Source organism: Aquabacter sp. DMC10 (assembly GCF_056314145.1).
In genome coordinates this window covers 1-55603 of sequence record NZ_JBQUYX010000004.1, presented here as the reverse complement: position 1 = coordinate 55603, position 55603 = coordinate 1, and the positions used below count along the sequence as shown (strand labels likewise).

Here is a 55603-nt window from a genome sequence, read left to right as displayed (position 1 = left end):
TGGGACTGACGCTGGTGCCGCTGGACCTGGCAGCGGCGGCCCGGGGCTTTGGCGCACTGATGGCCCCCTTGGAGGCCCCGCCCCCGGACCTCGCAGCCCTTCGCCTGCCGGCCCTTGCCCTCCTCGCGCAGGCACTTGGCCTGGTGCCGCTGCTGCCTGCGCCGCGTGGCGGCACGATCGAAGCGGACGCACCCGCCCTCCTGCCGGCCCACGCCTTCAATCCGGTGAAGGACCTCACCTGCACGGAGATCGCCCGGCTCCTGGCCTGGCGGGCCGGCACCCGCCCCACGGGCGGAAAGGGGCCGGAGCGGATCAGCCTGGACGGCTGGCCTCCGCCGGTTGAAGCCGCCCCTCTCGCCGGCGTGCCCGGGCCGCGTCTTGCCGCCGCCGCTGCCGGCGGCCATCCTTCCGTCCTGCGCCCCCACGGGCCGGGCTGATCCCACCCCATAAAAGAGCGCTCCCCCATGCACCAGGTGACGGCCCGCCAGATCGATCCCGCCAGCGATGCCGCCATCGCGGCCAGCGTGACGCCCCTGCCCATCGAGGAGATCGGCGCCAAGCTGGGCATCCCCGCCGCCGACCTCTATCGCTACGGGCCGCACAAGGCGAAGCTCTCCCTGGACTATATCGCCGGCCTTGAAGGCCGGCCGCAGGGCAAGCTCATCCTCGTGACCGCCATCAGCCCCACGCCGGCGGGTGAAGGCAAGACCACCACCACCATCGGTCTGGGCGATGCGCTCGCCCGCATCGGCCGCAAGGCGGCCATCTGCCTGCGCGAGCCCTCGCTTGGCCCGGTGTTCGGTGCCAAGGGCGGGGCGACCGGCGGCGGGCACGCCCAGATCATCCCCATGCAGGACATCAACCTGCATTTCACCGGCGACCTGCACGCTATCTCCGCCGCGCACAATCTGCTGGCGGCGCTCATCGACAACCACATCTATTGGGGCAATGGCCTCGACCTCGACACCCGCCGCATCTCCTGGCGGCGCGTCGTTGACCTGAACGACCGCGCGCTGCGGCAGGTGGTGGTGGGCCTCGGCGGCGCCGCCAATGGCTTTCCGCGCGAGGACGGCTTCGACATCACGGTCGCCAGCGAGGTGATGGCCATCTTCTGCCTGTCGCGCACCCTTGGTGAATTGGAAGAACGCCTGTCCCGCATGGTGGTGGGCCAGACGCGCGCCAAGGCCCTGGTGGAGGCGGGCGCGCTGAAGGGGATCGGCGCCATGGTGGCGCTGCTGCGCGACGCCTTCCAGCCCAATCTGGTGCAGACCATGGGCCATACGCCCGCCTTCGTGCATGGCGGCCCCTTCGCCAATATCGCGCACGGCTGCAATTCGGTCATCGCCACCCGCTCGGCCCTGGCGCTGGCGGACTATGTGGTGACGGAGGCCGGCTTTGGCGCCGATCTCGGGGCCGAGAAGTTCCTGGACATCAAGTGCCGCCAGGCAGGCCTTGCGCCCTCTGCCGCCGTGGTTGTGGCCACAGTCCGCGCGCTGAAGATGCATGGCGGCGTGCCGCTGAAGGGCCTGTCGGCGGAAAATGCCGAAGCGGTGACCAAGGGCGCGGCCAATCTGGTCCGCCATGTGGAAAACCTGCGCAAGTTCGGCCTGCCCGTCGTCGTGGCGCTGAACCGCTTCACCGCCGACACCCCAGCCGAGATCGCGGCGGTGCGCGCCGCCCTCGCGCCGCTGGGCGTCGCCGTGCACGTTTGCAGCCATTGGGCGGACGGGGGCGCAGGCGCCGAGGATCTCGCCCGCGACGTGGTGGCTCTCGCCGACGCGCCCCATGCGTTCCAGCCGCTTTATGCCGATGACGTGCCGCTGAAGGGCAAGATCGAGACCATCGCCCGCGAGATCTACCGGGCCGGCGAGGTGGTGTTCAGCGCCGAGGCCTCAAAGAAGCTGGACGAATTGCAGACCACGGGCTTCGGCACCTTGCCCGTCTGCATGGCCAAGACCCAATACAGCTTCTCGGCCGATCCCACCCTGCGCGGCGCGCCCACGGGTCATGTGCTCCCCGTGCGCGAAGTGCGCCTGTCGGCGGGCGCGGGCTTCGTGGTGGCCTTGACCGGCGATGTCCTGACCATGCCGGGCCTGCCCTCCGTGCCGGCGGCCGAGGGCATGTTCGTGACCGCCGACGGCATTATCGGCGGCTTGTCCTGAGACCGTCAGGCCCCCGGAAAGAAGAACGGCCCGGCGTGTGCCGGGCCGCGGGTTCAAGCCCTGCTCAGGCTTTCTTGGCGCGCTCGATGCCCTCGAGGATGAGCTTGTGGGCCTCCTCGACATCGCCCCAGCGGATGATCTTCACCCACTTGTTGGGCTCCAGATCCTTGTAGTGCGAGAAGAAGTGCTCGATCTGGGCGCGGGTGATTTCCGGCAGATCGGTGTGGTTCTTCACATTCTCATAGCGCTTGGTCAGCTTGGGGCCGGGCACGCCGATGATCTTCTCGTCGACGCCGCTCTCGTCTTCCATCAGCAGCACGCCCACGGGGCGCACGCTCATCACCGCGCCGGGAATGATGGGGCGGGTGTTGGCGATCAGCACGTCGCACGGGTCGCCGTCGCCGGAGAGCGTGTGGGGGATGAAGCCGTAATTGCCCGGGTAACGCATGGGGGTATAGAGGAAGCGATCGACGAACAGCGCGCCGGACTCCTTGTCCAGCTCGTACTTGATCGGCTCGCCACCGATCGGCACCTCGATCACCACATTCACCTCATGGGGGGGATTCTTGCCGATCTTGATCGCGTCGATGAGCATGACACCACTCGCTTGAAGCCACGGAAGACGCTGCGACGCAGCGTAGCGCGGCTACCGCTGCCAAGCGTAGGCGATCTTGTCCAGGGTTTTTGTGCCGAACCGCTCCGACGACGCTGCGACCGGTTGCCCCCCGAGGGCCTGATAAAAGCCGGTGGCCCCGGTATTTTCCTTCAGCGCCCACACCACCAGGCCATTGAGACCTGCCCGCGACAAATCCCGCCGGGCCGCCGCAAACAGGCGCTGGCCGAAGCCGAGGCCCTGGTGCACCGGGTCGAGATAGATCTCGTAGATCTCCCCACCATAGGGCAGGCTCTTGGCCCGGTTGCCGCCAAAATTGGTGTAGCCCACCAGCGTTTCGCCGGCCAGAAGCACCGACACGCGGCTGCCGCGGCGGATGGCCTGCTCCCACCAGCCGGGACCGCGGCGCTCCACCATCCGCTCCAGTTCGAGGCCGGGAATGAGGCCGCGATAGGCCGTGCGCCAGGCAGCGTCGTGGACGCCCGCGATGGCCCTTGCATCCGTAACCGTCGCTCGACGGATTTCGATCAGACCCGTGCCCATGCCCGGATGGAAGCAAACACCGTGCGTCGCATCAAGAGGCTTGAGCGGGAAACCTCTCAGCTTTGACCTCCTCCAGAGCATGCCCGCCCTCTCCCGGCGGCTTCCCTCGGGCGCCGGGGCGCTCTATTCAGAGGGAAAGTGGCGCGGCGGGCCGGCCTCGGCGCGATGACGCAAAAGTGTGGATGGCATGATCAGGTTCCTGCTGCGCTTTATCGGCTTCTGGCTGCTGGCGGGCGGTGTTGTCGCCCTGGTGGTGGACGGCACGCGCTCCATCGCGGCCTCGCAAGTCCAGTTCATCTCCGCGCTTTCGGCCTGGTCTTCGCTGTCCGCGTCCAGCCTTGAAAAGACAAAGGCCGCCCTTTCGGGCCTGTCGCCGGCCGCCTGGAGGGATGTGGCGGTGCCAGTGCTCGACCTGCCCCTGTTCGCGCTCCTGTGCGTGCTGGGCCTCGGGCTCATGGCGATCGGCCGCAAGCGGCAGCGCTCGCGCTTCGATGCGCGCTGACCCCTCGCGCAAAGGCAGGGGCGCTCCCATATTAGGGTCCGAGCGCTCGGAGCAGCTCCCGCCCCATCCTCTGGATGGCGGAAATCCCGCTCCCCCTCTGATCTGCGTGCCCTGATTTTCGCACGGCCGATGGCCCGCGCGGCGGGCGCGCGAGGAGTTCGCCATGTTCTGGTCCCGCAAGCCGCTTACCCTGCCGAGCGCCGCCGAGGCCCTTCCCGGCCGCGCGACCGCCCTGCCCACCGCCGAACGCCACTTCGTCAACGGCGCCGCCCTCAAGGGTCCCTATGGGGACGGGCTTGAGACTGCAGTGTTTGCGCTCGGCTGCTTCTGGGGCGCCGAGCGCAAGTTCTGGCAGGTGCCGGGCGTGAAGGTCACCGCCGTCGGCTATGTGGCCGGCCACACGCCCAACCCCACCTATGAGGAGGTCTGCTCGGGCCGCACCGGGCACACCGAAGGCGTGCTGGTGGTCTATGACCCTAAGGAAGTCACCTTCGGCCAGTTGCTGAAGGTGTTCTGGGAAAGCCACGATCCGACCCAAGGCATGCGCCAGGGCAATGACATCGGCACGCAATACCGCTCCGGCATCTATGTGCCCGACGCCGCCCGCCAGGAGGAGGCGCGCGCCTCGAAGGCCGCCTATGAGGCGGCGCTGACAGCCCGTGGCTTTGGCGAGATCACCACCGAGATTTCGCAGGGCGGCCCCTTCTACTTCGCCGAGGATTATCACCAGCAATATCTGGCCAAGAATCCCGCCGGATATTGCGGCCTCGGGGGCACGGGCATAGCTTGCCCCATCGGTATCGCGGCCGTCGCTTCCTGAACGGAGCGCCTCGGTTCCACTGATCTGGACCGCCGCATGGACCCGCCGGATCCGGCCTGCGAACCGGCGGGGGCCCGTCCCCCTCACAGGGGGACATGGCATGACTGATGGAAAGGGGGAGCAGCCCCCTTCGTCCTGGCTCAAGGATCTTCTCACCAGCCTCGCGGTGACCGCCGTGCTCGTTCTGGCCGTGGCGGGCGCAGGGGAAGCCTATTTCCGCCTCACCCGCCCCTTCCTGAACGGCGACTGGCCGCTGACCTTCGTGGATGACGTGGGCCTGCTCTTCACCCCCGGCGGGGTGGCGCGGGCGACCAATGGCCTGGACTTCTGGACCCAGCAGACCGCCAATTCCCAAGGCTTCCTCGCCGAGGAGCCGCCCGTTTCCGATCCCAAGGCCTGCCGCGTCGCGGTGATCGGCGACAGTTTCGTCTCGGCCCTGGAAGTCAAAATCGAGCAGAAGCTGCCGCGCCAACTGATGAATCTGGCCGCCGCGCAGACCCCGCCGCTGGACCTGGCGGTCGCCGCCTATGGCTATGGCGGCACCGGCCAGCTCAACCAATTGCCCTTCTACGATAAATTCGCCCGCGCCTTCCGCCCGCGCATCGTGCTCCTGGTGTTCGTAGGCAACGACTTCGCCAACAATTCAGTGGTGCTGGAAGGCATCCGCGGCGGCATCGATCCCGACCACCCCCACCGCATGTATGCCCGCCGCACCGCCGCCGGTGGCTTCGCGCCTTTGCCCGTCGACAATCAGGGCTGGCGCAGCCACCTCCTGGAGGTGCCCACCCGCACGCGCGACTTCGTCCCGCGCGTCAACACCTTCCTGGTCACCCATTCCTATTTCTATTCCTGGATTTTCACCAAGCTGGCCATGGTGGCCCCCCAGGCCGCCGCCTGGCTGTCGGGACAGGACATGGGGCAGCTCTTCAAGGAACGGGCGCAGCTGCTGGCGCAGCGCCCGGGCAATGAAAAGCTGCTGGAGGGCTGGGACCCCGCGCGCAACACCTCCACCAACGCCACCATGCTCAGCATGGACGCCCCCTTCTCCTGGCCGCAGCTGCCGCCGGCCTTCCAGGAGGCCATGGCCTTTTCCGGCTATGCGCTGGACGAGTTCAAGGCCCGCGCCACGCGCGACGGCGCGACCCTTCTCATCCTGTCCATCGAATCCATGCGCATGGACGAGCCCACCGGCCTGCGCTTCAAGCGCCTGAAGGAGCTGGCGGACCCGCGCGGCATCCCGGTCATCGACATGTACGACTACATGGTCCGCAACAAGCTTCCCCTGGCGGGGGCATCCTTTGCCCATGACGGGCACTGGACACCGGCGGGGCATGCCGCGGCGGCGCAGGCGGTGCTGGACTATCTCGATGGCCATCGGGACTTGTGCGTGCCGCCGGTGGGCGGCGGCTGATCCCCCGCCCTGCCGCTACGTCCGGCCATCTGCCCCCTTGGAGGCCGGCATCTTCCATGCAAGATGTGGCATCCCGCCGCGGCGGCCGTCTCCATCCGCCGGCTCGAAAGGAGCCTGAGGTTTCCATGGCCAGTGCCTATGTGATCGCCCCTCCCGCCATTCCCGCCTTGCCCGTCAAAGGCTCGGAAGGCCTGTTCCCGGTGCACCGCATCTATTGCGTGGGCCGCAACTTCGCCGACCACGCCATCGAGATGGGCCACGATCCCAATCGCGAGCCGCCCTTCTTCTTCCAGAAGAATGCCGACAATCTGGTGGTGGGCACGTCCGTCCCATACCCCCCGCGCACCAGCGACATGCATTATGAGATCGAGCTGGTGGTGGCGCTGAAGAGCGGCGGCGAGAACATCAAGGTGGAAGACGCCCTCAGCCATGTCTATGGCTATGGGGTCGGCATCGACCTGACCCGCCGCGACCTCCAGGGCGAGGCCAAGAAGCTCGGCCGCCCGTGGGAAGTGGGCAAGGCCTTTGAACAGTCCGCCCCCTGCACGGCCCTGGTGCCGGCGGAGACCATCGGCCACCCGTCCGAAGGGCGCATCTGGCTGTCGGTGAACGGCACCGTGAAGCAGGACGGCAACCTCAACCAGATGATCTGGAAGGTGCCGGAGATGATCGCCGAGCTGTCCACCCTGTTCCGCCTCGCCCCCGGCGACGTGATCTTCGCCGGTACTCCGGCGGGCGTCGGCCCAGTGAAGGCAGGCGACCGGCTGGAAGGCGGCGTCGATGGCGTCGCCACGCTGGACGTGACCATCGTGTGAGAAAACGGGGCCCGGCCGGCGCCGGGCCCCGATCCCCGCTCAATCCAGCTCGAAGGCCGTCTCATAGTTCAGCTTGAGGGCCGGGTCCTGGTCTTCCTTGCGCAGGAAGCAATTGCCCACCGCCAGCACCTCAATCTCGGTGCCCATGAAGCAGCGGAAGGCATCCTCGGGGGTGCCCACAATGGGCTCACCGCGCACATTGAAGGACGTGTTGACCACCAGCGGGCAGCCGGTCAGCGCCTTGAAGCGCGAGATCAGCGCGTGATAGCGCGGCGCCGTGTCCGCCGTGACCGTCTGCAGCCGGGCCGAATAATCCACATGGGTCACGGCCGGGATGTCGGAGCGCGGCACGTTCAGCTTGTCGATGCCGAACAAGGCCTGCTCCTCTTCGGTCATGGCCCGCCGACGGCGCTCCACCACCGGGGCGACCATGAGCATATAGGGGCTGTCGTCGTTAAACTCGAACCAATCCGCCACATCCTCGCGCAGGACAGAAGGCGCGAACGGGCGGAAGCTCTCGCGGTATTTCACCTTGAGGTTCAAGGTCTTTTGCATGGTCGGCGAGCGCGGATCGCCAAGGATCGACCGCCCGCCCAAAGCACGCGGCCCGAACTCCATGCGCCCCTGGAACCAGCCCACCGCCTTTTCGTCCGCCAGCGCCTGGGCGGTGGCATCGATGAGGGCGGTATCGTCCAGCACGGTGAAGACCGCGCCCGCCCCCGCCAGCCGCCGCTCGATGTCCGACTGCTCATAGGCCGGCCCCAGATAGGCGCCGCGCATGCGGTCGGCGCCCGAAACGCGCGGCTTGCCGGCATGGATGTGATAGGCGGCCAGCGCCGCCCCCACCGCCCCGCCCGCGTCCCCTGCCGCCGGCTGCACATAGATGTCCTCGAAAAGGCCAAGGCGATGCAGCACGCCATTGGCGACGCAGTTCAGCGCCACGCCGCCGGCCATGCACAGCTTCTTCTGCCCGGTCTCGCGGGCGAGCGACCGTGCGAGGCGCTCCACCACCAGTTCCGTCACCTTCTGCACGGAGGCGGCAAGGTCCATATGGAACTGGGTGAGCTGCTCCTCCGGCTTGCGGGGCGGGGCGCCGAACAGATCGTGGAAGCGCCGGTTGGTCATGGTCAGGCCGACGCAATAGTCGAAATAGCTCTGGTCCAGCCGATAGCTACCGTCGGGCTTCACATCGATGAGATGGTCCAGGATGGTCTGGACAAAGCGCGGCTCGCCATAGGGGGCGAGTCCCATCACCTTGTATTCGCCGGAATTGACCTTGAACCCGGTATAATAAGTGAAGGCGGAATAGAGCAGCCCCAGCGAATGGGGGAAGTGGATCTCCTTGAAGATCTCCAGGCTGTTGCCCCGGCCGATGGCGGCTGAGGTGGTCGCCCACTCGCCGACACCGTCGAGCGTCAGGACCAGGGCCTCCTCGAAGGGCGAGGGGAAGAAGGCGCTGGCGGCATGGGACAGATGATGCTCGGTGAAGAGCAGCTTGCCCAGCGCGTCGAAGCTCTTGTCGAAGCCCTTCAACTCCTTGGCGAGAAGATCCTTCTGGAACAGCTTCTCGCGCAGCCACAGGGGCAGCGCGATGCGGAAGGAGGAAAAGCCCTTGGGCGCGTAGGAGACATAGGTCTCCAGCAGGCGCTCGAACTTCAGAAACGGCTTGTCATAGAAGACCACATGGTCGAGGTCGGACAAGCCGATGCCGCCCGCCTCCAGGCAATAGCGGATGGCATGCTCGGGAAACCGGGGGTCATGCTTGCGGCGCGTGAAGCGCTCCTCCTGGGCGGCGGCGATGATCTCGCCGTCCACCACCAGGGCAGCCGCGCTGTCGTGATAAAGGGCCGACAGGCCGAGGATGCGCACGGCGCCCTCAGAACATGGTGTAGATGAAGGGGGCCACCGCCGATCCCTTGGCCAGGATCAGAAGCCCGCCGAGGATGGCCATCAGCACCAGCATGGGCAGCAGCCAGAACTTCTTGCGCGCCCGCAGGAACTGCCACAATTCGGAAATGAAACCCATGGAACTTCCTCATCCATCAGCCGGAGGGATCGCGGGATCCGGCCGGGCGGTTCTTGTGCATGCGGTTGGGGACGGACGGGGCGCCTTCCGATCAGGCTGCCTCAACCGGATCGGGCTCTAGAACTGGCGCTTCATGCTCTCGCCGGACGGGCCGGGCGGCTGCCGGGCGATCCAGTAGGTCGACGCGGCGCGGTCCGGGGACAGCACCAGCGGGCGCTTGCCCAAGAGGCGCATCACCAGCGCCGTGGGCACCACCGCCCCCATGAAGATGACAGCCATGACCAGCGGATTGACCACCTTGTGCAGCAGCAGGCCCAAGCGGAACCACATCAGGTTCAGCCGGTGCAAAGTCTGCGGTCGGACTTGGGCGACAAGCGCGAAGACGAGCCCGCAGACGGCCAGCACGAGGGCCAGGGAAACACGCGCGTGATGGTATTGGAAAGCGGCCACGATCAGCAAGAAGACGGCCATGATGCGACCAAAGGACCGGTCTGAACTTTTCAGCTGGTCAGGATCGCGGGAATAGCTCTCGAAGGCGCCGGAGGGCGCGGCCTTGGGCATGGACGTCTACCCTATTCTTCTCAAGCGGCCGGCAGGAACCGGCCGAACCCTGGTGCCCCCGCACGGCTTTCCTTGCGGTAGCATGCACCGGGCGGCGTGGCAACAAGCGTGGCCTTGGCCCACGCCGCGCTTTCCTCCCCCGCCCGCTCACATTAGTGTGCATCATCATAAGGATGTTCGGGACAGATGGGGCAACGCAAGAAAGCCAGGACCGAGCCACGCGACCTGCGCGCGTTCCAGCGTGCCTGCCTCGGCCTTGAGATGGCGCTCACCGGCCGAATGCTGGATGACGCCGCGCGCGCGCGGCGGGTGGAGGGGCTGGCCCTCGGCACGGAGGCAGAGGAGGCCTCCGTCCTTGCGCGCGGCGTGCGCTTGATTGGCCTGGGCCGGGAAGGCGCGGCGGCGGCGGATCTGGTGGGCAAGGGCGATGCCCAGCGCGAGCTGCGCCATTGGCGCAAGGCGGCGTCCTTCTATGTGGACGCGCTGCGCCTCAAGCCGGACATGACCCATATCTGGGTCCAGCTGGGCCACGCCCACAAGGAATCCGGCCAGATGATCGGCGCGGAAGCCGCCTATCTTCGAGCGCTCAGCGCGGAGCCCATGAACTGGGACACCCATCTCCAGCTCGGCCATCTGCTCAAGATCACCGGCCGGCGGGCCGAGGCCGCGCTGGCCTATCTGCGGGCGCTCGACCTGGAAGAGACCGCGGAAGATCCGCTCAATGAGCTCCGCCACATGCTGGGGCAAGATGAGCTGGGCGTGACCGCGGCGCTTGTGGGCGCGCTGGACGATTTCCCACGCGCGGGCGACCTCATCCAGCAGCACGTGCAGGACAGCCTTCACCGCATTTCCGAACGCCCCCTGCGCGGTCGGGGCGAAGCGGGCGGCACGCTGGGGCAGCGCCGGCAATTCGTAAGGGATGCCTTTCTCGGCGTGCTCGGCCGCGATGCGGACGACGAGGCGCTCGCCTTCTACAGCGAGGCCTTGGGCAATGGGCTGGGGCGCGCCGGATTGCTGCGCGAACTGGTTCATGCCCCGGAACTGGGATCCACGGCCAATGCCCAGTTGAAGGAGGCGCTCCACGACCTCGCGCTTGAACTGGAAGCGCGACTGGCCCTGAAGACCGGACTTCCGCTGATGCGGACGGACACCGACATTGCGGACGCTCCCCCGCAGGCGCTGGCGCGGACCCTTCACGCCGCCATCGTCACCTTGCTCGACGCCTGATCCCGCGCGTCTGCCGCTGGTGCGGCGCCGCGCCGCCAACTTGCGCTCCCCCCTCACGCCTGTAAGCTGCATTGCAGCATGAGCGGGGTGCGGCCATCGGAGCAGCGCGGGAGCACCGTCTCCCGCACGCGCCCCCACGCCAAGGAGGCGGCCTTGATCCAGCGGCACGGCATCCGCGCCCTCCCCTGCCCGCATCCGGGCGCCCGCCACAGCGCATCCCTCCCGCGCAGAAGGGTACGGGCATGAGCCTTGTGGGCATACGCGGCTGTTTTTTCGACTTCATCGGCGATCCCTGGGCGCAGGGGGGCGCGGAAGAAGACGCCGCCCGCTTCTTCGCCGATGGCCTTCTGGTGGTGGAAGACGGCATCATCCGCGCCTTCGGGGCCTTCGAGGACGTGGCCCCGGCCTATGCCGACCTCGCCGTCACCCACTTTCCCGACCGCCTCATCCTGCCCGGCTTCATCGACGGCCATATCCATTTCCCGCAGACCCGCATGCTCGGCTCCTATGGCGAGCAGCTGCTGCCATGGCTGAAGAAATGGGTGATCCCGGAGGAATTGCGCTACAAGGACCCCGATTACGCCCGGGAGGGGGCGAGGCGCTTTTTCGACGCGCTTCTGGCGTCGGGGACCACCACGTGCCAGGCCTTCACCACGGCCTCCCCGGTGTCGACGGAGGCGTTTTTCGAGGAAGCCAGCCGGCGCAATGTGCGGGTGATCGCGGGACTGACCGGCATCGACAAGAATGTGCCGGAGGACTTCACCGACACGCCCGAGCACTTCTACGCCGACAGCGCCCGCCTGATCGCCCGCTATCATCGCAAGGGACGCAACCTCTACGCCATCACCCCCCGCTTTGCCCTTGGCGCGAGCGAGGCGATGCTGTCGGCCTGCGAGCGCCTGAAGGCGGAGCATCCCGATTGCTGGATCAACACCCATATTTCCGAAACGCCGGCCGAATGCCGGGGGGTGATGGACCTTTTCCCCGACTGCCCGGACTATCTCGCCGTTTATGAAAAGTACGGGCTGGTGGGGCCGAAATTCTCAGGCGGCCACGGCGTTTGGCTGTCCGATGGCGAATTCAAGCGCCTCTCGCGCGCCGGCGCCGCCGTCACCTTCTGCCCCTGCTCCAACCTGTTCCTGGGCTCTGGCCTGTTCCGCCTGGGGCGCGCCACGGACCCTGAGCACCGGGTGCGGCTGACCTTTGGATCGGACATTGGCGGCGGCAACCGCTTCTCCATGCTGCAGGTGCTGGACGATGCCTACAAGGTGGGCATGTGCAACGCCACTCTTCTGGACGGCAGCCTGGACCCCTCCCGCCATGACCCCGCCGAGGCCGAGCGCAACAAGCTCTCGCCCTACCGTGCCTTCTGGTCGATCACCCTGGGTGGCGCGCAGGGGCTTTATCTCGATGAGATGCTCGGCAATTTCCAGCCTGGGAAGGAAGCCGACTTCGTGGTGCTGGACTGGAACGGGGGACCGGCCGCCCTGGCTTGGCGACAGTCCATGGTGCTGTCCGGGGATCGTCCCCGCACCCGGGAAGAAGCGGCCGGCCTTCTGTTCGGGCTGATGAGCGTGGCGGATGACCGGGCCGTGGATGAAACCTGGGTCATGGGCCGCCGGCTGCATAAGCGCAGCGCGCCCCCGTCCTGATGGGCCGGAACCCCGGGCAACAGCTCAGATATAGAGGGGAACCTGGGAGCCGGTGACGCGGCTATCCGGCCCCACCCCTTCCAAGAGGACGCAGCAATTGCGCCCGCGCCCCTTGGCCATATAGAGCGCCTCGTCCGCCCGCCGGACCAGGGTTTCCACGCGGGTGGCGACCCCGATGCGGGCGGTCACGGCGCCCACGCTCACCGTGCCGGACAGGCGCCCGCCATCGGGCAGAGGAACGGACGTGGCCTCCACCACCTTGCGGATCCGCTCAGCGATCACCCGGGCGCCCACGCCGTCGGTGCCGGGGAGCACGATTGCGAACTCCTCGCCGCCATAACGGGAGGCGAGGTCGGCCGGGCGCAGCAGAGAACGGCGCAGGCTGCCGGCGATCTCGCGCAGGAGTTCGTCCCCCACCGGATGGCCGTGCCGGTCATTCACCAGCTTGAAGCGATCGGCGTCCACCATGAGCAGGGACAGGAAGGAGCCATCGCGCGCCGCCCGCTGCATCTCGACCGCCAGGTACCGGTCGAAATCGCGGCGGTTGGTCAGCCCCGTCAGGAAGTCGGTGGAGGCGGCAAGCTTGAGGCGGTCCTCCATGGAGAAGCTCTGGATCAACGCCCGCTGCACCACCGCCACCAGGAAAAGGATCAGGCTGCACACGCACACGGTGAGCAGGCCCACCACGATGGCCTGGGAGCGCCAGGGCTTGAAGACGACATCCATGGGTATGGAGATCATCAAAACCAGAGGAAAGCCGGCGATGTGCCGGTAAAGGAAGTACTTCTCCGTGCCCTCATACATCGAGATGGCCTTGAAGCCACTGGGCCGCCCGTTCGCGATGGCCTGGAAAACGGCCTGCCCGGCCACGCTCACCCCGGCGCCATTGTCAGGCTCCGCCGAAGGCCGGCGGTCCACCACCACGCCGTCCGTTCGCATGAGCGTGATGATGCTGCCAGGCCCCAGGTCGAGGGCGGAGAACAATTCGTCAAAATAGCTGGAGCGCAGGCTCGCCGCGGCCACACCGGCAAAGGAGCCATCGGCGTGGGACAGGCGGCGACTGAGCGCAATCTGCCGGGCGCCGTTCCCAAATAGGCTTTCGCTTGGGCGCGACAGATAGGTGCCCGCGTCCTTGTCCTTCTGCGCCAGGAAGAAATCCCGGTCTGCGAAATTGCCCGTGCCGGTCATGGGAGAACGGGAGTCGAACAGAATGTCGCCGGTGGGAGACAGCACCAGGACCACATCCACATGCTCGGCCGCCGTCGCCCGGTCAAACAGCACGTGATTGCGCAACTCGGGCGACACCGCGCGCACCTCGGGCCGCTCCACGGCCTCCTGGACCCCGGTCAGGGACACTTCGATGAGGCTCAGGTTGCGCTCGATGGCAGCAGCCAGGGTCGACAGGAGATTGTCGGCGCCGCGTACCGCATTGTCCCAGCTGTCCTGGCGCGCCTGCAGCAGGGTGTAGCCCTGGATGGCCACGATCGCCGCCACCATGACGAGCGCCGCTGCCATAATCAGCCCGCGCCGCGCGACATGCCTCAGCACTTTGGCGGTGTTCATCCCCCACACCGTCACGCGCGCCCCTCCCGGGCTGAAGCCTGGCGATCTTGAAGCCCCAGGTTCCCCGCCTGCGCCCGCGCGGACGGTCCCCCCTTCTTTAGGTTGAAGATAGCGGTTGCCGCCCGCAATGAAAAGCCAAAGCCTTGCCATTCCTGGAGCGGGCGCCACACCTGCCCGACACGCGCCGCCCAACGCCGCCCGCACTTTGTCGGACAAACGTACATTTGTATTGCGCCCGCGAGGAATACATCTCGCAACTGCTTACAAAATAAAGAAACAGACAGAGCTAAGAGCGATGTTGACAATGTCCGATCAGGACATGCTAGGGTTCTGTCGGTTGCAAATGGCTGGTCCCATGGTCGCTCCGTCTCCCACTCGCTTTGAACGCATCCAGGTTGCACCGGCCTATCAGCTGGTCGCCGAGGCGATCGAGCGCGAGGTGGTATCCGGGCGTCTCCTGCCGGGGGAACCAGTGGGCACGGAGGCCGAGCTGGTGCGCCAGTTCGGGGTCAATCGCTCCACCGTGCGCGAGGGCATCCGGGCGCTGGAGGAAAGCGGCTTCATCGAACGGGGCCCCGACCGGCGCCTTTATGCCTGCCTGCCCCGCTACAACCGCCTGTCCTCGCGCATGAGCCGCGCTTTGGCGCTGCACGAGGTCACGTTTCGCGAATTGTTCTCGGTCTCCCTCGTCCTCGAGGTGACCGCGGCGGAGGAGGCGGTGGCCGCCGCCCCGGCCGAAGCCATCGAAGAGCTGGAGGAGAACCAGAAGGAACTGGAAGCCGCCAGCGCCGCCAACGACCCGACGCGCATCTCCCAGGTGGATTTCGACTTCCATGTCCTGCTGGCGAAATCCACCGGGAACCGGGTGCTCACCCTGTCGCGCGAGCCGTGCAGCCTGCTCTTCTTTCCCACCTCCGAACTGATCTGCCGCCGCGTGCCCGAGGGCCCCGGGCGCATGATCTTTGCTCACCGCCAGATCATCGATGCCATCAAGGCGCGGGACCTGGAGACGGCGCGGCTATGGATGCGCCGGCACATTTATGACTGGCGGCGCGGCTTCGAGCGGGCCGGGCGTGATCTCGACGAGCCCGTGGAGCGCGTCTACGCCCGCAGCCTGCCGCAGCACATGTCGCTTTAAGCCGACCACCTCCCGGCGGGCGCGCCAACGCCCCCGGGAGGCCAGACACCAAAATCCCAAAGAGCGCGCCAAGCGCCGTCGGGAAGGGAGGAAACCATGACGGCACCAGCCGCCTACGGCGACGTGTGCATCTGCCAGAGCAAGGCCCGGCCGACCGCCGGGCGCGGACGAGGCCGCGCGGCCGGAACGGCCGGCCGGCCGGGAGGCGCGGCATGAGCGCGCCCATCCTCTCGGTCGATGCCATGAGCCTGTCCTTCGGCGGCCTGAAGGCGCTGAACGGCGTCACCTTCGACGTGGCGCCGGGTTCCATCACCGCCGTCATCGGGCCGAACGGGGCCGGCAAGACCTCGCTCTTCAACTGCATCTCCGGCTTCTACCACCCGAGCGAAGGCGCCATCCGCTTCGAGGGGCAGGACATTTCCCGCACCCATCCGCCCGAGCGTGCCCGCCTCGGCCTCGCCCGCACCTTCCAGAACATCGCCCTCTTCCGGGGCATGACCGTGCTCGACAACATCAAGCTCGGTCGCCACGCCCACATGAAGACCTCGCTGCTGGAGGCGCTCCTCTATTGGGGCCGGGCGCAGAGGGAGGAGATGGAGCTGCGCGCCGAGGTGGAGGAAAAGATCATCGACCTCCTGGAGATCAACCACATCCGCAACCAGCCGGTGGCAACGCTCCCTTATGGCCTGCGCAAGCGGGTGGAACTGGCCCGCGCGCTCGCCATGCGCCCGAAGGTGCTGATGCTGGACGAGCCGGTGGCCGGCATGAACCGGGAAGAGACCGAGGACATGGCCCGCTTCATCCTCGACGTGAAGGAAGAATGGGGCGTGACCATCCTCATGGTGGAGCATGACATGGGCATGGTGATGGACATTTCCGACCATGTGGTGGTGCTCAATTTCGGCCAGGTGATCGCCCGCGGGCGGCCCGCCGAAGTCACCGCCAATCCGGACGTGATCCGCGCCTATCTCGGCGGCACGGACGTGGAGGCGCTTCAGCGCCGCATCCAGGGGCGGGAGGCGGCCTGATGGACTTCGACTGGCTGTTCTTCTTCGAGGTGACGCTCGCGGGCCTCGGCAATGCGGCACTGCTTGCGCTCACCGGCCTTGCCTTCGTGCTGATCTACAAGGCCACCCGCGTGGTGAACCTCGCCATCGGCGAAATCCTGATGGTAGGGGCCTATCTGTTCTTCTCCTTCACCGCCGGTCTCGGCCTGCCCACCTATGTGGCCATCCCCGCCGCGCTGGTGGGTGGCGGGCTTCTCGGCGCGGTGCTGGAGCGCACGGTGATCCGCCCCATGCTGGGCGAGAACGCCATCTCGGTCTTCATGGTCACCATCGGCATCGGCTCGGTGCTCATGGGCCTGGCCGAGATCATCTGGGGCGCGGCGCCCACCGCCCTGCCGGACTTCATGGGCGGCGGCGCGGTGTTCATCTTCGACGCCTATGTCTCCCGCAAGGTGGTGATCGGCTTCTCCGTCTCCTGCGCCGTCATTGCCGCCTTCCTGCTGGTGTTCCGCTTCTGGCGCGGCGGCGTCGCGCTGCGCGCCACCGCCACCGATCAGGCGGCGGCCTATTCCTGCGGCATCAATGTGCCCGCCGTCTTCTCCCTGGCCTGGGTCTTCGCCGGCATGGCGGCGGCGGGCGCGGGCGTGCTGGTGGGCGCGGTGGGCGGCATTTCGCCCGCCATGGGCGTGTTCGGGCTGTCCGCCCTTGTGGTGGTGATCGTGGGGGGCCTGGATTCCATCTCCGGCGCGCTCATCGGCGCGGTCATGGTGGGGCTGATCGAGGCCTGGGCGGGCACCTTCCTGGGCGGCGAATACAAGATGCTGGCCACCTTCGGCCTGCTGATGCTGGTGCTGCTGGTGCGGCCCTACGGGCTGTTCGGCACGGTCGAGATCGAGAGGCTGTGACATGCGCATCGGCACGCTGAAGGAAACCTACGCCGCCGACGAGGCGCTCTTCGACACCTCCACCCAGCGGGCCTGGCTGGTGGTGCTGGCGGTGGCGCTCGTCGCCTTGCCGTTCGTCGCCAACGAATATTTCCTCTATCTGGCCTGCCTAGTGGGAATCCACATCATCTCCACCACCGGCCTCAACATCCTCACCGGCTTCACCGGCCTCGTCTCGCTGGGGCAGGCGGCCTTCATGGGTGTGGGGGCCTATACGGTGGCGGTGCTGGAGGGGCGGCTTGGCACGCCGGCCTTGCTCAACCTCCTGCTCGCCGGCCTCATGACCGCCTTGGTCGGGGCGGTGGTGGGCCTGCCCAGCCTGCGGGTGAAAGGCCTTTATCTGGCCATGGCAACCATCGCGGCCTCCTTCATCCTGCACTTCGTCTTCTCCAACTGGTCTTCGGTGACCAATGGCGTGTCCGGCATCAATGTGGCTCCGGCCTCCGTCTTCGGGCTCACCTTGTCGCGCCCCTTCGCGCTCTACTGGCTGATCCTTCCCCTGATGGCGATCATGGTGCTGGCGGCGGCGAACCTGTTCCGCACCCGCATCGGCCGGGCCTTCATCGCCATCCGCGACCGGGACATTTCCGCCGAGGTGCTGGGCATTCCGCTCCTGCGCTACAAGCTCATGAGCTTTGCCCTCTCCTCCTTCTATGCGGGGGTGGCCGGCGGACTGTGGGCCTACTTCTTCCGCGTGGTGACGCCGGAAAGCTTTCCCTTCGTCTATTCCATCTTCTTCCTGGCCGCCGTCATCGTGGGCGGCATGGGCACCATCTTGGGCGGCATTCTCGGCGCCATCTTCATGACCATGGTGCCGGAAGTGCTGAAGCTCATGGTGGGCGTGCTCTCCCCCATCCTGCCCGATGCGGTGGCCATTCTCTCGCCGGTGCGCACCATCGTGTTCGGCGCGCTCATCATCGGCTTCCTCGTCTTCGAGCCGCACGGACTTGCCGAAATCTGGCGGCGCACGCGGCGCTTCTTCCATCTGTGGCCGTTCAAGACCTGACGACGTGACAGACCCGCAAAGGCGGGCGAACCGGGAGGAAACATCATGAAAATGAACAGACGCGAGGCTCTCACCCTGGCCCTCGGCGCGGGCGCTGCCATCGGCCTTGGCATCCGCCCCTCGGCGGCGGCGGACGACATCGTCATCGGCGGCTCGATCCCGCTGTCCGGCGTGTTCGCCTTTGCCGGCATCGGCATCCATGCGGGCATCCAGGACTATGTGAAGATCATCAATGATGGCGGCGGCATTGCCGGCCGCAAGGTGACGTACCTGGCCGAGGATACCGGCTACAAGGTCGACCAGTCGGTGGCTGTGTTCAACAAGCTCACCAGCCAGGCCAATATCAACCTCTATTATGGCGACTCCACCGGCTTCTCGAAGACCATCAATGCGGAGCTGGACCGCAAGAAGACCATTATGATGGCGGGCGCGTCCTTCGCCAGCGAGCTGAACGACCCCAAGAAGTATCCCTTCCAGTTCATCGCCGGCCCCGACTACACGCAGATGTTCGACATCCTGCTGCAATATGTGGCCAAGACGAAGCCCGGCGCGAAGATTGCCTTTGTGCATTCCGACACCGAGTTCGGCCGCGATCCCATTGCAGCGGGCCAGGAGAAGGTGAAGAAGCTCGGCCTGAAGATGACCGAGACCATCGTCACGCCGCCCACCGCCGTGGACGTGTCCACCGAAATCCTCAAGCTGCGCCGCGCCAACCCCGACTACACCATCTTCCACGGCTACGTGCTCGCGCCCATTCCTGAATTCATGAGCCAGGCCAAGCAGATGGGCCTTGCCACCAAGTTCATGGGCACGTTCTGGTCCATGGACAATTCGCTCTGGACCAAGGTGGGCGAGCCGGCGGACGGCTTCATGGGCGTGATGCCCTATCGCTATTATTACGACACCGACGGCAAGAGCCCCATGCTGGACAAGATCCGGCAGATGCGACCCGAATATCAGTCCACCGCCTATATGCAGGGCTTCTTCACCGCCATGCTGTTCCTGGAAAGCGCCAAGCGCACGCTGGCGGCCGGACAGGAGTTGAACGGCACCAACCTGAAGGCGGCCCTCAACAGCCTGAAGGACTTCGACACCGGCGGCATCATCGGCGTTCCCGTCTCCATTCCCGGCAATTCGGTGCCGGTCGGCCGGGTCTATCGCTACGACGCCGCCAAGAAGCTGATGGTGGCCGATTCCGACTGGATCAACGTCGCCTCCTGAGGGCAGAGGGCCTGATATGACTGACGCCATTCTCGAGGTGACCAATATCGAGGTCGTCTACAACAAGGCGGTGCAGGTTCTGCGCGGCCTCTCGCTCCGGGTGGAGCGGGGATCCGTGGTGGCGCTGCTCGGCTCCAACGGGGCGGGCAAGTCCACCACGCTGAAGGCGATCTCCAACTTGCTGGACCTCGAGGATGGCGCCGTCACCGCCGGCACCATCACCTTCGACGGGCGCAATGTGGCGGGCCTCTCCCCCCACGGCCTCGTCCGCAAGGGCCTGTTCCATGTGATGGAGGGGCGGCGGGTGTTCGAGGACCTGACCGTCGAAGAAAACCTCACCGCCGCCACCTTCGCCCTGTCGGGCCGGGGCCTGCCGCCCACGCCCTTCGACGAGGTCTATGACTATTTCCCGCGCCTGAAAGAACGGCGCACCAGCCGCGCCGGCTATCTCTCCGGCGGCGAGCAGCAGATGCTGGCCATCGGCCGGGCGCTCATCGCCAAGCCCAGCCTCATCCTGCTGGACGAACCATCCCTCGGCCTCTCCCCCAAGCTGGTGGAGGAGATCTTCACCATCATCGCCCGCATCAACCGGGAGCGCGGCGTCTCCATGCTCTTGGTGGAGCAGAATGCGGCGGTGGCCATGGCGGTCGCCCATTACGGCTACATCATGGAGACCGGAAAGGTCGTCATCGACGGCCCGGTGGAAAAGCTGATGCGCGACCAGGACGTGCGGGAATTTTATCTCGGCATGGGCGGCGAAGGGGCCGAGAAAAGCTATCGCGACGTGAAGCATTACAAGCGCCGCAAGCGCTGGCTGTCCTGAGGACCTCCCATGACCGCGACGCCCGTCTTTGATCCCCCTGCCCTCACCTTGCCCCAGATGCTGCGCCGCCAGGCGCAGCAGAACGGGGTGCGCACCGCCATCCGGCAGAAGGATTTCGGCATCTGGAAGCCGCTGAGCTTCCAGGACTATTTCGCGCGCGCCAGCGCGGCTGGCCTCGGACTGCGGGCGCTCGGCCTCGCCGAGGGCGGGCATGTGGCCATCCTCTCCGAGAACCGGGTGGAATGGGTGCTGGCGCAGCTGGGCGCCGGGCTCGTGGGCGGCGTGACGGTGGGCGTCTATGCCACCAGCCCCTCCAATGAAGTCGCCTATGTGCTCGACCATTCGGATGCGCAGATCGTGGTCTGCGAGGACCAGGAGCAGGTGGACAAGGTGCTCGAGCGCCAGGCCGAACTGCCCAAGGTCAAGCGCATCGTGGTGATCGAGCAGAAGGGGCTGCGGGCCTATCCCGATGGCCTCGTCCTCTCCTTCGCGGCGCTGGAGGACCTCGGGCGCGCCTATGGCATCGACCATCCCCGCCTCATCGAGGAGTGCCTGGAACGCCAGGGCCTCGATGACATCGGCCTGATGATCTACACCTCCGGCTCCACGGGTAAGCCCAAGGGCGCGATGCTCAGCTACCGCAACCTCAGGGCCGAGGCCATCGCGGTGGTGGACACGCTTTCCCTGGATGCCGCCACCACGCATCTGTCCTATCTGCCGCTCTGCCACGTGGCCGAGCAGATGCTCACCACCATGGCGCCCATCTATCTGGGATCGCAGATCAATTTCGGCGAGAGCATCCGCACGGTGCAGGAGGACCTTCGGGAAGTGGCGCCCTCCATGTTCCTGGGCGTGCCGCGCATCTGGGAGAAGCTGAACGCCTCCATCTACATCAAGCTCATCGAAGCCGGCGGCCTGCGCCGGGCCTTGTTCGAGCGCGCCTTTGCCCTGTGCGAGCCCTTCGCCGAGGTGCCGCCCGCCCGCCGCACCCTGGCGCAGCGGGCGCTCTTTGCGGTGTGCTATGTGGCGGTGTTCCGGGCGCTGCAGAACTATATCGGCCTCACGCACTGCAAGGTGGCCATGACCGGCGCCGCCCCCATCTCGGCCAAGATCGTGCGCTTCTTCCGCACCCTGGGCGTCCCGCTGGTGGAGGTCTACGGCGCCACCGAGACCTCGGGCCTCGCCTGCGGTCAGCGGCCGGACCATCTGGTGCCGGCCTGTGTCGGCAGCCCGGCGCGCGGCGTGGAGCTGCGCCTGGCGCCGGAGACAGGGGAGATCCTGGTGCGCGGCGACATCGTCTTTGCCGGCTATTACAAGTCCCCCGACGCCACCGCCGCCGCCATCCGCGACGGCTGGCTCCACACGGGTGACGTAGCGGAAATGGTGCAGGGGCAAGTCAAGATCGTTGACCGCCTGAAAGACATCATGATCACCGCCGGAGGAAAGAACCTCTCCCCCTCGGAGATCGAGAACACCGTCAAGGCGAGCCCCTATGTGAAGGAGTGCATCGTCATCGGCGAGCGGCGCAAATATGTGTCGGCTCTGATCCAGATCGACGGGGAGACGGTGGGCAAGTGGGCGGAGGAGAAGGGCGTCGCCTACACCCATTTCCGTTCGCTCGCCGAGCACCCCAAGGTGCGCGAATTGATCGAGGGCGAGATCGCCGCCGCCAATGCCCAGCTCGCCCAGGTCTCCCACATCCGCCGCTTCCATCTCCTGGTGAAGGAGCTGGACCACGACGATGACGAGGTCACCGCCACCATGAAGGTGCGCCGCTCCAACATCCAGAAGAAGTATGCCTCTGAAATCGAAGGCCTTTATGCCAGCGCCTAAGCGGCAAGGGAGGCCGGTTAACCATGGCCGACGGCGGCGGTGAGCAGGATGACGTAAAGCGCCTGCGCGCCCCATCTTCGCCCGGTTCGGGAACCTGAATGCCTCCTGAAGCGTCTTCGACGCACGGCGTCGCTCCAGTCCGGCGAACTCGGCAGGGCCGGGGTCTCCTGGCACGGGCGGCGCGCGCAGAAGGAAGAACAGATGATCGAACGCCGCCGCTTTCTGAAGGGCCTTGTTGCCGCAGCCGCCGCTGCGCCGGTCGCGATCCTGGCGGGCAAGGCCGAGGCGCAGGCCTGGTTCCCGCCCGGTCCTCCCGGTCCGCCGCCGCCCGGCCCACCGCCGCCCGGAGGCCGTCGTCCGCCGCCGCCCCCGCCCGCGCGCTGGGAACGGGTGCCTCCGCCCCGCCCGGGCTTCGTCTGGGCGCCCGGCCACTGGACCTGGAGCGCGCGCGGCTGGCGTTATGTCTGGGTGCCCGGCCAATGGGTGCCGGCCCGCCGCGGCTACCGCTATGTGGGCGCCACCTGGGTCAATCGCGGCGGCGTCTGGGTGTTCGTACCCGGCCGCTGGGTGCGCTGGTAAAAGCCCCGTCCCGCCCGGCGCTGTTGTCGCCGGGCGGCCTCCGGGCGTAGCATGAGGAAGGGTCCCTCCCGACGAGCCGCCATGACCTCCTTCCGCGCCCCTTCCGATGCCGTTGCGCCGCCGCCCGCCGCGGCAACGCGCGCGCCGCACCTCGGGGCGCCGGACGAGGGGGGCGAGCGGGATACGGAGCAGGCTTGGATCTCTGTCATCCGCAAGATGGACGAGACCTATGCCGAGCTTCTCGCCCAGCAAGTGGAGCTGGAATCCAAGAACGAGGCGCTGGAGGAAGCCCAAGCCTTTATCGCCGGCATCATGGCGTCCATGACCGACGTGCTCATCGCCTGCGACCTCGCCGGGCGCATCGAGCAGGTCAACGTGGCCGCCGAACGCCTGTTTGGACGGCCTGGCTCCGCGCTCCAGGAGATGCGCCTTGCCGACCTGATTGATCCGTCCTCCCCCACAGGCGTCGCGGACGTATTCGCTATCGTCGCCCAGCGCCAGCGCATCGTGGACACCGACTTCGCCTTTGCCACCCCCGAAGGGCCGTTGCCCGTGTCCGTGAATGGCGCCGCGCGGTTCGATTCCCGCGGCCGCGCGGTGGGCGTGGTGCTCATGGGCCGGCCGGTGGGCGAATTGCGCAAGGCCTACCGGGATCTGGCCGCCGCCCATGAGGGCCTAAAGCAGGCCCAGCAGCAATTGGTGCATGCCGAGAAGATGGCCTCCCTCGGCCGCCTGGTGGCGGGCGTCGCCCACGAGCTGAACAATCCCATCTCTTTCGTCTATGGCAATGCCCACGCCTTGAAGCGCTACACCGACCGTATCACCGCCTTCCTTGATGCGGTGGAGCGGGGCGCGACACCGGCGGAGTTGAAGGCCCTGCGCGCCTCGCTGAAGCTGGACCATAGCCGCGCCGACCTGCCCGCAACCCTGGCCGGCATATTGGAAGGCGCGGAGCGCGTGCGGGACATCGTGGCGGACCTGCGCCGCTTCTCCGCCGACCGGCGGGAGGCGCTGGAGACCTTCGACATGGGGCCGCTGGTGCGGTCCGCCCTGGAATGGGTAGCCAAGGCCCAAATGCCCGGCATCGAAACCCGCCTCGACCTGCCCGAGGGCCTGGAGGTGGAGGGCCATCCCGGTCACCTGCACCAATTGCTCATGAACCTGATCCAGAACGCGACCGATGCCATGGAAGGACGGGACAACCGGCGGCTGGAAATTTCCGGCGACCGGCACGGCGACCGGGTGATGCTGGCCGTGCGCGATACCGGCCCCGGCCTGCCGGAGGAGGTGGCGTGCCGCATGTTCGACCCCTTCTTCACCACCAAGCCAGTGGGCAAGGGAACCGGGCTGGGCCTGTCCATCTCCTATCGCATCGCCGCCGAGCATGGCGGCGCGCTGACCGCCACCAACCATCCGGACGGCGGTGCGGTGCTCACCCTCTCCCTGCCTGCCGCCAAGGGCCACGCTTTCTCCCCGACCCAGTCCAGGAGCCAGCCATGAGCGGCCTTGCCACCTTCTCCGGCACGCCAGCCGCCCCCTTCACCGTCCTGTGGCTCCAGTCCGGCGGCTGCGGCGGCTGCACCATGTCGCTGCTTTGCGCCGAAGGGCCGGACCTGATGACCACGCTGGAGGGAGCGGGCATCTCCCTGCTCTGGCATCCCAGCCTCTCCGAGGAGACAGGGGACGAGGCGCTCGACATCTTCGCCCGCATCCAGGCCGGCGCGCTCGTGCTCGACGCCCTGTGCGTGGAAGGCGCGCTGCTGCGCGGCCCCAACGGCACGGGGCGCTTCCACATGCTGGCCGGCACCGGACGGGCCACCATCGAATGGGTGCGCGAACTGGCGGGCCTTGCCCGCTATGTGGTGGCGGTGGGCACCTGCGCCGCCTATGGCGGCGTGACGGCCGCCGGCCTCAACCCCACCGATGCGTGCGGGCTCCAATATGACGGGCGGCGCGAAGGCGGGGCGCTGGGCGCCGGCTTCCGTTCCCGGGAGGGACTGCCGGTCATCAATGTGGCGGGCTGTCCGACCCACCCCAATTGGGTCACCGAGACACTCATGCTGCTGGCAGCCGGGCTGGTATCTCCGCAGGATCTCGACGCCTACCGCCGACCCCGTTTCTATGCGGACCATCTGGTCCATCATGGTTGCACGCGCAACGAATATTATGAGTACAAGGCGAGCGCGGAGAAACTCTCGGATCTCGGCTGCATGATGGAGCATCTGGGGTGCCTCGGCACCCAGGCCCATGCGGACTGCAATACCCGGCCCTGGAACGGGGAAGGCTCCTGCACCCGTGGCGGCTATTCCTGCATCAACTGCACCGCGCCCGAATTTGAGGAGCCCGGCCACCCCTTCCTGGAGACGCCCAAGATCGCCGGCATTCCCATTGGCCTGCCCACCGACATGCCGAAGGCGTGGTTCATCGCCTTGTCGTCGCTCGCCAAGGCGGCCACGCCTGAGCGGCTGAAACGCAATGCGGTGAGCGACCATCCGGTGGTGCCGCCCACGGTGCGGGACATCAGGCGGCGATGAGCATCCTGGAGACGGGGTCGGAAGAGGCCCCCCGCCGGCTGATTGTCGGCCCGTTCAACCGCGTCGAAGGCGATCTGGAAGTGCGCCTGGAGGTGGCGGAAGGCGCGGTGACCGCTGCCTATGTGTCATCGCCCCTGTTTCGCGGCTTCGAGCGCATCCTGGAGGGGCGCGATCCGCGCGATGCCCTCATCATCGCGCCCCGCATTTGCGGCATCTGCTCGGTGTCCCAATCCCAGGCGGCGGCGCTGGCGCTGGCGGGCTTGCAGGGCATCGGGCCAACGGAAAACGGCCGCATCGCCACCAATCTGCTGGTGGCGACGGAGAACGTGGCGGATCATCTCACCCATTTCCATCTCTTCTTCATGCCGGACTTCGCCCGCGCCGCCTATGCCGGGCGGCCCTGGTTTGCCGAAGCCGAGGCCCGCTTCAAGGCCGGGCGCGGCACCAGCGCGCGCCGCATGGTGGAAGCGCGGGCGACGCTGTTTCATGTGCTGGGCCTGCTGGCCGGGCGCTGGCCCCATACCCTGGCCATCCAGCCGGGCGGGGTGACGCGGCGGGCCGACCGGCGGGACCAGATGCGCCTGCTCGCCACCTTGCGCGCGGTGCGCGGGGTGCTGGAGGCACAGCTTTTCGGCGCGCCGCTGGAGCGGGTGGCGGAGCTTTCCGACCCGGCGGAACTGGAAACCTGGCGAGCCAATGGGCCGCAAGGCGATTTCCGCCTGTTCCTGGAGATCGCCGCCGACCTCGGGCTCGACCGCATGGGGCGGGCTTATGACCGTTTCCTGAGCCACGGCGCCTATCCCAGGGAAGGCGGGCCCTTCTATGCCGCCGGCATCGTCACTGACGGCGAGCGGGGAAGGCTCGATCCCACAGGGATCACCGAGGACCACACCTTCGCCCGCATGGAAGAGCGCGGTCACCCGCACCATCCCTTCGCGGGTTCCACCCTGCCTGATGCGGCGGACGAGACCGGCTATACCTGGTGCAAGGCACCGCGCCTGTTCGGCCGCCCGTTCGAAACCGGCGCCCTGGCGCGGCAAGTGGTGGACGGCCAGCCGCTTCTCACAGCTTTGGTGGCGTACGGGGGTGGCACCGTCTATTCGCGCGTGGTGGCGCGTCTTTGGGAAACGGCGCGCACCCTCATCGCCATGGAGGCCTGGGTGCGCGCGCTCGAACCGGACGCGCCCTGGTGCGCCGAAGGGATCAACCCGTCCATCGGACAGGCGGCGGGGCTCACCGAGGCGGCGCGCGGCGCGCTCGGCCATTGGGTGAGCGTGGAGAAGGGGCGCATCGCCCGCTACCAGATCATCGCCCCCACCACCTGGAACTTCTCGCCCCGTGACGCGCAGGGCGTCCCGGGTCCCCTGGAAGCGGCCCTTGTGGGAGCGCGGGTGGAGCCGGGAGAGAAGACGCCCCTCTCCGTGCAGCACATCGTGCGCTCCTTCGATCCGTGCATGGTCTGCACGGTGCATTGAGGCGGCCATGGCGGAGAAGGCGGGCGCGGAGATCAGCGTCACGGGCATCGTCCAGGGCGTGGGCTTCCGGCCCTTCGTCTGGCGGCTCGCCCAAAGGCTTGGCCTTCACGGCACGGTGGCCAATGCGGGCACGCGCGTGGTGATCCATGCGGGTGGCGCGCCACACGCTCTTGATGCCCTGGAACAGGCCCTGCGCGCAGAGGCCCCCGTCCTCGCCCGCATCGAGAGCATCCTTCGCGCTCCCGCTGCGCCGCCGCAGGAGGACGGGTTCCGCATCATCGAGAGCGCGGCGGGCGAGGTGAGCGTGGGCATCGTACAGGACATGGCCACGTGCTCCGAATGCCGGGCGGAAATGGCCGATCCCACCGCGCGCCGCTTCCGCTATGCCTTCACCAATTGCACCGACTGCGGCCCTCGCTTCTCCATCGTCACAGACCTGCCCTATGACCGGGCGCGCACGACCATGGCGGGCTTTGCCCTCTGCCTGGACTGCCGCGCCGAGTATGAGAACCCCGCCGACCGACGCTTCCATGCCCAGCCCGTGGCCTGTCCGGCCTGCGGGCCGCGCCTCATGCTCCAGGCGGCGGATGCGCCCTCCCTTGAGCGAGAGGAGGCGCTCGCGACGGCAGTGGCGCGGCTGAAGGCGGGCGGCATTCTCGCCGTGAAAGGCATCGGTGGCTTCCACATCGCATGTGATGCCTGCGATGAGGCGGCGGTTGCCGAGCTGCGGCAGCGCAAGCACCGCCCCGCCAAGCCCTTCGCCATAATGGTGGCGGATCTTCCGGCCGCCCGCGCGCTCTGCCATGTGGAGCCCCGGGAAGCCGAAGCCCTGGAAAGCCCCGCCGCGCCCGTGGTGCTGTTGCGCCGCCGTGAGGATGCGAGGCTCGCCCCCTCCGTGGCGCCCGGCCAGGAGCGGCTCGGCCTGATGCTGGCCTACAGCCCTCTCCACATTCTGCTCCTGGAGGCGTTCGGCGGTCCGCTGGTGATGACCAGCGCCAACCGATCCAACGCGCCGCAGGTCTATCGCGATGACGAGGCCCGCACCGAACTCAGCGGCCTTGTGGATGCCCTCCTGACCCATGACCGGCCCATCGCCCGGCGGCTCGATGACAGTGTGGTGCAGGTGGTGGGCGGCCGGCAAACGGTGCTGCGGCGCGCCCGCGGCCTTGCCCCCATGCCCCTGGCGCTGCCAGAGGATTTCGCCGGACGCCCGGCCATCCTCGCCACCGGCGGCGGGTTGAAGAATGCGCTGTGCCTCACTCTGGGCGGGCGCGCACTGCTCTCCCAGCATCTGGGGGATCTCGACGAACCCGCCACAGCCGAAGCCTTCGAGACCGCACTGGCCGATTGCTCCGCCCTGTTTGGCCATCGCCCCGAGGCTGTCGCCTGCGACCTCCATCCCGATCTCTTCCCCAGCCGCTTCGCCGCCGATTTCGCTGAACGGCACGGCCTGCCGCTGGTCGAGGTGCAGCACCACCATGCCCATGTGGCGGCGGTGATGGCGGAGGCGGGCTGGCGGCGCGCGGACGGCAAGGTGCTGGGGATCGCACTGGACGGCCTCGGGCACGGCACCGACGGCACGGTCTGGGGCGGCGAGCTTCTGGTTTGCGACTATCTCACCAGCGCGCGGCGCGGCCGCCTGAAGCCGGTGCCGCTGCTGGGGGGCGATGCCGCCAATCGCGAACCCTGGCGCATGCTGCTGGCCCATCTCGACGCGGCAGGCGAAGCGGCGGCGGCCGATGATCTTCTCGCCGGAAAGCCCCTTTCCACCTTGCGCGCCATGGCTCGCAAGGGTCTGAACGCACCGCTCACCAGCTCCGCTGGCCGACTGTTTGATGCCATGGCGGCACTCGCGGGCCTTGCCCCCGATCGTCTGTCCTTCGAGGGGCAGGCGGCGATGGCCCTGGAGGCAGCGGCAGGACGGCTGGAGGGCGCGCCTTATCCCATGGTCATCGAGGTACGCAACGGCCTCGTGGGAGAGGACCTCCTGGAGATCGATCCCAGCCCGCTCTGGCGCGCCGCCCTCGCCGATCGTGCAGTCGGCGCACCCGCCGCCACCCTGGCCGCCCGCTTCCATGACGGGGTGTCTGACGCCTTCGCCCAGGCCGCGCTGCGCATTGCGACCGACGCGGGGCTCGGCACGGTGGTGCTGTGCGGGGGCGTGTTCCAGAATGGCCGGCTGCTGGAAAGCCTCACCATGCGCCTGGAAAATGCAGGCCTGCGGGTCCTCGCCTCCGCCGATGTGCCCACCAATGATGGTGGCCTCGCGCTGGGCCAAGCCGTGGTGGCGGCGGCGCGCCTCTCCGCCTGACCGGTCACGGGCTTTCCGCCCCGCACGTCCACCGGGAACCGGCTTTCCGCATCCCCCACTCTCCACAGTGGCCGAAAGCCTTGTCTTGCAACAGTTCCAATCTGTGGCACGGCGGTTGCTGAAGACACCCCAAGCGCGCACGGGACCACAAGGGGCTCAGCCCCGCCGGCAGCGCGAGGTTCCACCGGGGAGGGACGCCGCATGGCCGGCCTCGAAACATTCTATGACGTCATGCGGCGGCAGGGCATCACCCGCCGCTCATTCCTGAAATACTGCTCGCTCACCGCAGCCGCGCTTGGGCTGGGGCCGGAATTCGCGCCCAAGATCGCCCACGCCATGGAAACCAAGCCCCGCCTGCCGGTGCTCTGGCTCCATGGCCTGGAATGCACCTGCTGCTCGGAGAGCTTCATCCGCTCGGCCCATCCTTTGGTGAAGGACGTCGTCCTGTCCATGATCTCGCTGGACTATGACGACACCCTCATGGCCTCAGCCGGGCATCAGGCGGAAGCCATCCTCGACGAGGTGATGACCAAGTATAAGGGCCGCTACATCCTGGCCGTGGAAGGCAATCCGCCGCTCAATGAAGACGGCATGTATTGCATCATCGGCGGCAAGCCCTTCGTCGACCAGTTGAAGAAGGTGTCGAAGGACGCGGCGGCCATCATTTCCTGGGGCTCCTGCGCCTCCTATGGCTGCGTCCAGGCCGCCCGCCCCAACCCGACCCGCGCCACCCCGGTGCACGAGGTGATCTTCGACAAGCCCATCATCAAGGTGCCGGGCTGCCCGCCCATCGCCGAGGTGATGACCGGCGTCATCACCTACATGCTCACCTTCGACCACATCCCCGAGCTCGACCGCCAGGGCCGGCCGAAGATGTTCTATTCCCAGCGCATCCACGACAAGTGCTACCGGCGCCCCCATTTCGATGCCGGCCAGTATGTGGAGCAGTTTGACGACGAAGGCGCGCGCAAGGGCTATTGCCTCTACAAGGTCGGCTGCAAGGGCCCGACCACCTACAACGCCTGCTCCACCGTGCGCTGGAATGACGGCGTGTCCTTCCCCATCCAGGCTGGCCATGGCTGCATCGGCTGCTCGGAAGACGGCTTCTGGGACAAGGGTTCCTGGTATGCCCGCCTCACCGACCTGAAGGGCGAGGGCTTCGGCATCGAGGCCAATGCGGACCAGGTGGGCCTTGCCGCCGCCGGCATCGTGGGTGGCGCAGTGGCGGTCCATGCGGCGGTCAGCGCGCTGAAGCGCGCCCAGCACAAGGGAGATGGCCCAAAGCCCGCCGCCCCGCCGCCGCCCGCCCCTTCCGCCAAAACCAATGACCAGGGAGGCGCCCAGTGACCATCCAGACCCCCAACGGCTTCAGCCTGGACACGTCCGGCCGCCGCATCGTCGTCGATCCCGTCACCCGCATCGAAGGCCATATGCGCTGCGAGGTGAATGTGGATGCCAACAATGTCATCCGCAACGCGGTCTCCACCGGCACCATGTGGCGCGGGCTGGAAGTGATCCTGAAGGGCCGCGACCCGCGCGACGCCTGGGCGTTCGTGGAGCGCATCTGCGGCGTGTGCACCGGCTGCCATGCGCTCACCTCGGTGCGCGCGGTGGAAGATGCCCTCGCCATCAAGATCCCCAACAACGCCTTCCTGATCCGCGAGATCATGGCCAAGGTGCTGCAATGGCACGACCATGTGGTCCATTTCTATCACCTGCACGCGCTTGACTGGGTGAACCCCATCAATGCGCTGAAGGCCGACCCCAAGGCGACCTCGGCGCTCCAGCAGGCCATTTCCGACCATTCCAAGTCGTCCCCCGGCTATTTCCGCGACGTGCAGAACCGGCTGAAGAAGTTCGTGGAGAGCGGCCAGCTCGGCATCTTCAAGAACGGCTATTGGGACAACCCGGCTTATCTGCTGCCACCCGAAGCGGATCTTCTTGCCGTCACCCATTATCTGGAAGCCCTCGACTTCCAGCGCGAGATCGTGAAGGTCCACACCATCTTTGGCGGCAAGAATCCCCATCCCAATTACATGGTGGGCGGCGTGCCCTGCGCCATCAACATGGAAGGGGACATGTCGGCGGGCGCCCCGCTCAACATGGAGCGGCTCAATTTCGTGAAGCTGAAGCTTCAGGAAGCCTATGAATTCTCCAAGAACGTCTATGTGCCGGACGTGATCGCCATCGCCTCCTTCTACAAGGGCTGGCTCTATGGCGGCGGCCTCTCGGCCACCAATGTAATGGATTATGGCGACTACGAAGCCATCCAGGGCCAAAAATCCACCGACCGGCTGCCCGGCGGCGTGATCCTCAACGGCAACTGGAACGAGATCCACCCCATCGACCCGCGCGACCCGGCGCAGGTCCAGGAATTCGTCACCCATTCCTGGTACAGCTACGGCGCCGGCAATAACGACAAGGGCCTGCATCCCTGGGACGGCGTCACCGAGCCCAAATATGAGCTGGGCCCGGCCGCCAAGGGCACAAAGACCAATATCGAGGCCGTGGACGAGGCCGCCAAGTATAGCTGGATCAAGGCGCCCCGCTGGAAGGGCAATGCGGTGGAAGTGGGTCCGCTCGCCCGCTACATCCTCGCTTATGCCCATGGCGTGCCCTATGTGAAGGGCCAGGTGGACGAGGCGCTCGGGCGCTTCAATACGCTGGCCGGCACCAACCTCACGCCCCAGCAGGCCTTGCCCACCACCATCGGCCGGACGCTCGCCCGCGCGCTGGAGGCCCATTATTGCGCCGAGATGATGCTGGGCGACTTCGACAATCTCATTGCCAACATCAAGGCTGGCGACACCGCCACCGCCAACATGGAAAAGTGGGACCCCAAGACCTGGCCGAAGGAAGCCAAGGGCGTGGGCACGGTGGCGGCGCCCCGCGGCGGGCTTGGCCACTGGATCAAGATCAAGGACGGGCGGATCGAGAACTACCAGTGCGTGGTGCCCACCACCTGGAATGGCGGGCCGCGTGATCCCAAGGGCAATATCGGCGCCTTCGAGGCCTCGCTCATGAACACCCCCATGATGCGCCCCGAGGAGCCGGTGGAGATCCTGCGCACGCTGCACTCGTTCGATCCGTGCCTGGCCTGCTCCACCCATGTGATGTCGCCGGGCGGCGAGGAACTCGCCCGCGTCACCGTGCGCTGAGGAGGCGGCCATGACGGATGCCTCCCCCGCTTTGCCCGCCGTCGCCTCTCCCCCCGCCGCCGGCATTCCGGCGGAGCGGGACCCGGCGGGGCGCAAGCTGACCACGGTCTATGTCTATGAGGCGCCGGTGCGCCTCTGGCATTGGGTGAATGCACTCTCCATCGTGGTTTTGTGCATCACCGGCTATCTCATCGGCTCGCCGCTGCCCACCTTGTCGGGGGAGCCGAGCGCCCATTATCTCATGGGCACCATCCGCTTCATCCATTTCGCGGCGGCCTATATCTTCGCCGTCGGCTTTGTGGGGCGGATCATCTGGGCCTTCTTCGGCAATTCCTATTCCCGCGAGCTCTTCACCTTTCCGTTCTGGCGCAAGAGCTTCTGGCGCGGGCTGTTCGTGGAAGCCCAGTGGTACGCGTTCCTGAAGACCCGGCCGCTGAAATTCACCGGCCACAATCCCCTCGCCCAGACCTTCCTGTTCTTCGTGATGGTGCTGGGCTCGGCCTTCATGATCGGCACCGGCTTTGCCCTTTATTCCGAGGGCGAGGGGCTCGGCTCCTGGCAGGACAAGCTGTTCGGCTGGATCATCCCGCTGCTTGGCGGCAGCCTGTCGGTGCACACGCTCCATCACCTCGGCATGTGGGTAATCATCCTGTTCGTGATCATCCACGTCTATTCGGTGGTGCGCGAGGACATCATGTCCCGCCAGACCATGATCTCTGCCATCACCAATGGCTACCGCACCTTCCGGGACGACGACCCGGAGTGAGCGATTTCACCGGGGCGGCACGTCGCCCCGGTCACAAACCTTCCATTTTTTGATCTAGGTGGCAGATATTCTTCCACCTCTGTGATCCCCTTGTTTCCAGCCGAGCCGGGAAAGGCTTGCGGCGGAAGGGATCTTTCCTCTGCCGCCCGGCTGGCACGGCTTTTGAATTGAAACGGTTCGAAAGTCGCGGCGTCAGACCGCGCCGGGAGGCTCAAGGGGGAAGAACTGTCGCCATGGCCGACGAACGCATTCTCATACTCGGCATCGGCAACATCCTGTGGGCGGATGAAGGCTTCGGCGTGCGCACCGTCGAGCACCTGGATGCCACATACGCGTTTCCTGACACGGTAAGCCTCCTCGATGGCGGCACGCAGGGCCTGTACCTGTTGCCCCATTTGGAGGATGCCGACACGGTCATCATCCTCGACGCGGTGGATTACGGCTTGCCGCCGGCCACCCTTCACGTGGTGCGGGACGAGGATGTTCCCGTCGCCCTTTCCGCCCGCAAGGTCAGCCTCCATCAGACCGGTTTCCAGGAGGTCCTGGCCCTGCTCCGACTGCGTGGCCGCGCGCCGCGTCGCCTCGTCCTTGTGGGGGTGCAGCCCCACACGCTCGACGATTATGGCGGCGGCCTGACGGAGGGTGTCGCCGCCCTGGTGGCGCCGGCGGCGGACCACGTGGTCGGTCTCCTGCGCGCCGAATTCAATGTCGATCCCCGCCCGCGCGCCGCAGCGGCGCCCGACATCCTCGCCCCCGCCGTGACGCGCGCCGCCTATGAAGCCGGCCGCCCCAGCGCGGAGGAGGCCTGCCGCATCGGCGATGCCCGCGTGCTCGCCCGCGGCACGGGAGTCTGAGCCATGTGCGTCGGCATCCCCATGCGCCTCCTCTCCCGGTCCGGCGATGCCGGCCTCTGCGCGGGGACCGATGGCCCGCAGCCGGTGGATCTCTCCCTCGTGCCCGATGCGGAGGCCGGCGACCATCTCCTGGTCTTCCTCGGCGCCGCCCGCAGCCGGCTCGATCCCGAGGAAGCCGCCCGCATCGCGGAGGCGCTGGCCGCCTTGTCGGCGGTGATGGCCGGCCAAGACCCCGCCCTCATCGACCGCGCCTTTGCCGATCTCGACCGGGAGCCCCAGCTCCCGCCCCATCTGGCTGCCGCCTATGCCGCCGGCCGCAAGGAGGCCTGATGCTCGACACCGCCCCCCCTCCCCCCGCTTCCACGCTCCATCCCTTGGTGCAGCGGCTCCTCGCCTGCCACGGCTATGCCTATGCCGAGGCGCTCGATGCCCTCGCCGACCCGCGCGATGTGCTGTTGTTCCTGCCCTCCCATGCCAAGGCGCACCTGGAGACACCCGACATCGCCGTGGTGCTGCCGGAACTGGTGAAGGCGCTCGATCCCTCCGGCGCCCGCCTCACCGGCGCCGTGGCCGGACCGGCGCTGGAGACCGAACTGCGCGGCGCCCTGGGGCTGGCCCTGCCGGCGCTGGTGGTGGTGCGTTCCGGCGCCGTGGCGGGCTCCGTCGCCCGCATGCGGGACTGGGATGAATATCTCACCCGCCTCTCAGCCCTGCTGCCGCCCGCCTCCACCCACTGACACCGTTCGCGAGCGTCCCATGGCCTCCTCCCCCTTCGCCACCCAGCCTCCCATCGGCTTTGGTCCCGGCAGCCAGCCGCTGGAGGAAGATGGGCTCGCCTACATGCCCCTGCCCTCCGGCATGCGGGTGTTCGAGCCGCACGTCCCCGACGCGGTGGATGCCCGCCGCCTCGCCCCCGCTCTCGCCCTCCTGACGCAGGTGTGGGAGGCGCTGGAACACTGGCGCGCCGACGCGCACGCCTCCTTCGCCGTCTCGCCGCTGGATGCCGCCAACCGGGCGCTCATCGACGAATGCCTGGGCGAAGGCGAGGTGGCGGTGAAGGTGAGCGGCGATGCGCCGCTGGAAATCCAGGAAGCCACCTTCGCCGGCGTGTGGCGGGTGCGCGGCGCCGGAGGCGTGGACCGCATCGAGGTCGGCCCCTTTCCGCGTGGCGCGCTGCTGCGCGCGGCCCGGCCAGGCTGGACGGTGGACCTTGCCGCCCTCGCCGCGCCGGCACCGGGCATCTTCAACGCTCCGCCGGTCATCACCGAAATCGTCCACAAGGCACGGGCTCTGGCGGGCGACGGCGTGTCCCATGTCATCAATTTCTCTCTCCTGCCCCACACGCCCGAGGACCTCGCGCTCATCGAGACGGTGCTGGGCGAGGGGAACCTCACCATCCTGTCGCGCGGGTATGGCAATTGCCGTATCGATGCCTGCGCGCTGAAGGATGTGTGGCGGGTGCGCTACTACAATTCCAACGACATGCTGATCCTCGACACCATCGAGATCACCCGCCTGCCGGAGGTGGCCGCCGCCGCCCCGGAGGATCTGGCCGACTCCGCCCAGCGCCTCGCCGAGGTGCTGGAGACGCTGATGGGCGCGCAGGAGGATGGCCATGGCGCGGTTTGAAGGCTCGCTGCGCGCGGGCGGCGCGGACCTGCCGCCCGCCACCCGCCTGGAATGCAAGATCTGCTGGCACGTCTATGACCCCGCCGAGGGCTGCGAAACCTGGCAGGTGCCGCCCGGCACCGCTTTCGTCGACCTGCCCAGCCATTGGCGCTGCCCGGTCTGCGACGGCGCGCGGGACCAGTTCATGGTGCTGGACGTGCCCGCCGATGCCGCACCGGCCGCCCCCGTGCCGCAGCAGGACGAGCGGCTCAAAGCCATCATCGCCGCCGTGCCGCCGCGCCTGGAAGCCGCCTTCCGGGAGATCCATGCCAGCCAGATGCGCGGCGTGCCCATGGTCAATGAGACGCTGGGCGTGAAGGCGGTGGGCTTTCGCGCCCATGAGGGCCGCGTGCTCGGCGTGCTGGTGACCCCCTGGTTCATGAATCTGGTGCTGCTGCCGGGGCCGGACGACGACTGGTCGGCGCTCACCACCGGGGCCAAGGAGCTGATCGAGTTTCCCTCCGGCTGGTACGAATTCCTCGGCGCCAACCGGCCGGAAGTGGGCCCCTACAAAGCCTGCTCGCTGTTCTCCCCCATGTTCGACTTCTCCTCCATGCTCCAGGCGGTGGAGACCGCGCAGGCAGCGCTGGCCGCCTTGTTCGATCCCGAGATCCGCGAGGAAGGCGCGCAGACCAGCGAGATCCGCCGCCGCCGCGAGGCCGAGATCGCCGCTGCCGAAGCGCGCGAGGCGGAGGCGCTCGCGGCAGAGGCAAAGGCGGAGGCTGCACCCACCACAGCCGCTGCCAGCGCGCCTGCCGAGGCCCCCACCGCGCCGGTCCGCCCCACGCGCCGCGACCTGATTTTCGGCGCCGGCGCGGCCCGACGGGAGGCGACCTCGTGACCGCGGCGCGCCCCGCGCGGCCCTTCACCTACGCGCCCATGCCGGACGCGGAGCGGGTGCTGCTCGGCCGCGCGCCGGAAGAGGCGGCGGTGCTTATCCCGCGCCTCTATAATATCGGCGCCGCCGCCCAAGGCGCGGCGGCCGCGGCGGCCCTGGGTCTGTCGGGCGGAAACGGGGACGCCATCCGCACCGAGATCGCCCGCGAGCATGGCCTGTTCCTGTTCCATCATCTGCCCATGGCCCTGGGCGAGCCGCGGGACACTGAGGGCCTGGCCCTTCTGCGAACCGAGGATGCCGCCACGCACCTTGCGAGTCATCTGTTCGGCCCGCACGTTCCCGCCGCCCGGTCGCTCGGCAACCTTTCGCCCGCGGAGCTGGATACCCTCCTGGCACGCGGCGAAACCGTCACCACACGCGCGCTCGCCCGCATCGCCGCCTTCGACCCAGCCTGGGCACGCGCGGACCTGCCGGAGCTGACCCTTCCCGAGGCCGAGGCGGCGCTGGCGGATGAAACCGCCTCCCCCGCCCGCGACGCCACCCTTCTTGCCCGCGTACGCGGCACGCCGCTCCTTACGGCCCTCACCGCCCGCGACGGTCCGAGCCTCTTCGCACGCCTTCTGGCCCGGATGCTGGACCTGTGCGCGTGCCTTGCCCCCTCTTCACCGGAGGTCTTGAGCGGCGCGCGGCCCCACGGCATCGGCTTCGCCCAGGCGGCGCGGGGCACGCTGGTGCACCGCGCCCGCGTGGCGGAGGGGCGCGTCGTGTCCTACAAGATGCTGGCGCCCAGCCGCTGGACGCTCGCGCCCGGCGGGCTCCTGGAACGCATGCTCGACGCTCTTCCCGCGCGGGCAGAAGCGGGCCTCATCGCCCGCCTGTCCCTTCTCGCCGTCAATCCGTGCGTGGCGGTGCGCCTCGCCAGCCCTCTGGACGCCTGACATGCACGAAATGGCCATCTGCGAGAGCCTGCGGGACGCCATCGAGGATGCCGCACGGGCACAGAATTTCTCCCGTGTGACACGGGTGCGCCTCGCCATCGGTCGCTTTGCAGGCGTGGAGGTGGAGGCCTTGCGCTTCGGTTTCGACGTGGTGATGCGCGGCTCCCCGGCCGAGGGGGCGGACCTGGTGGTGCTGGAGGAAGCGGGCACCGCCTGGTGCTTCGACTGCAATGATACGGTGCCGCTGGCCGGCCGGCTCGACCCCTGCCCGCGCTGCGGCGGGGAACGCTTGCTGCCCAATGGCGGCACGGACATGAAGATCAAGGACCTGGAGGTGCTGTGATGTGCGTGACCTGCGGCTGCGGCACCGACGCCGCCATCCTCTCCGGCCCGTGGGGCGAGGCAAAGCCAAGCCATGAGGCGCATGGTCATGGTCATTCCCATGGCCATGAGCCGCATGATGCACACGATCATCATCACGACGATCATCATCACCACCACGGCCATGATCATTCCCACGACCATGGCCATGCCCACGATCACGGCCACGACCACCATCACGATCATGCCCACGCCGACGCCGCTCCGGCGGGCGCCCCCCGGCTCCTGGAACTGGAGCAGGACATCCTCGCCAAGAATGACCGCTTCGCCGCCCGCAACCGCGCGCGGCTGACCGATGGCGGGATTCTGGCGCTCAACATCCTGGCCGGCCCGGGCGCGGGCAAGACCACCTTGCTGGTGGAGACCTTGAAGGCGCTGGCCGGCCGCTATCCCTGCGCCGTCATTGAGGGCGACCAGCAGACCTCCAACGATGCCGACCGCATCCGCGCCGTGGGCGTTCCGGCGGTGCAGGTGAATACGGGCAAGGGCTGCCACCTGGACTCCCATATGGTGGGCCATGCCATGGAGCGCCTGCCCCTGCCGCCCGGCGGCGTGCTGTTCATCGAGAATGTGGGCAACCTGGTCTGCCCCGCCGCCTTCGATCTCGGCGAAGCCAAGCGCGCCACCTTGCTCTCGGTCACCGAGGGCGAGGACAAGCCGCTGAAATATCCCGATATCTTCGAGACCGCCGACGTGGTCCTCCTGACCAAGGCGGACCTCTTGCCCCATCTGGATGTGTCGGAGGAGCTGCTGCGGGCGAATGTGGCCCGCATCAATCCGCAGGCGCAGATCCTCACCGTTTCCTCGCGGGGCGGGCCGGGCCTTGCCCCGTGGCTCGCCTGGCTCGCGTCCGCCCGCGCGGCGCGGCTCGACGCCCTGGCCGCTGGCGCGCAGGCCCGCTCCGAGGCCCTGCGCAACGCGATTGGAGCCTGACCATGTCAACGCGCCCCGCCCTCCTCGTGGTGGACGACGAGCCCCGCTCGGCGGAGGTGATGGCGCGCGTTTTGGGCGAGGAGTTCGAGGTCTTCACGGCGCTGAGCGCTGCGGAAGCCCGCCGCATCCTGGAGGCGGAGTGGATCCAGGCCGTCTTCTGCGACCAACGCATGCCGGAAGTGCCGGGCGTCGCCTTCCTCACCGAGGTGCGCGAGCGCTGGCCGGAGATCGTGCGGGTCATTGTGACCGGCTATACCGACCCGCAGGACATGATCGGCGCCATCAATGAAGCCGGCATCTACCAATATGTGAGCAAGCCCTGGCATCCCGACCAGTTGCTGCTGGTGGCGCGCAATGCGGCCCATCTGTTCGGCCTCCAGCGCGAGCATGACCGACTATCCCTGGAACTGCGCCTCGCCGCCCCCACCGCCGAGGCGCGCCTTGCCCGCAAGCGGGCCGAGGTGGCGCAAAACTTTCATTTCGACACCCTCATCCGCGCCGCCGGCAGCCCGCTCAATGCCACCTGCCGCCGCGCCGCCCAGGTGGCGGCGTTCGACGTGCCGGTGCTGATCCAGGGCGAAACGGGCACCGGCAAGGAATTGCTGGCCCGCGCGCTCCATTATTCCAGCCTGCGCTCTGAGCGGCCTTTCTTCGCCGTCAATTGCGGGGCGATCCCGGACGAGCTCCTGGAGAGCGAACTCTTCGGCCACAAGAAGGGCGCCTTCACGGGCGCCCATGTGACCCGCATCGGCCTGCTCGATCAGGCGGATGGCGGCACCATCCTCCTGGACGAGATCGGCGACGTCTCCCCCGCCTTCCAGGTGAAGCTGCTGCGCTTCCTCCAGGAAGGCGAGATCCGCCCCGTGGGCTCCAATGAAGCCAAGCGGGTGAATGTGCGGGTGTTGGCCGCCAGCCATCGCGACCTCGTCAAGGAGGTGGAGGCCGGACGCTTCCGCGAGGACCTCTTCTATCGCCTCAGCGCCATGGTGCTCACCATGCCGCCACTGCGGGAGCGGCGGGGCGATCTGAAGCCCCTGGCGCTCGCCATCCTGGATTCTCTGTGCGCTCAGCATGGCAAGGCGGCCAAGGGCTTCACGGAGGAGGCGCTGGCCTGCATCGGCGCCTATGACTGGCCGGGCAATGTGCGGGAATTGCAGAACGAGGTGCTGCGCATGCTGGTGCTTACCACCGAGCCGCTGCTGGGCGCCGACCTGCTCTCCCCCCACGTCCTGCGCGCCGCCGCCGCGCCGCCGCCGGAAGTCGCCGCCATTGCCTTGCCGGACAATGGACCGCTGAAGGACCGCATCGAGCGCATGGAAGCCTCCATCCTCCTGGAGACGCTGGTGCGCTGCCGCTGGAACAAGAGCCGCGCGGCGGAAGAGCTGGGCCTTTCCCGCGTCGGCCTGCGCGCCAAGCTCGACCGCTACGGCATCGCCCCGGGCCGCCCCCTCGCCCGCCATTAGGAGACCTGCCATGTGCCTTGGAATTCCCGGCCGCATCGTCGCCATAGCAGATGCCGACGCCATGCTGGCGGTGGTGGAAGTTTCCGGCGTGCGCCGCACCGTGGACGTGGTGTGCGTGGCTGATCCCGGCGCGCCGCTGGAGGATCTGATCGGCGCCTGGGTGCTCGTCCATGTGGGCTTCGCCATGAGCCGCATCGACGAAGAAGAGGCCGCCGCCACCTTGAAGGTGCTCTCCGAGATCGGCGAGGCGGAGGCCGAGATCGACGCCATGCGCACCGGCAGCGTCGAGTTTCTGCCGCAGGCGGGCTGAGGGAGAAAACCCATGCGCTATGTGGACGAATTCCGCGACCCGGCCCTTGCCGCCGCCTTGATCCGCGAGATCGAGGCCCTCTGCGTCCGCCTGGGGCGCGGGCGGGAGCGGCCGGTCAGCGTCATGGAAGTTTGCGGCGGGCACACCCACGCCATCTTCCGTTATGGCCTGGAAGGCCTGCTGCCGGACCTCATCGAATTCGTCCACGGCCCCGGCTGCCCGGTCTGCGTGCTGCCAATGGGGCGGGTGGATGATTGCGTCGCCATCGCCGAGCGTCCCGAGGTCATCTTCGCCACCTTTGGAGACGCCATGCGGGTGCCCGGCTCGCGCAAGAGCCTGCTCCAGGCGAAGGCCGACGGGGCCGACGTGCGCATGGTCTATTCGCCCTTGGATGCGCTGGCCCTTGCCCGCCGCCATCCTGACCGGGAGGTGGTGTTCTTCGGCCTGGGCTTTGAGACGACCATGCCCTCCACCGCGCTCACTGTGCTGCGGGCGGCGCGCGAGGGGATCACCAACTTCTCCTTGTTCTGCAACCACATCACCATCATCCCGACGCTGCGCGCGCTGCTGGAGCAGCCCGATTTCGGCATAGATGGCTTCATTGGGCCGGGCCACGTCTCCATGGTCATCGGCACCGCGCCCTACGACTTCATTGCGCGGGAGTTTCACCGTCCCCTGGTCGTCTCCGGATTTGAGCCGGTGGACCTGCTGCAATCCCTCCTGATGGTCATCCGGCAGATGGATGCGGGGGTCGCGCGGATCGAGAACCAATATGCCCGCGTAGTGCCGGAAGCCGGCAATGCGGCGGCGCTCAAGGCGGTGCACGAGGTCTATGAGCCCCGCCCCACCTTTGAATGGCGCGGGCTCGGCTCCATTGCCGGCTCGGGCGTGCGGCTTAAGGAGGCGTATGGCGCCTTCGATGCGGAGGCCCGGTTCGCGGTTCCCGACATCAAGGTGGCCGATCCTGCCGCGTGCCGGTGTGGCGAGGTGCTCACCGGAGCGATCAAGCCCTGGGCCTGCCCGGCCTTCGGCACCACCTGCACGCCGGACATGCCGCTCGGCGCCCTGATGGTGTCGTCGGAAGGCGCGTGCGCGGCCTATTACCAATATGCCGGCCTGCGGGGGGCGGCATGAGCGCGCCGGCCGTTCCGCTTCACGCGGCGAGCCGGCGCGCCCGGCCCGTTACCGGCGCCAAGGTGACATTGGCCCATGGCGGCGGCGGAACCGCCATGCGCGATCTCATCGAGGACGTGTTCCGCGCGCCCTTCGCGGGCGGAGCGCCCGCCGCAGCGGAGGATCAGGCGCGGTTCGATCTTGCCGCCCTGGCGGCGCAGGGCGACCGGCTCGCCTTCACCACGGATTCCTTCGTAGTGGACCCGCTCTTCTTTCCCGGCGGGGACATCGGCACGCTGGCAGTGTGCGGCACCATCAACGACCTCGCCGTGGGCGGCGCCCGGCCCGTTGCGCTGTCCTGCGCCGTGATCATCGAGGAAGGCCTGCCGCTGGAGACGTTGCGGGCGGTGGCCACCTCCCTCGCCACGACGGCGGCGGCGGCGGGCGTGCCCATTGTCACCGGCGACACGAAGGTTGTGGCACGCGGCGCCTGCGACAAGCTCTTCCTCACCACCACCGGCATTGGCGTCATCCGGCCAGGCCTGAGCGTGGGCATTGACCGGGTGCGGCCCGGCGACGTGCTGCTGGTAAACGGCCTCCTGGGCGACCATGGCGCGGCCATCCTGAATGCGCGAGGGGATCTGGCGCTGGACACCCAGATCGCCAGCGACTGCGCCGCCCTGCACGGGCTCATCGCCGACCTCATCGCCGCCGCCCCCGGCATCCGCATGATGCGCGATGCCACCCGCGGCGGGGTCGCGGCGGTGCTGAACGAACTGGCGGAAGCGAGCCAGGTGGGCGTTCGCATCCGCGAGACGGACCTGCCCATGCGACCGGAAGTGGCGGGCTTCTGCGAGATCCTCGGCCTCGACCCGCTCTATCTCGCCAATGAGGGCAAGCTGGTCGCCGCCGTGCCGGCCGAGGAGGCTGAGGCGGCCCTTGCCGCCCTGCGCGCCCATCCGCTCGGCCAGGGTGCTGCGCTCATCGGCTTGGCAACCGCCGACCGCCCCGGCCGGGTGGTGATGGAGACCCGCTTCGGCGGCGCGCGGATCGTCGATATGCTGGTGGGCGACCAGTTGCCCCGGATCTGCTGAGCCACCTCCGGGCCGGATCTCGCGAAAATACCAGCCTGCGCCCATCGCTACGGGAACGAAGTGCCAACGGCCGCATTGTGCCGGCAGCACCTCTTCCGGAGGCCGGTCGGCTGTCGAATGCGTTCTACCCCTCCTTGTCCCGCATCCGCCCGTCGCGCAGGGCGGACACCATGCACCCTGTCTGCATGGCCCCGTGCGAGCCGCCGCGCCAACTTCTCCTTCAACCAGGAGACGAATGGCCCTATAGGGAGAGAGATCACTCATCCCCGTGGCTCAGCAACGCTGAACCGACGAACGGCAGCCGGCAGAAGGAACGGTGGCCGCTTCGCGCATGCCCTCTTTGAAAGAGACGACGTCCCAGGGCACGGGGAGCCGCATGGCGGTTCGCGGTGCTGGGATCCAGCTTCAAGACCCCGACAGATTGCGTCGCCTATCCCGTGGGATGCGGTCGCCAGAACGCCAAGGACGGGGCGGCACATCTTCTCTCGAGGCCTAATGCCCCCGCGCCGTCTTGCGGGGTCGTCATCGCCGCCGTCACACCCACACCGGGGAAGGGCTACGCCCGCCCGCCAGAGGTCCACATGCTCATTCATGCCGGCTATGAGATTTCCTATACGTGCCCCCAGCCGACGCCCATGATCCTGACCTTGAGCGTTCATCCCTCGCGGATCAACGATCTGGTCAGCCTGGATCGGGCGCATTTTGACCCGCCGCTCGATGCCAACACCTATCACGACAGCTTCGGCAATTTCTGCCACGTCATCCAGGCTCCCGCCGGACCGCTGACCATGCGTGCGGACTTCGTTATCCGCGACAGCGGCCTGCCGGACGACCAGGCCCCCACGGCCCCACAGCATGCCCTGGGGGAGCTTCCGGTTGAGGTGCTCATCTATCTGCTCGGCAGCCGCTATTGCGAGACCGACCGGCTGAGCCCTTTTGCCTGGGCGCGCTTCGGACATATGGCCAAGGGCTGGCCTCTGGTGCAGGCCATCTGCGATTTCGTGCACGGCCACATTGCCTTCGACTACGCCCACGCCAGTCCGCTGAAAACGGCCTTCGATGCCTATTCGAGCCGGCAGGGCGTGTGCCGCGACTTCGCGCATCTGGCCATTACCTTGTGCCGCTGCATGAATGTGCCGGCGCGCTATTGCACGGGCTATCTCGGCGACATCGGCGTGCCCGCGGATCCCGCGCCGATGGATTTCAGCGCCTGGTTCGAGGTCTATCTGGGGGGGCGCTGGTATACGTTCGATGCCCGGCACAACAAGCCGCGCATCGGCCGCATCCTCATGGCGCGCGGGAGGGATGCCACGGACGTGGCCTTGGTGACGTCCTTCGGCCCATCCACGATGACCTCGTTCAAGGTGGTCACGCAGGAAAAGACGTGACGCGGCCGCGGGACGAACATCCTCTCGGCACCACAGGAGCGACACTTCTTTTTTCTACTTGGCCGCGCGCATGTTCATCGAAAGGGTGCTACAATAAATTTCATGAATGCGAAATTTGACACTGACGGCTGGGTCGAGTTCATCGTCGGCATCCGGTCCCCGCGCGGGCGATTTCAGATCGTGCGCATCATGCCCTCCGATCAGGGCGAACCCAAATACCGCGTAAAGGGTGAAAAAGAGGCGTTTGAACGGATTGCAAGCGAATCCGAATTGCGCCGCTGGTCGGAAATGTAGTCTCAGACGTCATTTGATAAAATGACGCCTTGCTAGGAACACAATCACGATCTAGATTGAATTGGTCTGAATTTGACGGCTGATTTTCTGGCGCCGAGGCGCCTGACGATAACTCCCTTCAATTTCTAACTTTGGTTCGCCCCGCTCACACGGGTCGACCACCCATGCGCGATTGAAAGGACGTCGTCATGAATTTCGGTACCGTGAAATGGTTCAATGCCACCAAGGGCTTTGGCTTCATTCAGCCTGACAACGGCGGATCGGATGTGTTCGTGCACATCTCCGCCGTGGAGCGCGCTGGCATGCAGAACCTCGCCGAAGGGCAGAAGCTCCAGTTCGACATCGTTCGCGACAATAAGTCGGGAAAGAGCTCGGCCGGAAATCTTCAGGTCGCGTGATTGAGCGGTCCGCCAGACCACGGATGTACTGGCTGACGGACCTCTTCCTTCGAGCGATTAGGAAAAGCCCCCCTCTGCGAGGCGGGGCTTTTTTGTTGTTTCGGCGGCGGCCGGAAATGTCCCCGCCCGGAGGATTTCCGCGCGAAGCGGGCGCCGGTTCGCGTGAAGGAAATGCTTAGAAGCAGTCCGATGGACAGGTTCAGTGTTTCCATGAAACGCTGAAGCGCTCTCAGGGCCCGCACCAGTCTGCAGCATCTTGCGCACCGCCCCCCATGGCCTGGCAAAGTGGCCCCATGGGAAGCAAAGACAGACGCCGACGCTCACTTATGGTAAGGTGACCCATGACAGAACAACCACCGCACCAAAAGGCGCCTTCCAGCGCCGAAAGCCGTCGCCAATTAGAAGAATCCGTGGCCCGGGCCATGGAACGCTATAAGAGCGACTTCGAGGCCGTCCGCGCCAATACCGTGCGTCTGCGTGAAGCGCGCGAAGCTCAGGAATTGAAAGACGTGCCCGTGGCGCCCAAGGCCCGCAAGCGCGCGCCCAAGAGCTGAGCAAGGCAGCACATTCCATCCTGACGTGCGACAAAAAACATCAGGATGTTGTGATTAAATTTTTTGCACATTATCTCCAACTTTCATCTAGGATCATGAAGGTCGATTTTATGGAGAGATGATGTCCCGCCTTCCCCTCCGCAGCATCGAAGATGCACCCGAGGCGGCCCGCGACCTGCTCACGGCTGCCGAGAAGCGCAACGGCTATCTGCCCAACCTCCTGCGCATCCTCGCCAATGCACCGGTGGCGCTCGAGACCTACCTCACCGTCTCCGGTATCAATGCGCGCGCCTCGCTGTCCCTTGCCGAGCGGGAGGTGGTGCAGATCACGGCAGCGGCCACCCATGGCTGCGGCTTCTGCGTCGCCGGACACACCGCCATTGCCACCAAGCAAGCTGGCCTCGACCCTGCCGTGGTCGAGGCGCTGCGCAGCCTGGGCCATGTGCCGGACGACCGGCTGGAAGCGGTCGCCCTGTTCACGAAGGCTGTGATCGCCGGACGCGGCCGTGTCACCGATGCCGAACTGACCGCCTTTCAAGAGGCGGGCTTCTCGGATCAGGCTGCGCTTGAAGTGGTGCTGGGCGTCAGCCTCGCCACTTTGTGCAACTTTGCCAACAATCTGGGCGCCCCGCCGCTGAACCCGCAGCTCGAGCCCTTTCGCTGGGACGGCCCTTCCGCCGCTGCCGCGGAATGAGCCCGCTCCTCCAGCCCGAACTCAGGACCTGGCTGGAAGAGGCCGCCGGGTCCCTCGACAGCCAGGCCGATCGCAGCGCCGAAGTGCTGGTGCGCCTGTGCGCGGGCGGCGCCGTTGCGGTGGGCGTGCCGGACACGCTCGGCGGGGCCGGCGGCGACATCATCGATGCGGTGGAGGTGGTGGCTGCCGTCTCCGAACGTTCCCTCGCGGCCGGCTTCGTGCTGTGGGGGCACCGCACCTATGTGGAATATCTGCTCGAGAGCCCCAACGCCGCGTTGCGCGAGGCGCTTCTGCCCGATCTCCTGGCAGGCCAGGTGGCCGGCGCAACCGGCCTGTCCAACGCGATGAAATTCCTTGCGGGTCTTGAGGACTTGCAGGTGGCGGCCGAACCCCGCGGCGAGAGCCTGCGCCTGAATGGCAAGCTGCCCTGGGTCACCAACCTGCGGCCGCAGGGCTTCCACGTGGCCGCAGCCGTCGCGCAGGGCGATGGGGCGCCGTTGATCGTCTCGCTCAGCGACCAAGATCCGGGTCTTGAGCGCTCCCAGGACCTCCCGCTCATGGGCCTGCGCGGCACCAACACCGCTGCGCTGGAGATCCGGGATGTGGAGGTTGCCTCCGCGCGCATCCTGGCGCCAGACGCCCCCTCCTGGCTGCCCAAGGTGCGGCCGGCTTTTCTCGGCCTGCAATGCGGCATGTCCATCGGGCTGGCGCGACGCGCGCTGCGGGAGGCCACCGCCTGCCTGGGCGCGGGCCGCCACGTTCTCGCCGAGCCGGCGGCCGCACTCGGCGCCGCATTGGCGGAACGTGTGCGCGACCTTGCGGAGGGTTTGCGAAGTGGCGCGTTCCAGGCCAAGCCGGCGGCGCTGTTTCACATCCGCATCGCCCTTGCGGACATCGTCGCCCAGGCGGTGGCGTTGGAACTCCAGGCCACCGGCGGGCGCGCCTATCTGAGCGGCGCGGGCGACGGATTTGCCCGCCGCTGGCGTGAGGCGGCCTTCGTGCCCGTCATCACGCCCAGCCTCGTCCAGCTGAAAAGCGTGCTCGAGGCTCAGCGCCGGAGCGCCGCATGACGGCCCCGATCCTCGCCGCCCGGGCGGTGGAATTGCGCTATGCGGCGGCCCCTCAGCCGACGCTGGCCCATTTCGACCTGGACATCAGCCCCGGCGAGATCATCGCCATCCTCGGGCCGAGCGGGGTGGGCAAGTCCAGCCTTTTGCGGGTGTTGGGCGGCCTCCAGGCGCCCAGCGCCGGCGAGGTGCGGGTGGAGGGGCAGGTGCTGCGCGAGGTGCATCCGCGCGTGGCGCTGGCCTTCCAGGACCCCTGCCTGCTGCCCTGGCTGACGCTGGAGGCCAATGTGGCCTTCGGCCTGGATTTCAAGCGACAGCCCTCCTCCACCCGGGCCGACCGCGAGGCCCGGGTCAGTGCCGCCATCCGCGAGGTGGGCCTTGCCCATGCGCGGCGCCTCTACCCCTCCGCGCTTTCGGGCGGCATGGCCCAGCGCACCGCCCTCGCCCGGTGCCTTGCCCGCAACCCGCGCGTGCTGCTGCTGGACGAGCCGTTCGGTGCCCTCGACGAGGTCACGCGGGCAGAGATGCAGGACCTGCTGCTCAAAGTGGTCGCGGACTTCAACACGGCCACCCTCCTCGTCACCCACGACATCGACGAAGCCCTCTTGCTTGCGGATCGTGTGCTGCTGCTGGGCGGTGCCCCGGCCCGGCTCATCGGGTCCTGGCCGGTGGATCTGCCGCGTCCGCGCAGGGACGACGTGGCCGAGCTGGGCCGGCTGCGTGTCGAAATCCTTCAAACCCTCCGCCAAGCGGTGCGCCGCCACTGAACGGAAAGATCCCATGTGCGTTGATTGCTTCTCCCGGTCGGGCTTCTCGCGCCGCGACATGCTCAAGCTCTCCGCCCTGTTCACGGCGGCTGGCGCCCTGCCCCTGCTGAAGGCGGCGGAGGCCCGGGCCCAGGAGGCCGATGCTCCCGTGCGCATCGGCTATCTGCCGATCACGGATGCCACGCCGCTGCTGATCGCCCATGCCAACGGGCTGTTCGAGGCCGAAGGGATCAAGGCGGAAAAGCCGGTGCTGCTGCGCAGCTGGGCACAGGTGATCGAGGCTTTCATCTCCGGCCAGGTGAATGTCATCCACCTGCTCTCGCCCATGACCGTGTGGGCGCGCTTCGGCAGCAAGGCACCGGCCAAGGTGGTGGCGTGGAACCATGTGAGCGGTTCAGGCCTCACCGTCCAGCCCGAGATCAATGCGGTCGCCGATCTCGGCGGCAAGACGGTGGCCATCCCCTTCTGGTATTCGATTCACAATGTGGTGCTGCAGGCCCTGCTGCGGGAAAACGGCCTGACCCCCGTCACCAAGCGCACGGGCAGCCCGGCGGCCAACGAGGTCAATCTCGTGGTGATGCCCCCCTCCGACATGCCGCCGGCGCTCGCCTCCAAGCAGGTGGCCGGCTACATCGTCGCCGAGCCTTTCAACGCGGTGGCGGAGGCGCAGGGCATCGGCAAGATCCTGCGCTTTACCGGTGATGTGTGGAAGGACCATGCCTGCTGCGTTGTCTTCATGCACGAGCGCGACCTGGAAGGCCGCCCGGACTGGTCGCAGAAGGTGGTCAGTGCCATTGTGAAGGCGCAGGTCTGGACCCGCGCCAACCGCGCCGAGGCGGCAAGGCTTCTCTCCAAGGAAGGGCCGAACCGCTACACGCCCCATCCCGTGGCTGTGCTGGACAAGGTGCTCGCGCCGCCGGCGGCCGACACTGCCTTCTACGAGACCTCCGGCGCCATCCGGCATGCGGACTGGAAGGAAAGGCGCATCGACTTCCAGCCCTATCCTTATCCCAGCTACACCGAAGAGCTGGTGCGCCGCCTCAATGGCACGCTCATCGAAGGCGATCGCAGCTTCCTGGCGAACCTCGATCCCGCAGCGGCCGCCCGCGAGTTGGTGGACGACCGCTTCGTCAAGGTCGCCTTGGCGCAGGCCGGTGGCCTGCCGGCTTTTGGCTTCCCGGAGGGCTTTAGCCGCACCGAGGTGATCGCCCCGTGAGTGCCACGTCGCAAGCCGGTGAGGCGCCCGCGCGCGTCACCGGATCACTCCGCCCAGGGCGCATCAACCGTCATGTGCTGGGGCTTCTCGGCATCCTCGTCCTGCTTGCCCTGTGGTGGCTTGGCACGGACGTGCTCGCCCCCGCCGGCGGCTTTGTGCGCCGGTTCGCGCCGGGGGCGGCCTTTGCCAGCCTGTGGGACCTGCTGCGCAGCTCCGATCTGCCGATCCATGTGCTGGTCAGTCTGAAGCGCATCCTGGTGGGCTTGTGCCTGGCGCTTGCCATCGGCGTGCCGGTGGGGCTGATCGTCGGCTCGTCGCAGGCGGCGGAAGCGGCGACCACGCCGGCCTTCCAGTTCCTGCGGATGATCTCGCCCCTGTCCTGGATGCCCATTGCCGTCATGGTGCTGGGGGTGGGCGACAGCCCGATCTATTTCCTGCTGACCTTCGCCGCCGTATGGCCCATCCTGCTGTCCACCGCTGCGGGGGTGCGGCAGCTCGATCCCCGCTGGACGGAACTGGCCCGCAGCCTTGCCGCCACCCGATGGGAGATGCTGACCCGCATCGTCATTCCCGGCGTCATCGGCCATGTGCTCACCGGAGTGCGGCTGGCCATCGGCATTTTGTGGATCGTGCTCGTTCCGTGCGAAATGCTCGGCGTCTCCGCGGGCCTTGGCTATTTCATCCTCGATACGCGGGATCGGCTGGCCTATTCGGAGCTCATGGCCGGTGTCCTGCTCATCGGCATGCTCGGCTTTGCCCTCGACCTTGCGGCGCGCAGCCTCTGCCGGCGATGGTCGTGATCGCGGGCCTGGAGGCGCGCATCGGCCGGGCATGGGAGGCGCATGTCCCACGCCCCCTCGGCGGCAGCTGGCACGCGCCGCCGAGGTCTGCTCTTGAACGCCCGGTGGGCAATCCCTCTACCGACCTCAGAAGAAGCCGCGGGCCGGCAGCGGTTCGCCCTTCACCAGCAGCGCGCCGATGGCCTGGGCCTTGAAGCTGACGGGGTTGTGCGAAGCGATGGTGCGGGCATTGCGCCAGTGCCGATCCAGATTGTAGCGCCGCTCGGTCGCGGAGGCGCCACCGACCTCGAACAGAAGAGACCCGCTGCGCAAGGCGAGATCATCCACGACGATCTTCGCGTGGGCGGCCGCCAGGGCCGCTTCCGCCGCAAGCGCCCCGTCCGGCTCTCCCGCATCCCGCGCCACTCCGGTCCGGTCCAGCGCATCCGCTGCCGCCAGCACGGCGGCTTCGGCGCCGAAGACATTGGCCGAGAGCTGGCCGATGGTCTGCTGGAGCAGCAGGTCGTCCGCAGGCACGGGGAAATGGGCATAATAGAAGCTGCGCTGGCGCCGCTTCAGCAAAGCGATGGCATCGTCCAGCGCGGCGCGGGCGATGCCGGCCACCACGGCCGTGAGGAAGAGCTGCGCCTGGGTGTTGGAATAGCTCAGGCCATAGCCGCGCCCGGGCAGGTCGAAGACCGCCTCGCCCGCTTCCACCCGCACATTGTGATAGCGCGTGGTGCCCGATGCGGTGAGCCGCTGGCCGGCACCGTCCCAATCGTCCAGGATTTCCAAGCCTTCGCGCTTCACCGGAAAGATGGCGGAGACGAAGCGCTTTTCGGGATCGGCGGCACGCACCAGGACAAAATCCGCATAAAGGGTGCCGGTGCTGTAATATTTCACCCCGTTCAGCCGGAACCCGTCGCCATCCGGCGTCAGCAGCGTGTCTGGCTGCGTGCCGCCGGCCGGGTTGGTGCCCGTCTCGGTGCTGGCGAGGCCGAAGATGGCGCCCTCGCTCACCTGCTGCTGCCAGAGCCGGCTCTGCGCGTCATAGGGCGTGCGGACATATTGCTCCGCCACGGTGAAATGGTTGCGGAAGATGTGGGCGACGTTCGCATCCGCCGCGGCCAACCGGATGGAGATGGCGTAAAGCTCTCGGAAGGTGGCGCCGGCACCGCCATCTTCCTTGCGCAGGCGCAGCGCGCCGAAGCGCGCGCGCTTCAAAAGGTCCACCGCCTCGAAGGGGAGGATGCGCTCCCGCTCGCGCTCGGCGGCGCCAAGGGCGATATGGTCGAACAGGCGCTGCCATTCGGGCGAGGCCAGATCCGGCGGGACGGGAAGACGGAAGGGGAGATCGGTGACAGGAGCGTTCATGACGACGTGCGTCCTCAGAAGACGGTGAGGTGATCGGCGACGGTGATCTTCTCGGGCAGGATCTTGCGCGCCGTGAGCCAGTCGGCGGCCTTCTGCAATTGCGCGACGAAGGCCGCGTCGGAGGTGGGGATGAGGGTGTAGTGGCGCTGGCGCTCGATGAACTGGTCGCGGATGATCTCGCTGTAGCCGGCCTTCTTCTGGACGATGGTCTCGGCTTCAACCACGTTGGCATTGGTCCACTTCGCCTCACCCTCATAGGCACGGGCGACGGCTTTCACGATCTGTGAATTCTCCTGCGCGAACTTGCGGCTGGTCACATAGGAGCTGTAGTCCACGAAGAAATCGAGGTCGCGGCCTTCCACGAACACATCGTGCGCCTTGTATTCGAGACGGGCGATATCGACGCCGGGGCTCCACATGGCCCAGGCATCCACCTTGCCCGAGGCCAAAGCGGGGGCGGCATCCGGCGGATTGAGATAGACGAACTTGACCTTGGACCGGTCGATGCCGTGCTTTTCCAGCGCCGCCACCAGCAGGAATTCGCCAAGGCCGGAGCGGTTCACCGCCACCGACTTGCCCACCAGGTCCTCGACCTTGTCGATGCCGGACCCGTCCTTGGCGATGATGGCGGTGGTGCGGGGCTCGTAGAGCACGAACTGGGAGAACACCAGCGGCGAGCCGGCCAGGATCGCCGCGAAGGCCGGCGTGGTGGAGCCGCCGAAGCCGAAATCGGCGCTGCCGCCGGTGACCGCCTGGAGGGTGGGCGCATGGTTGGGGAAGGGGCCGAGCCATTCCACCTTGATGCCCTGGTCCGCCAGGGTCTTCTCGAAGACACCGCGCTCCTTGGCGATCAGCGTCAACCCGTGAAAGCCCCAGGTGAGGCGCACCACGTCGGTGTTGCGGGTGTCCTTCTGGGCGGCCGCGGCCAGGGGCAGCAGGCCACTGGCCGCCCCGAGCCCGGCAAGGCCCGTGGCAAGGAACTGGCGGCGGGACGGCGTGAAGACGCGGGACATATGCAGGTCTCTCAAAAGAAAGGGATCAGAGGCTCGGCAGGTCGTTCTCGACCCCGAGCTCAGCCAGAAGGTCGGCGCGGGAGGCAGCCGGACGACCGGGCGCGGGAGGGCGATGCTCGGCTGCGATGGCCCCGCCCCGCATGACGAGAATGCGGCCCGCCAGCGCGATGGCCTCCTCCACGTCATGGGTCACGAGGAGCACGCCGGGCCGGTGGCGGGCGACAAGGTCCTTCACCAGCACATGCATACGGATGCGGGTGAGCGCATCGAGCGCGGCAAAGGGCTCATCCAGCAACAGCAATTGAGGCTCCTGAACCAGCGCCCGCGCCAACGCCACACGCTGGGACTGGCCGCCGGAGAGATTGCGTGGCCAATCCTCCTCCCGACCCGCCAGGCCCACCTCCGCAAGCGCGGCCCCCGCGCGCGCCCGGGCGCCCTTTTCCGGCAGGCCGAGGGAGACGTTGCGCCACAGGCTGTCCCAGGGCAGCAGGCGATGTTCCTGGAACACCACCGCCGGCCGGCCGGGGGCTTCGATGCGTCCACCATCAATAGGATCAAGGCCCGCCAGTGCCCGCAGCAAGGTGGTCTTGCCACAGCCGCTTTCCCCCAGCAGGGCGACAAACTCGCCACGGCCGATGGTCAGGTCGAGCCGGTCGATGACCACCCGGGCTCCATAGGCCCGGCGCAGGCCACTGACACGGACGGCGGGCGCGGCCGCATGGATCAGCGCGCTCATCGGCCGGTTCCCCCGAAATTGGGGTGCCAGGCAAGAAGACGGCGCTCCAGCAGGCGCGCCACCGAATCCGCCACCACGCCGATCAGCGCATAGATGATGATGGTGAGCACCACCACGTCGGTGCGCAGGAATTCCCGCGCATCCATGGCCAGGAAACCGATGCCCGCCTGGGCGCCGATGGTCTCCGCCACCACCAGCGCCAGCCAGGCTGTGGCTAGCGAATAGCGCACGCCCGTCAGGATGGAAGGGAGCGCGCCGGGCAGGATGATGCGCCAGATGGTCTGCGCCGTGGACAGGCCCTGCACGCGGCCGAGTTCCAGGAGCTTGGGGTCCACCTGCCGAATGCCGAGCGTGGTGTTGATGTAAATGGGAAACGCCACCCCCAGGGCGACGAGGAAGATCTTTTGCCCCTCCCCCACGCCGAACCAAACAATGACCAGCGGCAGAAGGGCGAGGAATGGAATGGCGCGGATCATCTGCACGGAGCGATCCACCAAGGCTTCGGCGAGGCGCGAGAAGCCCACGAGAATGCCCAGGACGAAGGCGATTGCGCCGCCGATGGCAAAGCCCACGGCCGCGCGCAGCAGGCTGGTGCCGAGGTCTTCCAGCAGCGAGCCGGAGGTCGCGAGCTTGAAGGCCGTGCGCACCACCTTGCTGGGCGCGGGCAGGACCTGCGGCGTCACGTAGCCGGTTTGAGCCAGGATTTCCCACACCGCCACCAGGAGGACGGGGGCGATCCAGGAGAGGAGGAGAAACTGCCGTGCACCGATCCCAAGGGGCCGACGGGACGGCGGGACCTCACCCTTGGCCAGGGCGGCGAGCGGAAGGCGCGCCGTATCGTCCGCATGGGCCATGACGTCCGCTCCCTCAGCCGGTGCGTGCAACGCGCGGGGCGTCGGCGGTCGAAACGGGAGCGGCGGGGCGCCCGAGGCGGGGGAAGACGTGTTCCGCGAACCGCCGCAGCTCGGACCGCAGCGGCTGGAATTGCAGCATGAAAAGCTCGATTCCCGCCGCATGGAATGCGCCGATGCGCTCGGCCACCTGGTCATAGCTGCCTACGAGCCCTGCCGCAGTGCCGCCATTGGTGCCCACGCGGGGCGACTTGGAGAAGGTGCGGATCATCACCACATTGGGATCGGTGCGGGCCGCCTGTTCTTTCTTTGCAGGCGCATCCTTTTCCGCGAGAGCGAGGAGGCGGCGATATTCGGCCTCGGCCTCCTGCTCACTCTCCCGGGCGATGACAAAAGCCGCAAGGCCGAACGCGAGCGGGCTCTTCCTGCGGGGGCGCCCGGCGAGATCGGCAACGATCGCCGCCACATCCTCCAGGGGCTGGCCATTGATGAAGAAGACATCCGCCCCGTCGGCCGCGAGCGCCCGTGCCGGCTCGGATTCGCCCCCAAGATATATGCGCGGACGGGCCCGAACGGGGCTCGCCGGCGTCAGCTTATAGTCCGTGAGGCGGAAGTTCTCGCCCTCGTGGGTCACGCTCTCACCGGAAATCAGCCGCTCCACAACGGACAGCCATTCGCGGCCATAGGCATAGCGGGCGTCGTGCTCGCCAAAGGGGATGCCGGCCTTCTCGAACTCGGCGCGGTTCCAGGCATTGACAAGGTTGAAGGCGAACCGTCCGCCGGAGATGTTCTCGATCTGGAGCGCCATCTTCGCCAGCACCACCGGGTGGTACAGATATGGCTTGATGGCGGCGATGATCTCGATGCGGCGGGTCAGCGCGGCAAGGGCCGCCGATGCCGTCCAGGCCTCGATCTGGTCCTTATCCGGCAGATGGGGATTGACCGTGTGCTGCGCCACCAGAACGCAATCATAACCCAGCGCCTCGGCCTCCAGGACGGTGTCGCGATTGTGGGACCAGGAAGCATCAAACGGTTCGGCGGGATCCTGCCAGGCCGCCCGTGGGCCATGGACAGGCGCCCAGACGCCGATGCGCGGAGAAGCCGATGGGGAAGAGGCCAGTGGCATGGATCACCATTAAATACACTAAATTTATAGAATAAGTTATTTTCTGCAGTGTCAATCCCTTTCCGCCGGCGGAGGAGCGCCTATCTGGGAAGAGCGGCACCCGACCGGGGCCAGCGGATCGCCCTTCAACGACGACGGGAGAGTGTGCACGCAGCACAGGCCGGCCAGGGTCCGCGGGGGGCACGGGAATCCGGTTTGAGGACGCTGTATGTTTGGTTAGAAGGCACGTCGCGCACTGGCGCGACGTGCCCTGTCACGCCCGGGGTGGTGCGGCCCGAGAACGCGGGTCGTTTCCACGATGGCCGATTGTGGTAAGTGAGCGGGTGTGGCCACTCGGGTGCGCATGACCGGCGCCGGCGACATGCCGGTCTGCACGGAGGCTGCCAAGGGGGCGCGAGGAGGTTCGATGCTGACGAAAAAGGGAAAATACGGGCTGAAGGCCGCCGTCTATCTGGCCCGGCTTCCGCCCGGAGGGTCGGTGCAGGTGGCTGAGATCGCCGAAGCCAACAACATCCCGAAGAAGTTTCTCGACGTCATTCTGAACGAGCTTCGGAACGCCGGCTTCCTCGCCTCCAAGAAGGGCAAACTGGGCGGCTACCGTCTGGGCAAGGCTGCAGACGAGATCGTCGTGGGCGAGATGATCCGCACCCTCGACGGCCCCCTGGCCCCCTTCCCTTGCGCCAGCCGCAACGCCTATGTGCCGTGCGAGGACTGCGACGTGTCGCGCTGTGAAGTCCGTCGCCTCATGGTGAAGGTGCGCGATGCCATGGGCACGGTGCTGGACACCTATACGCTGGCGGAGATGCGGGACATGTCTGACGACGCCCTGGTGTCGTTCGTGGACTATATCTGACCACGGACGACGCGCGGAGCCTTGGGGCAGGAAGCATTCCGAAAAGGACAGGCGCCTTCTCCGTTGCTTCCCCTCCTCGGTTTCCCCATCTTTTCTGCCCCTGACAGCAAAAACCCCCGGCTCTCTTTCGAGGACCGGGGGTTTTTGTTTGGGTATCGTTTCTAGAGTTTTGATGTCCTTTGCAGGCCTGGCAGCGACCTACTCTCCCGCG

56 protein-coding genes (1 of these 56 cut by a window edge) are annotated in these 55603 nt (G+C 67.4%); 45 read left to right on the top strand and 11 right to left on the bottom strand.

Going from position 1 to position 55603, the window contains the following annotated elements:
* Together ACT54L_RS12075 and ACT54L_RS12070 are read left to right on the top strand one after the other, a co-directional pair.
* A protein-coding gene (locus ACT54L_RS12075; RefSeq protein WP_476085834.1) for a nitrilase-related carbon-nitrogen hydrolase crosses the window boundary here: on the top strand, positions 1-437 show its end. 1027 nt of this gene lie to the left of the window's left edge; the window shows 437 of its 1464 coding nt (coding positions 1028-1464); its start codon lies off the left edge, out of view; its stop codon occupies positions 435-437.
* A 27-nt stretch (positions 438-464) separates the two neighbouring features.
* Complete coding sequence (locus ACT54L_RS12070; protein ID WP_476085833.1) at positions 465-2162, top strand: formate--tetrahydrofolate ligase; 1698 nt, start codon at positions 465-467, stop codon at positions 2160-2162.
* A 64-nt stretch (positions 2163-2226) separates the two neighbouring features.
* Here the strand turns inward: ACT54L_RS12070 and ppa are convergent, their stop codons facing one another.
* Positions 2227-2757 (bottom strand): inorganic diphosphatase, encoded by a 531-nt coding sequence (ppa, locus tag ACT54L_RS12065; protein WP_476085832.1) that lies wholly within the window; start codon positions 2755-2757, stop codon positions 2227-2229.
* Positions 2758-2808: 51 nt separating this feature from the next.
* Positions 2809-3318 carry an N-acetyltransferase family protein gene (locus tag ACT54L_RS12060; RefSeq protein WP_476085831.1) on the bottom strand — a complete coding sequence of 170 codons (510 nt, stop codon included), beginning with the start codon at positions 3316-3318 and terminating at the stop codon, positions 2809-2811.
* Positions 3319-3505: 187 nt separating this feature from the next.
* Here ACT54L_RS12060 and ACT54L_RS12055 point away from each other — a divergent pair, with 187 nt between their 5' ends.
* The 4 genes from ACT54L_RS12055 to ACT54L_RS12040 all read left to right on the top strand — a co-directional run bounded on the left by ACT54L_RS12055 (position 3506) and on the right by ACT54L_RS12040 (position 6866).
* Positions 3506-3820 (top strand): hypothetical protein, encoded by a 315-nt coding sequence (locus ACT54L_RS12055; RefSeq protein ID WP_476085830.1) that lies wholly within the window; start codon positions 3506-3508, stop codon positions 3818-3820.
* A gap of 163 nt (positions 3821-3983) precedes the next feature.
* Positions 3984-4640, top strand: a complete 657-nt coding sequence (msrA, locus tag ACT54L_RS12050) for a peptide-methionine (S)-S-oxide reductase MsrA (protein WP_476085829.1) — start codon at positions 3984-3986, stop codon at positions 4638-4640.
* Between the two features lie 100 nt (positions 4641-4740).
* The gene (locus ACT54L_RS12045) at positions 4741-6051 is read left to right on the top strand and encodes a hypothetical protein (protein ID WP_476085828.1); all 1311 of its coding nucleotides are present in this window, start codon (positions 4741-4743) and stop codon (positions 6049-6051) included.
* Between the two features lie 125 nt (positions 6052-6176).
* The gene (locus ACT54L_RS12040) at positions 6177-6866 is read left to right on the top strand and encodes a fumarylacetoacetate hydrolase family protein (RefSeq protein WP_476085827.1); all 690 of its coding nucleotides are present in this window, start codon (positions 6177-6179) and stop codon (positions 6864-6866) included.
* A 39-nt stretch (positions 6867-6905) separates the two neighbouring features.
* Here ACT54L_RS12040 and ACT54L_RS12035 read toward each other — a convergent pair whose 3' ends face one another.
* The 3 genes from ACT54L_RS12035 to ACT54L_RS12025 all read right to left on the bottom strand — a co-directional run bounded on the left by ACT54L_RS12035 (position 6906) and on the right by ACT54L_RS12025 (position 9453).
* On the bottom strand, positions 6906-8735 hold the full coding sequence (locus ACT54L_RS12035) for a carbamoyltransferase family protein (RefSeq protein WP_476085826.1): 1830 nt from the start codon (positions 8733-8735) through the stop codon (positions 6906-6908).
* Positions 8736-8742: 7 nt separating this feature from the next.
* Positions 8743-8892: a DUF5989 family protein gene (locus tag ACT54L_RS12030; protein WP_209103722.1), complete on the bottom strand. Its 150-nt coding sequence runs from the start codon at positions 8890-8892 to the stop codon at positions 8743-8745.
* Between the two features lie 117 nt (positions 8893-9009).
* On the bottom strand, positions 9010-9453 hold the full coding sequence (locus ACT54L_RS12025) for an SxtJ family membrane protein (RefSeq protein WP_476085825.1): 444 nt from the start codon (positions 9451-9453) through the stop codon (positions 9010-9012).
* Positions 9454-9639: 186 nt separating this feature from the next.
* Between ACT54L_RS12025 and ACT54L_RS12020 the strand changes: the two genes are divergently transcribed.
* On the top strand, positions 9640-10680 hold the full coding sequence (locus tag ACT54L_RS12020) for a hypothetical protein (protein ID WP_476085824.1): 1041 nt from the start codon (positions 9640-9642) through the stop codon (positions 10678-10680).
* Positions 10681-10922: 242 nt separating this feature from the next.
* Positions 10923-12332, top strand: coding sequence for a guanine deaminase (gene guaD, locus ACT54L_RS12015; protein ID WP_476085823.1), 1410 nt, complete (start codon positions 10923-10925; stop codon positions 12330-12332).
* Positions 12333-12356: 24 nt separating this feature from the next.
* On the opposite strand, the gene ACT54L_RS12010 is transcribed toward guaD, so the two are convergent.
* Positions 12357-13895, bottom strand: coding sequence for a sensor domain-containing diguanylate cyclase (locus ACT54L_RS12010; protein WP_476085822.1), 1539 nt, complete (start codon positions 13893-13895; stop codon positions 12357-12359).
* Positions 13896-14250: 355 nt separating this feature from the next.
* Between ACT54L_RS12010 and ACT54L_RS12005 the strand changes: the two genes are divergently transcribed.
* From ACT54L_RS12005 to ACT54L_RS11830, 36 genes are all read left to right on the top strand, one after another.
* Positions 14251-15033: a FadR/GntR family transcriptional regulator gene (locus ACT54L_RS12005; RefSeq protein ID WP_476085821.1), complete on the top strand. Its 783-nt coding sequence runs from the start codon at positions 14251-14253 to the stop codon at positions 15031-15033.
* A 212-nt stretch (positions 15034-15245) separates the two neighbouring features.
* Positions 15246-16061 (top strand): ABC transporter ATP-binding protein, encoded by an 816-nt coding sequence (locus tag ACT54L_RS12000; RefSeq protein ID WP_476085820.1) that lies wholly within the window; start codon positions 15246-15248, stop codon positions 16059-16061.
* A complete protein-coding gene (locus ACT54L_RS11995; RefSeq protein WP_476085819.1) occupies positions 16061-16945 on the top strand; it encodes a branched-chain amino acid ABC transporter permease in 885 nt (294 codons plus the stop codon). The genes ACT54L_RS12000 and ACT54L_RS11995 overlap by 1 nt, the downstream gene beginning before the upstream one ends.
* Position 16946: 1 nt before the next feature.
* Positions 16947-17990, top strand: coding sequence for a branched-chain amino acid ABC transporter permease (locus ACT54L_RS11990; RefSeq protein WP_476085818.1), 1044 nt, complete (start codon positions 16947-16949; stop codon positions 17988-17990).
* 45 nt (positions 17991-18035) lie between these two features.
* Positions 18036-19211, top strand: a complete 1176-nt coding sequence (locus ACT54L_RS11985; protein WP_476085817.1) for an ABC transporter substrate-binding protein — start codon at positions 18036-18038, stop codon at positions 19209-19211.
* 16 nt (positions 19212-19227) lie between these two features.
* Positions 19228-20034, top strand: coding sequence for an ABC transporter ATP-binding protein (locus tag ACT54L_RS11980; RefSeq protein ID WP_274775355.1), 807 nt, complete (start codon positions 19228-19230; stop codon positions 20032-20034).
* Positions 20035-20043: 9 nt separating this feature from the next.
* On the top strand, positions 20044-21867 hold the full coding sequence (locus ACT54L_RS11975) for an AMP-dependent synthetase/ligase (RefSeq protein WP_476085816.1): 1824 nt from the start codon (positions 20044-20046) through the stop codon (positions 21865-21867).
* Positions 21868-22068: 201 nt separating this feature from the next.
* Positions 22069-22446, top strand: coding sequence for a twin-arginine translocation signal domain-containing protein (locus tag ACT54L_RS11970; protein WP_476085815.1), 378 nt, complete (start codon positions 22069-22071; stop codon positions 22444-22446).
* An 81-nt stretch (positions 22447-22527) separates the two neighbouring features.
* Complete coding sequence (locus tag ACT54L_RS11965; protein WP_476085814.1) at positions 22528-23946, top strand: sensor histidine kinase; 1419 nt, start codon at positions 22528-22530, stop codon at positions 23944-23946.
* Positions 23943-24980: an NADH-quinone oxidoreductase subunit B family protein gene (locus ACT54L_RS11960; RefSeq protein ID WP_476085813.1), complete on the top strand. Its 1038-nt coding sequence runs from the start codon at positions 23943-23945 to the stop codon at positions 24978-24980. Before ACT54L_RS11965 ends, ACT54L_RS11960 begins: the two co-directional genes overlap by 4 nt.
* The gene (locus tag ACT54L_RS11955) at positions 24977-26455 is read left to right on the top strand and encodes a nickel-dependent hydrogenase large subunit (RefSeq protein ID WP_476085812.1); all 1479 of its coding nucleotides are present in this window, start codon (positions 24977-24979) and stop codon (positions 26453-26455) included. The genes ACT54L_RS11960 and ACT54L_RS11955 overlap by 4 nt, the downstream gene beginning before the upstream one ends.
* A 7-nt stretch (positions 26456-26462) precedes the next feature.
* Positions 26463-28766, top strand: a complete 2304-nt coding sequence (gene hypF / locus ACT54L_RS11950) for a carbamoyltransferase HypF (protein ID WP_476085811.1) — start codon at positions 26463-26465, stop codon at positions 28764-28766.
* A gap of 201 nt (positions 28767-28967) precedes the next feature.
* On the top strand, positions 28968-30113 hold the full coding sequence (locus ACT54L_RS11945; RefSeq protein ID WP_476085810.1) for a hydrogenase small subunit: 1146 nt from the start codon (positions 28968-28970) through the stop codon (positions 30111-30113).
* Positions 30110-31924 carry a nickel-dependent hydrogenase large subunit gene (locus ACT54L_RS11940; RefSeq protein ID WP_476085809.1) on the top strand — a complete coding sequence of 605 codons (1815 nt, stop codon included), beginning with the start codon at positions 30110-30112 and terminating at the stop codon, positions 31922-31924. The genes ACT54L_RS11945 and ACT54L_RS11940 overlap by 4 nt, the downstream gene beginning before the upstream one ends.
* A gap of 10 nt (positions 31925-31934) precedes the next feature.
* Complete coding sequence (gene cybH, locus ACT54L_RS11935; RefSeq protein WP_476085808.1) at positions 31935-32690, top strand: Ni/Fe-hydrogenase, b-type cytochrome subunit; 756 nt, start codon at positions 31935-31937, stop codon at positions 32688-32690.
* 233 nt (positions 32691-32923) lie between these two features.
* Complete coding sequence (locus ACT54L_RS11930; RefSeq protein WP_476085807.1) at positions 32924-33544, top strand: HyaD/HybD family hydrogenase maturation endopeptidase; 621 nt, start codon at positions 32924-32926, stop codon at positions 33542-33544.
* A gap of 3 nt (positions 33545-33547) precedes the next feature.
* Positions 33548-33874, top strand: a complete 327-nt coding sequence (locus ACT54L_RS11925; RefSeq protein ID WP_476085806.1) for a HypC/HybG/HupF family hydrogenase formation chaperone — start codon at positions 33548-33550, stop codon at positions 33872-33874.
* Complete coding sequence (locus ACT54L_RS11920; protein WP_476085805.1) at positions 33874-34281, top strand: thioredoxin domain-containing protein; 408 nt, start codon at positions 33874-33876, stop codon at positions 34279-34281. Before ACT54L_RS11925 ends, ACT54L_RS11920 begins: the two co-directional genes overlap by 1 nt.
* A 19-nt stretch (positions 34282-34300) precedes the next feature.
* A complete protein-coding gene (locus ACT54L_RS11915) occupies positions 34301-35173 on the top strand; it encodes a hydrogenase expression/formation protein (RefSeq protein ID WP_476085804.1) in 873 nt (290 codons plus the stop codon).
* Entirely contained in the window at positions 35160-36053 is an 894-nt protein-coding gene (gene hybE / locus ACT54L_RS11910) for a [NiFe]-hydrogenase assembly chaperone HybE (RefSeq protein ID WP_476085803.1), read from the top strand. The genes ACT54L_RS11915 and hybE overlap by 14 nt, the downstream gene beginning before the upstream one ends.
* A complete protein-coding gene (locus ACT54L_RS11905) occupies positions 36050-36988 on the top strand; it encodes a nickel-dependent hydrogenase large subunit (protein ID WP_476085802.1) in 939 nt (312 codons plus the stop codon). Before hybE ends, ACT54L_RS11905 begins: the two co-directional genes overlap by 4 nt.
* A 1-nt stretch (position 36989) precedes the next feature.
* Positions 36990-37331 carry a hydrogenase maturation nickel metallochaperone HypA gene (gene hypA, locus ACT54L_RS11900; protein WP_209103747.1) on the top strand — a complete coding sequence of 114 codons (342 nt, stop codon included), beginning with the start codon at positions 36990-36992 and terminating at the stop codon, positions 37329-37331.
* Positions 37331-38302: a hydrogenase nickel incorporation protein HypB gene (gene hypB / locus ACT54L_RS11895; protein WP_476085801.1), complete on the top strand. Its 972-nt coding sequence runs from the start codon at positions 37331-37333 to the stop codon at positions 38300-38302. Before hypA ends, hypB begins: the two co-directional genes overlap by 1 nt.
* A 2-nt stretch (positions 38303-38304) precedes the next feature.
* The gene (locus ACT54L_RS11890; RefSeq protein ID WP_476085800.1) at positions 38305-39765 is read left to right on the top strand and encodes a sigma-54-dependent transcriptional regulator; all 1461 of its coding nucleotides are present in this window, start codon (positions 38305-38307) and stop codon (positions 39763-39765) included.
* A 10-nt stretch (positions 39766-39775) separates the two neighbouring features.
* On the top strand, positions 39776-40075 hold the full coding sequence (locus ACT54L_RS11885) for a HypC/HybG/HupF family hydrogenase formation chaperone (RefSeq protein ID WP_476085799.1): 300 nt from the start codon (positions 39776-39778) through the stop codon (positions 40073-40075).
* 12 nt (positions 40076-40087) lie between these two features.
* Positions 40088-41209 carry a hydrogenase formation protein HypD gene (gene hypD / locus ACT54L_RS11880; RefSeq protein WP_476085798.1) on the top strand — a complete coding sequence of 374 codons (1122 nt, stop codon included), beginning with the start codon at positions 40088-40090 and terminating at the stop codon, positions 41207-41209.
* The gene (gene hypE / locus ACT54L_RS11875; protein ID WP_476085797.1) at positions 41206-42282 is read left to right on the top strand and encodes a hydrogenase expression/formation protein HypE; all 1077 of its coding nucleotides are present in this window, start codon (positions 41206-41208) and stop codon (positions 42280-42282) included. The genes hypD and hypE overlap by 4 nt, the downstream gene beginning before the upstream one ends.
* A gap of 581 nt (positions 42283-42863) precedes the next feature.
* Positions 42864-43670 carry a transglutaminase-like domain-containing protein gene (locus tag ACT54L_RS11870; RefSeq protein WP_476085796.1) on the top strand — a complete coding sequence of 269 codons (807 nt, stop codon included), beginning with the start codon at positions 42864-42866 and terminating at the stop codon, positions 43668-43670.
* A 102-nt stretch (positions 43671-43772) separates the two neighbouring features.
* Positions 43773-43964, top strand: a complete 192-nt coding sequence (locus tag ACT54L_RS11865; protein WP_476085795.1) for a hypothetical protein — start codon at positions 43773-43775, stop codon at positions 43962-43964.
* Between the two features lie 188 nt (positions 43965-44152).
* Positions 44153-44362, top strand: a complete 210-nt coding sequence (locus ACT54L_RS11860; protein ID WP_476085794.1) for a cold-shock protein — start codon at positions 44153-44155, stop codon at positions 44360-44362.
* A 410-nt stretch (positions 44363-44772) separates the two neighbouring features.
* On the top strand, positions 44773-44916 hold the full coding sequence (locus ACT54L_RS11855; protein ID WP_476085793.1) for a hypothetical protein: 144 nt from the start codon (positions 44773-44775) through the stop codon (positions 44914-44916).
* A gap of 121 nt (positions 44917-45037) precedes the next feature.
* Positions 45038-45610: a carboxymuconolactone decarboxylase family protein gene (locus ACT54L_RS11850; RefSeq protein WP_476085792.1), complete on the top strand. Its 573-nt coding sequence runs from the start codon at positions 45038-45040 to the stop codon at positions 45608-45610.
* Complete coding sequence (locus ACT54L_RS11845; protein ID WP_476085791.1) at positions 45607-46680, top strand: acyl-CoA dehydrogenase family protein; 1074 nt, start codon at positions 45607-45609, stop codon at positions 46678-46680. The genes ACT54L_RS11850 and ACT54L_RS11845 overlap by 4 nt, the downstream gene beginning before the upstream one ends.
* Positions 46677-47444 carry an ABC transporter ATP-binding protein gene (locus ACT54L_RS11840; protein WP_476085790.1) on the top strand — a complete coding sequence of 256 codons (768 nt, stop codon included), beginning with the start codon at positions 46677-46679 and terminating at the stop codon, positions 47442-47444. The genes ACT54L_RS11845 and ACT54L_RS11840 overlap by 4 nt, the downstream gene beginning before the upstream one ends.
* 13 nt (positions 47445-47457) lie before the next feature.
* The gene (locus tag ACT54L_RS11835) at positions 47458-48660 is read left to right on the top strand and encodes an ABC transporter substrate-binding protein (RefSeq protein ID WP_476085789.1); all 1203 of its coding nucleotides are present in this window, start codon (positions 47458-47460) and stop codon (positions 48658-48660) included.
* Complete coding sequence (locus ACT54L_RS11830; RefSeq protein WP_476085788.1) at positions 48657-49460, top strand: ABC transporter permease; 804 nt, start codon at positions 48657-48659, stop codon at positions 49458-49460. Before ACT54L_RS11835 ends, ACT54L_RS11830 begins: the two co-directional genes overlap by 4 nt.
* 126 nt (positions 49461-49586) lie before the next feature.
* Here the strand turns inward: ACT54L_RS11830 and ACT54L_RS11825 are convergent, their stop codons facing one another.
* The 5 genes from ACT54L_RS11825 to ACT54L_RS11805 are packed head-to-tail and all read right to left on the bottom strand — an operon-like array spanning position 49587 to position 54539.
* A complete protein-coding gene (locus ACT54L_RS11825; RefSeq protein WP_476085787.1) occupies positions 49587-50813 on the bottom strand; it encodes an acyl-CoA dehydrogenase family protein in 1227 nt (408 codons plus the stop codon).
* Between the two features lie 14 nt (positions 50814-50827).
* Positions 50828-51826, bottom strand: a complete 999-nt coding sequence (locus tag ACT54L_RS11820; protein ID WP_476085786.1) for an NrtA/SsuA/CpmA family ABC transporter substrate-binding protein — start codon at positions 51824-51826, stop codon at positions 50828-50830.
* 25 nt (positions 51827-51851) lie between these two features.
* Positions 51852-52562, bottom strand: coding sequence for an ABC transporter ATP-binding protein (locus tag ACT54L_RS11815; RefSeq protein WP_476085785.1), 711 nt, complete (start codon positions 52560-52562; stop codon positions 51852-51854).
* Positions 52559-53416, bottom strand: coding sequence for an ABC transporter permease subunit (locus ACT54L_RS11810; protein WP_476085784.1), 858 nt, complete (start codon positions 53414-53416; stop codon positions 52559-52561). Before ACT54L_RS11810 ends, ACT54L_RS11815 begins: the two co-directional genes overlap by 4 nt.
* Positions 53417-53429: 13 nt before the next feature.
* A complete protein-coding gene (locus tag ACT54L_RS11805) occupies positions 53430-54539 on the bottom strand; it encodes an LLM class flavin-dependent oxidoreductase (RefSeq protein ID WP_476085783.1) in 1110 nt (369 codons plus the stop codon).
* A gap of 406 nt (positions 54540-54945) precedes the next feature.
* Here ACT54L_RS11805 and ACT54L_RS11800 point away from each other — a divergent pair, with 406 nt between their 5' ends.
* A complete protein-coding gene (locus ACT54L_RS11800) occupies positions 54946-55392 on the top strand; it encodes an RrF2 family transcriptional regulator (protein WP_476085782.1) in 447 nt (148 codons plus the stop codon).
* Positions 55393-55603 lie beyond the last annotated feature (211 nt).

Excerpts from the sequence above, each read along its gene's own strand:
- ACT54L_RS11825 (WP_476085787.1), bottom strand. The coding sequence starts at position 50,813 with ATGAACGCTCCTGTCACCGATCTCCCCTTCCGTCTTCCCGTCCCGCCG.
- hypD (WP_476085798.1), top strand. The coding sequence starts at position 40,088 with ATGCGCTATGTGGACGAATTCCGCGACCCGGCCCTTGCCGCCGCCTTG.
- ACT54L_RS11970 (WP_476085815.1), top strand. The coding sequence starts at position 22,069 with ATGATCGAACGCCGCCGCTTTCTGAAGGGCCTTGTTGCCGCAGCCGCC.
- ACT54L_RS11845 (WP_476085791.1), top strand. The coding sequence starts at position 45,607 with ATGAGCCCGCTCCTCCAGCCCGAACTCAGGACCTGGCTGGAAGAGGCC.
- hypF (WP_476085811.1), top strand. The coding sequence starts at position 26,463 with ATGGCGGAGAAGGCGGGCGCGGAGATCAGCGTCACGGGCATCGTCCAG.
- hybE (WP_476085803.1), top strand. The coding sequence starts at position 35,160 with ATGGCGCGGTTTGAAGGCTCGCTGCGCGCGGGCGGCGCGGACCTGCCG.
- ACT54L_RS11930 (WP_476085807.1), top strand. The coding sequence starts at position 32,924 with ATGGCCGACGAACGCATTCTCATACTCGGCATCGGCAACATCCTGTGG.
- ACT54L_RS11985 (WP_476085817.1), top strand. The coding sequence starts at position 18,036 with ATGAAAATGAACAGACGCGAGGCTCTCACCCTGGCCCTCGGCGCGGGC.
- ACT54L_RS11800 (WP_476085782.1), top strand. The coding sequence starts at position 54,946 with ATGCTGACGAAAAAGGGAAAATACGGGCTGAAGGCCGCCGTCTATCTG.
- ACT54L_RS11990 (WP_476085818.1), top strand. The coding sequence starts at position 16,947 with ATGCGCATCGGCACGCTGAAGGAAACCTACGCCGCCGACGAGGCGCTC.
- ACT54L_RS11920 (WP_476085805.1), top strand. The coding sequence starts at position 33,874 with ATGCTCGACACCGCCCCCCCTCCCCCCGCTTCCACGCTCCATCCCTTG.
- ACT54L_RS11815 (WP_476085785.1), bottom strand. The coding sequence starts at position 52,562 with ATGAGCGCGCTGATCCATGCGGCCGCGCCCGCCGTCCGTGTCAGTGGC.
- ACT54L_RS11860 (WP_476085794.1), top strand. The coding sequence starts at position 44,153 with ATGAATTTCGGTACCGTGAAATGGTTCAATGCCACCAAGGGCTTTGGC.
- hypA (WP_209103747.1), top strand. The coding sequence starts at position 36,990 with ATGCACGAAATGGCCATCTGCGAGAGCCTGCGGGACGCCATCGAGGAT.
- ACT54L_RS11965 (WP_476085814.1), top strand. The coding sequence starts at position 22,528 with ATGACCTCCTTCCGCGCCCCTTCCGATGCCGTTGCGCCGCCGCCCGCC.
- ppa (WP_476085832.1), bottom strand. The coding sequence starts at position 2,757 with ATGCTCATCGACGCGATCAAGATCGGCAAGAATCCCCCCCATGAGGTG.
- ACT54L_RS12055 (WP_476085830.1), top strand. The coding sequence starts at position 3,506 with ATGATCAGGTTCCTGCTGCGCTTTATCGGCTTCTGGCTGCTGGCGGGC.
- guaD (WP_476085823.1), top strand. The coding sequence starts at position 10,923 with ATGAGCCTTGTGGGCATACGCGGCTGTTTTTTCGACTTCATCGGCGAT.
- ACT54L_RS11850 (WP_476085792.1), top strand. The coding sequence starts at position 45,038 with ATGTCCCGCCTTCCCCTCCGCAGCATCGAAGATGCACCCGAGGCGGCC.
- ACT54L_RS11840 (WP_476085790.1), top strand. The coding sequence starts at position 46,677 with ATGACGGCCCCGATCCTCGCCGCCCGGGCGGTGGAATTGCGCTATGCG.
- ACT54L_RS12025 (WP_476085825.1), bottom strand. The coding sequence starts at position 9,453 with ATGCCCAAGGCCGCGCCCTCCGGCGCCTTCGAGAGCTATTCCCGCGAT.
- ACT54L_RS12005 (WP_476085821.1), top strand. The coding sequence starts at position 14,251 with ATGGTCGCTCCGTCTCCCACTCGCTTTGAACGCATCCAGGTTGCACCG.
- ACT54L_RS11995 (WP_476085819.1), top strand. The coding sequence starts at position 16,061 with ATGGACTTCGACTGGCTGTTCTTCTTCGAGGTGACGCTCGCGGGCCTC.
- ACT54L_RS12010 (WP_476085822.1), bottom strand. The coding sequence starts at position 13,895 with ATGAACACCGCCAAAGTGCTGAGGCATGTCGCGCGGCGCGGGCTGATT.
- ACT54L_RS11980 (WP_274775355.1), top strand. The coding sequence starts at position 19,228 with ATGACTGACGCCATTCTCGAGGTGACCAATATCGAGGTCGTCTACAAC.
- ACT54L_RS12060 (WP_476085831.1), bottom strand. The coding sequence starts at position 3,318 with ATGGGCACGGGTCTGATCGAAATCCGTCGAGCGACGGTTACGGATGCA.
- ACT54L_RS11885 (WP_476085799.1), top strand. The coding sequence starts at position 39,776 with ATGTGCCTTGGAATTCCCGGCCGCATCGTCGCCATAGCAGATGCCGAC.
- ACT54L_RS11955 (WP_476085812.1), top strand. The coding sequence starts at position 24,977 with ATGAGCATCCTGGAGACGGGGTCGGAAGAGGCCCCCCGCCGGCTGATT.
- ACT54L_RS11925 (WP_476085806.1), top strand. The coding sequence starts at position 33,548 with ATGTGCGTCGGCATCCCCATGCGCCTCCTCTCCCGGTCCGGCGATGCC.
- ACT54L_RS11805 (WP_476085783.1), bottom strand. The coding sequence starts at position 54,539 with ATGCCACTGGCCTCTTCCCCATCGGCTTCTCCGCGCATCGGCGTCTGG.
- ACT54L_RS11975 (WP_476085816.1), top strand. The coding sequence starts at position 20,044 with ATGACCGCGACGCCCGTCTTTGATCCCCCTGCCCTCACCTTGCCCCAG.
- ACT54L_RS11915 (WP_476085804.1), top strand. The coding sequence starts at position 34,301 with ATGGCCTCCTCCCCCTTCGCCACCCAGCCTCCCATCGGCTTTGGTCCC.
- ACT54L_RS12030 (WP_209103722.1), bottom strand. The coding sequence starts at position 8,892 with ATGGGTTTCATTTCCGAATTGTGGCAGTTCCTGCGGGCGCGCAAGAAG.
- ACT54L_RS12020 (WP_476085824.1), top strand. The coding sequence starts at position 9,640 with ATGGGGCAACGCAAGAAAGCCAGGACCGAGCCACGCGACCTGCGCGCG.
- ACT54L_RS11865 (WP_476085795.1), top strand. The coding sequence starts at position 43,773 with ATGAATGCGAAATTTGACACTGACGGCTGGGTCGAGTTCATCGTCGGC.
- ACT54L_RS11820 (WP_476085786.1), bottom strand. The coding sequence starts at position 51,826 with ATGTCCCGCGTCTTCACGCCGTCCCGCCGCCAGTTCCTTGCCACGGGC.
- ACT54L_RS11810 (WP_476085784.1), bottom strand. The coding sequence starts at position 53,416 with ATGGCCCATGCGGACGATACGGCGCGCCTTCCGCTCGCCGCCCTGGCC.
- msrA (WP_476085829.1), top strand. The coding sequence starts at position 3,984 with ATGTTCTGGTCCCGCAAGCCGCTTACCCTGCCGAGCGCCGCCGAGGCC.
- ACT54L_RS11835 (WP_476085789.1), top strand. The coding sequence starts at position 47,458 with ATGTGCGTTGATTGCTTCTCCCGGTCGGGCTTCTCGCGCCGCGACATG.
- hypE (WP_476085797.1), top strand. The coding sequence starts at position 41,206 with ATGAGCGCGCCGGCCGTTCCGCTTCACGCGGCGAGCCGGCGCGCCCGG.
- ACT54L_RS12070 (WP_476085833.1), top strand. The coding sequence starts at position 465 with ATGCACCAGGTGACGGCCCGCCAGATCGATCCCGCCAGCGATGCCGCC.
- ACT54L_RS12040 (WP_476085827.1), top strand. The coding sequence starts at position 6,177 with ATGGCCAGTGCCTATGTGATCGCCCCTCCCGCCATTCCCGCCTTGCCC.
- ACT54L_RS11870 (WP_476085796.1), top strand. The coding sequence starts at position 42,864 with ATGCTCATTCATGCCGGCTATGAGATTTCCTATACGTGCCCCCAGCCG.
- ACT54L_RS11960 (WP_476085813.1), top strand. The coding sequence starts at position 23,943 with ATGAGCGGCCTTGCCACCTTCTCCGGCACGCCAGCCGCCCCCTTCACC.
- hypB (WP_476085801.1), top strand. The coding sequence starts at position 37,331 with ATGTGCGTGACCTGCGGCTGCGGCACCGACGCCGCCATCCTCTCCGGC.
- ACT54L_RS12045 (WP_476085828.1), top strand. The coding sequence starts at position 4,741 with ATGACTGATGGAAAGGGGGAGCAGCCCCCTTCGTCCTGGCTCAAGGAT.
- ACT54L_RS11890 (WP_476085800.1), top strand. The coding sequence starts at position 38,305 with ATGTCAACGCGCCCCGCCCTCCTCGTGGTGGACGACGAGCCCCGCTCG.
- ACT54L_RS11945 (WP_476085810.1), top strand. The coding sequence starts at position 28,968 with ATGGCCGGCCTCGAAACATTCTATGACGTCATGCGGCGGCAGGGCATC.
- cybH (WP_476085808.1), top strand. The coding sequence starts at position 31,935 with ATGACGGATGCCTCCCCCGCTTTGCCCGCCGTCGCCTCTCCCCCCGCC.
- ACT54L_RS12000 (WP_476085820.1), top strand. The coding sequence starts at position 15,246 with ATGAGCGCGCCCATCCTCTCGGTCGATGCCATGAGCCTGTCCTTCGGC.